This window comes from Tepidiforma thermophila (assembly GCF_002563855.1).
GTDB lineage: Bacteria > Chloroflexota > Dehalococcoidia > Tepidiformales > Tepidiformaceae > Tepidiforma > Tepidiforma thermophila.
Genome location: NZ_PDJQ01000001.1, coordinates 2,238,888 through 2,294,871, shown reverse-complemented (window position 1 = coordinate 2,294,871; position 55,984 = coordinate 2,238,888). Strand labels below are relative to the sequence as shown.

The following is a 55,984-nucleotide window of genomic DNA, read 5'->3' as shown; positions in this document are numbered from 1 at the left end:
CGAAATCCCCGAGGACCCCTTCAACCCCATCACCCAGGCCGGCCGCGATCTCATCGCCGAAAAGGGAGACGACGCCCCCATCGAGTGGCTCCCCCGCGAGAAACGCTACGGTGAGAAGCTCGCCACCCCCGACATCACCATCGCCGACCTCATCGGCGAGGTCGACCCCATTAAGGTCGCTGAAGGCCGCTACCTGAGCGATGAGCTCACCATCCACTACGGCCTTATCCCGCGCACCAACCGCGGCATCTTCTGCATCAACGAGCTCCCCGACCTCGCCGAACGCATCCAGGTCGGCCTCCTCAACATCATGGAGGAGCGCGACGTCCAGATCCGCGGCTACCGCATCCGCCTGCCGCTCGATGTCTTCATCGTCGCCTCCGCTAACCCCGAGGACTACACCAACCGCGGCCGCATCATTACGCCGCTCAAGGACCGCTACGGCGCCCAGGTCCGCACCCACTACCCGACCCGCATCGAACACGAAATCGACATCATGGAAGCGGAGCACCACCCGGTGCCGGCCGACTTCGACGTCGCCGTCCCGCAATACATGAAGGAGATCATTGCCGAGATCAGCCGGCTCGCCCGACGCAGCCCCGACATCAACCAGCGCTCGGGCGTCAGCGTCCGCGCCTCCATCGCCAACTACGAGTCGATGCTCGCCAATGCCCTCCGCCGCGCCATCGTCACCGGCGAAGACCGCGTCGTCCCGCGCGTCAGCGACCTCCCCTATGTTGTCCCGGCCCTCTCCGGCAAGGTCGAGTTCGAAACCGTCGAGGACGGCCGCGAAGACCAGATCATCGAAAAGCTCATCCAGGGCGCGGTCGTGGCCGTCTTCAACCGCTCGTTCAACCTCGGCGAACTGGAGCAGGTTGTGAACCGCTTCAAAGCCGGCGTGGCCGTCGAAGTCGGCGACATGGTTCCCTCCCGCGAGCACGCCGCCGTCGCCCGCCAGATCGAAGGTCTCATGCCGGCTGTGGAGAAGCTCGGCGGGGCCGGCAGCGACGCCGAAACCGCGGCCGCCGTCGAATTCATCCTCGAAGGGCTCCACCTCAACAAACGGCTCAACAAGGACCGCGTCGGCGGCAAGACCCAGTACCGCGGCTGATGGCGTGACAGCAACCACCATCCGCATCCGCGCTATCGAACCCCATGGCCCCCTCTTCGAGGGGGCCATCGCGGTCTACGGCGACGCGTTCGCCGAACCGCCCTACAGCGACCTCGACCGCGGACGTGAGGTCCGCGCCCGCATCCGAGATACCCATCGCTACCGCAAGGGCTTCCGCTTCCTCATCGCCGAATCCGCCGATGGCGAAGTCTGCGGGATGGCCTACGGCTACCACGGCGAAGACGGCCAGTGGTGGCACGATGCCGTCGTCCGCTGGGTCGGGCCCCGCGTCGCTGCCGAGTGGCTGAGCGATGCCTATGAAGTCGTCGAAGTCGCGGTCGCCCCCGCTGCGCAGGGCCGCGGCGTCGGCAGCGCGCTCGTCAACGCCCTCCTCGACGGCCTCACCGAGCGGACCGCCGTTCTCAGCACCCGCACTGACAGCCGTGCCCACGAGCTGTACGCACGCCTCGGCTTCGAGTACCTCGCCGAAATGACCTTCACCGCCGGCGGCTGGCCGTTCTACATCATGGGCCGCCGCCTCCGCTGACCGTAACCCGCACCGGCAGTACTGTTGAGGACGTCCCCATGCCCGACGCCGAGACATTCCGCTGCATCAAATGCCGGAGCACTGTCGACACCCTCGCCTTCGGCACAACCCAGCGCAATCACTGCAACCGGTGCCTCTGGAGCCGCCACGTCGATAACTTCCCCGGCGACAGGAAGGCTGCCTGCGGCGGCCCCATGGAGCCCCTCGCCGTCTTCGTCGCACCTGACGGCGAATGGATGCTTATCCACCGCTGCAAGTCCTGCGGCGTCCTGCATGAAAACCGCATCGCCGGCGACGACAACCTCATGATCCTCATGGCTATCGCCGCCCGTCCGCTCGCCAACCCCCCTGTCCCCCTGGAGTACCTGCCGTGACTCGAAGCCGCGCCCTCGACCTGCTCCTCCAGAACCTGCAGCTCGAACGGCTCGACCGCGACCTCTTCCTGGGGCAACCCGGGCCTGGCACCGGCCGCCTCTTCGGCGGCCACGTCGCCGCGCAGTCCGTCATGGCCGCCGGCCTCACCCTCGAGCCCGGCGCGGGGTTCATCCACTCCCTCCACGCCTACTTCCTCAAGGGCGGCAGCCACGATGTCCCCATCCGCTTCGTCGTCGACCGCATCCGCGACGGGCGCACCTTCTCGACCCGTCACGTCGTCGCCTACCAGGGCGGCGAAGCCATCTTCGACCTGAGCGCCTCCTTCGCCAGGCCCGAAGACGGCGTCGCCCACCAGGACGTGATGCCCGCCGCTCCGCCGCCCGATGGCCTCCCCGACTGGGAGGAGGTCCGTGGCGAAATCCTTGAAGACGCCGAACGCCGCCGCCGCTCCCAGCCTGTTGAAATCCGCGTCGTCGACCCCGACCTCCCGGGCGAGCGCCTGCCCGCCCGGCGCCGCATCTGGATGCGCCCCAATGGCGAACTGCCCGATGACCCGCTCATCCACGCCGCCGTGCTCACCTACGCCAGCGACCGCACCCTCCTCTCCACGGCTGCGAGGCCCCACGGCCTGACCTGGGGCCGCCGCATGTCCGCCAGCCTCGACCACGCGGTCTGGTTCCACGGGCCCGTCAACTTCAACGGCTGGGTCCTCTACGCGAGCGAAAGCCCTGTCGCCCGCCACGCCCGCGGGCTCATCTTCGGCTCCATCTGGACCCCGAACGGGCTGCGCATCGCCTCCGTCGCCCAGGAGGGGCTCATCCGCATCCCGCGCGACCGGACCGAAGACGCCCCGCGTTAGAGCGCCAGGGTTGCCGGCTGTTCCAGGATGCCCTGGATCTCCTTGATGAACCGCGCCCCTTCGACGCCGTCGGTCACCCGGTGATCGGCGCTGAGCGCCACCTTCATCACCTGCCGGATAACAATCTCCCCGTCGCGCACCACCGGCTTCGGCATGACCGCACCGACACCGAGAATGGCCGCCTGGCTCGGGTTGATAATGCCGATAAGGGTCTCAACCCCGTACGCGCCCAGGTTCGTAATCGTGAACGTCCCTTCGCCGTACTCGGCCGCCGTCAGCTTCCCGGCGCGCGCCCGTTCGATCAGGTCCTTCGTCTCCTGCGCAATCCGGCCCAGCGATTTCGCCTGGCAATCCAGCACCGCCGGCGCAATCAGCCCCTCGTCGAGCGCAATGCCGATGCAGATATTGATCCGCTCGTGCATCCGGAGACCATCATCGGAGTACGCCGCGTTGAACTTCGGGTGCCGCTCCAGCGCTAGCGCGCACGCCTTCACGATCAGGTCGTTGATTGTCACCTTCTGCCCCTCGGACAGCCCGGCATTCAGCTGTGACCGGAACGCCAGCGCGTCCGTCATATCGATGTCGAGCGTCAGGTAGTAGTGCGGCTGCGTCTGCTTCGAAAGCGTCATCCGGTGCGCGATCGCCTTCCGCATCTTCCCCAGCTCGATCGTTTCGCCGCCGGCAGCAGCAGGCGCCGGCGCAGGAGCGGGCCGGGCCGGGGCAGGAGCAGGTGCCGCTGCCGGGGCCATTGCCGGTGCCGTGGCCGCGGCGGCCGGCCTCGCGGCCAGCGCCGCGATCGCCGCCTCCACATCCCGCCGCAGAATCCGCCCGTCCGGGCCCGAGCCCTTCAGGGTGCGGATATCGATGCCCGCCTCACGGGCGATCTTCCGGGCCACCGGGCTGATCCGGATTCTCCCGTCCTCCGGCTCCTCGGCCTGCGCGGTCGCCGCCGCCGGTTCCGCGGCCTTTGCCGTTGCTGCTGCCGCCTTGAGCTCGGGCTCGATCTCCCGCTTCGCCGGCGGCGGCACCGGCTTTCGCTCCACCTCGGGCGGCACCTCCGCCGGGTCGCCGAGGATCGCGATAACGTCCCCTACCGGCACAATATCGCCCTCGTTGGCAACAAGCTTCAGGATCGTCCCCGATTCGAACGCCTCAAGCTCAACGGTCGCCTTGTCCGTCTCGATCTCGGCGATGACATCCCCGCGCCGCACCGTGTCGCCAACCTGCTTCAGCCAGCGGACGAGCGTGCCCTCCACCATGTCCGCCCCCATCTGGGGCATCGTCACTTCAATCGTCACGGCTCACTCCTTGAACATCCCGAGGACCGCCTCGACCACGTCTTCCTCGGATGGCAGCGCGTAGAACTCGAGATTCCGATTGTAGGGCAGCGGCACATCCTTGCAGGCCACCCGCGCCACCGGCGCATCCAGCCAGTCGAAGGCCCGCTCCATAATCTGCGCTGCCAGCTCGCCGCCGAAGCCGCCGAACTTCCACGCGTCTTCCACGACCACTGCGCGGTTCGTCTTCTTCACCGAAGCAACGACGGTGTCGATGTCCAGCGGCCGGAGCGTCCGCAGGTCGATCACCTCCGCGCTGATCTCCTCCTGCTCTTCCAGCAGCTGCGCCGCCCGGATTGCCTGGTGCACGCTCCCGCTGTAGCCCACGATCGTCACGTCCGTGCCCTCGCGCACCACGTTCGCCACCCCGAACTCGACCAGGAAGTCCGGGTCATCCGGCACTTCGCCCCGGAGGCCGTAGTTCGCCGTGTGCTCGATGAAAATCACCGTGTTCTCGTCGCGGAAGGCCCGCTTCAGCAGCCCTTTCGCGTCCGCCGGCGTCGATGGACACACCACCTTCAGTCCCGGGAAATGCGCGTACAGCCCCTCCAGGCTGTGGCTGTGCGTGGCCGCCAGCTGCGAACCGCCGCCGCTCGCCATCCGGATGACCAGCGGCACGTTTATCTGCCCGTTCGACATGTACAGCAGCTTCGCCGCGTTGTTCACAATCTGGTCGAGCGCGAGGAAGCTGAAGTTGATGGTCATAATCTCGACCATCGGGTGCATGCCCCCCATGGCCGCGCCGATGCCGATGCCTACAATGGCCGATTCGGCGATGGGCGTATCGCGCACCCGCTCCTCGCCGAACTCCTCCAGCAGCCCTTTCGTCACCGCATACGACCCGCCATAGAGGCCGATGTCCTCGCCGAGCAGGAAGATCCGCTCGTCGCGCAGCATCTCCTCGCGCAGCGCTTCCCGCAGCGCGTCGCGCATCCGCATCTCAGCCATTGGACGGCTCCTTGTACAGGTGGTCGAAGAGCGTCTCCAGCGCCGGCTGCGGGCTCCGCTCGGCGAACTCAACCGCCTCGTTCACTACCGCCTCGGCCCGCGCTTCGATCTCGGCATAGCCGGCGTCATCCAGCATCCCCGCCTCCGTCATCTGCCTCCGGAGCCGCTCGATGCAGTCGCGCCGCTTGGCTTCCTCGATCTCCTCCTTCAGCCGGTACAGCTCCGGGTCGGCCATCGAGTGGCCGCGGTACCGGTACGTCATCGCCTCGATGAAGTACGGGCCCTTCCCCGCGCGCGCGTGGGCCACCGCCTCCCGCGTCGCCTCGTAGACGGCCAGCACGTCCATGCCGTCCACCGAAACCGCTGGCATGTTGTACGCCGCCGCCAGCTTCGGAATCTCGGTCGAAAGCGATGCCTTGAACGGCACACCCATGCCGTACAGGTTGTTCTCGCAGAAGAACACCGTCGGCGTGTTCCACAGCACCGCCATGTTGAGCGCCTCGTGGAACTCACCTTCACCCACGCTCCCGTCACCGAAGATGCAGAGCGTCACGAAGTCCTCGCGCCGCATCTGGGCCGCCACCCCGAGCCCCACCGCCAGCGGCAGGTGGGCCGCGACGATCGCGTACCCGCCGAGGAATCCCTTCTCGACGTCGTACAGGTGCATCGAGCCGCCGCGCCCGCCCGCCACACCGGTGGCCTTGCCGAAGAGCTCCGCCATCACCCGGTTCGGGTCGAGCCCCCGCGCCAGGGCGTGTCCGTGGTCGCGGTAGTGCGTCAGGATTTTGTCCTTCGGCTCCAGGCAGTTGATCGAACCGACCGCGCACGCCTCCTGCCCCGTGTACAGGTGAAGGAAGCCGCGGATCTTCCCTTTCGTATACAGCTCGCCGCACTTCTCCTCGAAGCGGCGGATGAGCACCATCTGGTACAGGAACAGCCCCAGCTGCTCCGCGCCCAGCTCATGCATCAGGTCCTTGCGGGTTTCTGTGGTCACCGTGTCGCGGCTCCTTCCCGCGGCGTCGTTCGCCGCCGCGCAATGTGGATGGCTTCCCCGTCGGCTGCCAGTGCAGCCTCTTTGAGCGCCTCGGGCAGCGTCGGGTGCGCGTGCACCGCAAACCCGACCTCCGCCGAGGTAGCTTCCAGCAGCGCGACCATCGTCGCTTCGCCCAGCAGGTCGTTGATGTCGTGCCCAACCATGTGGATGCCGAGCACCTGCCCGGTCGCTTCCTCCACTACCACCTTCACGAATCCCTCGGTGTGGCCGGCCGCCACCGCCTTGCCCAGTGCCGTGAGCGGGAACCGCCCCGTGCGGACCGTAAAGCCCGCCGCTTTCGCCGCTGCCTCCGTGTAGCCGATGGAGCCCACCTGCGGCTGACAGAACGTCGCCCGTGGCATCTGGACATAATCTGGTTCGGGCCGCGACAACCCGGCAATCGCCTCCGCCGCCAGCACGCCCTGGTGCGAGGCCACGTGCGCCAGCATCAGCTTCCCGGTCACATCCCCCACCGCGTAGATGCCCGGCACGTTCGTCTCCATCCTCCCGTCAATGTCAATGAACCCCCGGGTTGTCCGGACCCCGGCCGCCTGCAGCCCCAGCCCATCCGTGTGTGCGACGAACCCCACGGCGACCAGCACCGTATCCGCCTCCAGCGCGCCCGCCCCGTCCGGTCCCTCGGTTCGCACCACCGCGCCCGCGCTCGTCCGCTCGATGCCGCTGACCTTCGTGCTCACCATGCAGCGGATCCCCCGCGCCTCGAAGCTTCGGCGCAGCAGTCGGCCGATATCGGGGTCCTCGAGCGGGACGAGCGTCTCCATCATCTCGACAATGGTGACCTCGCTCCCGTAGCTCGCCCACAGGTGCGCGAACTCCACGCCGACCGGTCCCGCCCCGATGATTACCGCCCTCCCCGGCGGCATCCGGCGCTCCAGCGCCTCCCTGCTCGTGATGACGGTCTCGCCGTCCGGTTCCATGCCCGGCAGCACCCGCGTGTGTGCTCCCGTCGCGATAATGATGTTGGCCGCCCGGTACTCTGTCCCGTCCACCGCTACCGCGCGCGTCCCCGCCAGCCGGGCCGTACCGTGGATCACCTCCACCCCATTGTCGCGCAGCAGCCCCTCGACGCCGCCCACGATCTGGTCCACCACCTGCCGGCTCCGGTCGATCGCCGCGCCGAAATCGAAGGACACGCCGTCAGCGCCGCGCAGGCCCCACCGCGCGCCTTCCCGCACCGCGTTTACCACGTCCGCGTTCTTCAGGAGCGCCTTGCTCGGGATGCATCCCCAGTTCAGGCAGAGCCCGCCGACCCGGTCCTTCTCGAAGACCGCGGCCTGTAGCCCCAGCTGGGCCGCCCGGATGGCGGCCACGTACCCGCCGGGCCCGCCCCCGATAACTGCGACGTCCCACTGAGTCATAGCGTCCTCCTAGACTACCATAGGCAGTATCGAACGGAACGGGCCCACAGCACAGTCAGCTGCCTCTCCACTCTGCCCGATTCCGCAAGAGGCTGTCTACGTTCGAACGTTTACGATTCCGTGCCCCGCGCGGCCGGGAACACGTCGACCTGCCCCGGCCGACGTAGCACGTACATGGCATGCGTGCGGAACGGCGGGATCGCCGCCAGCGGCCCGTACAGCCACGGCGCAAATCGCCCGACCCGGCGCGCTATCGGGGGAGCCAGGGTCAGAGTCTTCACCCGCATCGGGCAGCGCGGGAACCACCGCCGAATGTCGTCCTCCAGCACCGGGTGCACGTTCGGGTTCGCCGGGTTCCGCCGCCGCATGTCGTACACAACGATGAGCCCGCCCGGCCTGGTGATGCGCACCAGCTCCGCGGCAATCCGCTGGGCCACATCTTCATCTGCCACCGAACTGAAGAGCGTGAACGCCAGGGCCAGGTCGAAGGCCCGGTCCGGCTCGGGAATCCGCTCGGCGCTCCCCTCATGTACCCGGATGTCGCTCGCTCGGGACCGGCAGTATGTCACCGCCGCCGGGTCAATATCCTGCCCCGCGACGTTCTGCGGCTTCGCGCCCCACTGCACCAGCTGCCGCAGGTTGTACCCCGTCGAACACCCCGCTTCGAACGCCCGCAGTTCCGCGAGCGACGTCCACCCAACCCGCACGAACAGACGCGCCAGGTAGCGCTCGCGCTCCTGGACCATCAGCAGGTTGCCCGGCTGCAGGATTGACTGGTCCGCCATGCCCCCGTTGCCAATCTACGCGCACGGCACCCTCGGGAAAAGCCGGTATCATCCCGGCTATGCCCATCGAACAGGAGTACCTCGACCGCCACCCCGGCTCCCGCGCCCTCTACGAGCGCGCATCCCGCGTCCTGCCGAGCGGCGTCACCCACGACAGCCGCTACCTCCGCCCCTTTCCTATCTACGCCGACCGGGCCGAAGGCGCCTGCAAGTGGGACGTCGATGGCCACCGCTACATCGATTACGTTGTCGGGCACGGCGCGCTGCTCCTGGGCCATAACCACCCGGCGGTCACCGCCGCCGCTGCAGCCCAGCTCGCCCGCGGCACCCATTACGGCGCCAGCCATCTCCGCGAAATCGAATGGGCCGAAGAGGTGACCCGCCTCGTTCCTGCCGCCGAGGTCGTCCGCTTCACCTCCTCCGGCACCGAAGCGACCCTCATGGCGCTCCGTCTCGCCCGGGCCGCAACCGGCAGACCGGGCGTCATCAAGTTCGAGCGCCACTTCCACGGCTGGCACGACTACGTTGTCCCCGCTTCGAGCTATGCGGGCCGCACGCCCCCCGGCATCCCGTCAGCCACCCTCGAATCCGTCCTCGTCCTGCCGCCTGACCTCGCGGCCGTCGAATCCGCCTTCGCAGCCCGAGATGACATCGGCGCCGTCATTGTCGAAGCTGCCGGCGCCTCCAGCGGTCAGGTGCCGCTTCCGAGAGGGTTCCTCCACGGCCTCGCCGAAATCTGCCGCAGACGCGGCGCGGTCTTCATCATGGACGAGGTCGTGACCGGTTTCCGCTGGGCGCCCGGCGGCGTGCAGGAGGTCGAAGGCGTCTGCCCCGACCTCGTCACCCTCGCCAAGATCCTCGCCGGCGGGTTCCCCGGCGGCGCCGTCGCCGGCCGCCGGGACCTTCTCGAATACCTCCAGTTCCCCGGCGCTGGCCCGAAAACCGAGAAGGTTGGCCACCCCGGCACCTTCAATGCCAATCCGCTCTCTGCCGCCGCGGGCGTCGCCTGCCTCCGCGAAATCGCTGATGGCACCCACCAGCGCCGGGCCGCCGAACTCGCCGCATCGCTCCGTTCCGGTATGAACGCAGTCCTCTGCGAACTCGGCATCCCCGGCGTCGTCTATGGGCAGTCCTCTGCCTTCCGTGTCCTCCTCGCCGGGACGATGGTCCCTGAAGCCCAGGACTACAACGGCCGCGAGCTGCCTCGCGCCCTCCTCGAGACCCCAATGCCGCCCGAGCGTGCCCGCCTCCTCCAGCTCGCGCTCCTCAACCGCGGGGTCCAGCTCTTCGGCACCGGCGGCATGCTCAGCTCGGCCCACACCGCCGCCGACATCGATGCCACGCTCGAGGCCTGGCGGGCCGCGCTCCTTGACCTCCGGGCCGAGGGCCACCTCGATTCCGCCTGACTCCAAATCGCATCTGGAATCCGCTACACTGGCAGCCATGCTGCAGTCCGTGCTCTTCTTCCTCGTGCTCGGGCTCCCCTTCTTTCTCTACCTGCTGAATGCCTACCTTGCCCAGCGGGACGCCCGGAAGGGCATGGGCGGCGGCATCGCCGGCGGCATCCCCCGCCCGAAGGAAGCGAAGACCCCGCGCGCGAGTGCACGGAAGGCTCGCGTCCGCCGTGCGCGGGTCGCAAATTGCGGCCGCACCTTCTCCCACTTCGCCCTCGCTCTGGTCGGGTCCTCCGCCAGCTGCCGCTACTGCACCTACCTCGAACCGGTCGCACCTCCCCCTCCCGGCGGGAACGACCCGGTCGACGAAACCGAGGCCGCCATCCGCGCCGCCGAGGAAATCATCGACCAATCCCGTCACTGAGGACCGCTTCCCCCGAAAGACACCGGGGCATGCCTCCGGCACAATGCCCCCATGCAGTACACCCGCCTCGGCCGCACCGGCCTCCGCGTCTCCCGCCTTTGTCTCGGCACCATGACCTTCGGCTTCCAGTGCGACGAAGCCACCTCGTTCGCCATCATGGACCGTGCCTTCGAGGGCGGCATCACCTTCTTCGATACCGCCGACGTCTACCCCATCGGCGCTCCACCCGGCGCGCAGGGCCGCACCGAAGAGATTATCGGCCGCTGGCTCGCCCGCACCGGCAACCGCAGCCGCATCATCCTCGCCACCAAGTGCTTCGGCCGCGTTGGCCCCGCCCGCTGGGACCAGGGCAATTCCCGCAAGCACATCCTCGACGCCGTCGACGCCTCCCTCCGCCGACTCGGCACCGACTACATCGACCTCTACCAGCTCCACGGACCGGACCCCCAAACCCCGATCGATGAGACCCTCAAGGCGCTCGATGACCTCGTTCGCTGGGGAAAGGTCCGCTACATCGGCTGCTCCAACTTCCTCGCCTACCAGGTCGCCCGCGCCATCGGCCGCAGCGAGGTCCTCGGCGTCGCCCGCTTCGATTCCGTCCAGCCCCGCTACAACCTCCTCTTTCGCGAAATCGAACGGGAGCTCCTCCCCCTGTGCGCCGAAGAAGGCATCGGCGTCATCCCCTACAACCCGCTCGCCGGCGGCCTCCTGACCGGAAAGCACAATCCCGAGACCGGCCCGGAAGAAGGCTCCCGCTTCACCCTCGGGACCGCCGCCCAGCGCTACCAGGAGCGCTACTGGCACGACCGCATGTTCCAGACAGTCGAGCAGCTCCGCCCCATCGCCGCTGAGGCCGGCATGTCGCTCGCGCAGATGGCCGTCGCCTGGGTCATGGCCAACCCCGTCATCACCGCCCCGATCATTGGCGCCAGCCGTCCCGAACAGCTCGCCGATACTCTGGCTGCCGCCGAAACGCCGCTCCCACCGGAACTCAAGCAGCGCCTCGACGACCTGACCCTCGAATACCGCCGGGGAGACTCCGCCCGCTGATGTCCGAGCTCTCCGCCCTGCTCGAAATCGCCCTCCGCGCCGCCGCCATCGCCGGCGAAACCATCATGCCCATCTACGCCAGCCCCTTCGAAGTCGAGCGCAAAGCCGACCGCACCCCCGTCACCGAAGCCGACCGCCGCGCCGAGCTCGCCATGCGCGAATTCTTCGCCCGTGAAACCCCCGGCTTCGGCGTCCTCGGCGAAGAATACGGCGAAACGCCCGGCGATGGCCGCCACCGCTGGATCATCGACCCCATCGACGGCACCAAGTCGTTCATCCACCGCGTCCCCCTCTTCGGCACACTCGTCGCGCTCGAACGCGACGGTGAGCCGGTCGTCGGGGTCATCTCCTGCCACGCCGTCGGCGAAACCGTCGCGGCCGCCGCGGGGCTCGGCGCACGGCTCAACGGCGAACCCTGCCGCGTCTCCCGGGTGGCATCGCTCGATGACGCAACCCTGACCATGACCTCCTTCGCCCGGACTGCCGCCCGGCGGCCCCTCGGCTACCGCGCCCTCGTCGAACGGTGCGGCCTCGCCCGGGCCTGGGGCGACTGCTACGGCTACCTCATGGTCGCGACCGGCCGCGCGGAGATCATGCTCGACCCCGACATGAGCATCTGGGACGCCGCCGCCCTCCAGCCGGTCATCCGTGAGGCTGGCGGCGGCTTCAGCCAGTGGGATGGCAACCCCGCCCTTGGTGACTCTGCCGTCGCCACCAACGGCCTGCTCCATAACGAAGTTATCCGCCTGCTCGCCTCCGACCTCGCCTGAACCGCCTGTTTCGCCGCAAACGCAAGCGCCCGCCGGCCGGCGGGCGCTTGCAGCGCGTTCAGTGTGTCGCCGAAGGCCCGGCGTCAGGCTTTCCCGATCTTGAACATCTTCGTCCCGCAGACCGGGCAGGTGCCCTCGGTAGCGGGCTTCCCGTTCTTCATCGTGATCGCCTTCGCGTCCTTCATTTCGCGCCGTTCCCGGCACTTCAGGCAGTAGGCCTCCAATCAACCCTCCTTCTCCCCGTCCTGCGACGGGACCGGCAACAATTGTGAGAGTGCCTACGCAATTGCGCAGACCTGCCGGCCATCCTGCATGATCACCTTCGGCCTCCCCCGTGTCAACCGGAACATGAACCTGAAACGAACATAACGCGCGAAATTCCCGGGTTCAGGCCCGAAAGACCCTCACCGGCTGCACCCGTCCGCTGGCATCCACAGCGCCCACGCCCAGGAACGCGCCGTCGGTACCGTACACCCGCGCGGCCGCCGCTGGCCGGACCGCCGTTCCAGCGCTATGCACGTTCCCGTGCAGGAACGCCTCCCGGCCCGGCGTTCCGAGGATGGCGCAGTCGTGGTCCAGCAGCGCCTCGTCGGCCGGGAGCATGGCCTTCCCTGCCCTCCCCTCGCCAGCCAGCCGCTCCAGCTCCGGTATCGCCCACGCATCCTCGACCCGGAACCGCCCCGACCGAAGCCGCCGCAGGCTCGCGAGGTGAGCCCCGCACCCCAGCGCCTCACCGATGTCCCGCGCGAGGCTCCGGATGTACGTCCCCGGCCCGCACCGGACATGGATCCGCAGCCGGTCGGCCCCACTGGGGGTCAGCCGCAGTTCGAAGACCTCCACCGGCCGCGCGGTGAGTTCGACCGCCTTCCCCTGCCGCGCAAGGTCGTACGCCCGCTGCCCGGCAACCTTCACGGCGCTGTACGCAGGGGGCGTCTGCGCAATCACGCCGGTAAACAGCCCGGCGACCCGATCCAGCGCAACGGTGTCAACCGGCGGGACCGGGCGTCGCGCAATCACCGTCCCGTCGCAATCCGCCGTGTCGGTGGTCACCCCAAGGACAATCTCGCCCTCGTACACCTTCTCATGCGCCATCACGTACCCGGCGAGCCGGGTTGCCTGCCCAAGGCATACGACCAGCAGTCCTGTCGCAAAGGGATCCAGCGTCCCGGCGTGCCCGGCGCGGGGCTGGCCAACCAGCCTGCGGACCTTCGCCACCACATCGTGGCTTGTCCACCCGGCCGGCTTGTCCACCAGCAGGATGCCGTCGGGGCCGTCAGTCGCCCGCTTCCTCGCCACGGCGCTCCGCACTCACCTGGTGGATGAGCTCCGCGAGCCGCGCCCCCCGCTCGATCGAGGGGTCGAACCGGAACACCAGCTCCGGTACGTGCCGCAGCGAGAGCCGGTGTACCAGTTCGCGATGCAGGAACGTCGCCGAGTGCTGCAGCCCCGCGAGCGCCTCGGCGCGCTCCTGCTCGCTCCCGAGATGCGATACGTACACCACCGCCCGCCGCAGGTCCGGCGAAACCTGTACCTCGGTAATCGTCACCATCCCCCGGGAGACTCGCGGGTCCTTCACCTCCCGGAGCAGCAGCTCCGAAATCTCTGCGCGGAGCAGCTCGCCCACGCGCGTCGTGCGCATACTCATGGCGCCCTCCGGAGCCTCAGCTCACCCGCTCTTCGTGGTAGAACTCGATGACGTCCCCAACCTGGAACTTGTCGAACCCCGAGATGACGATGCCGCACTCGTAGCCGGCCTGCACCTCGCGGACGTCGTCCTGGAACCGCTTCAGGCCCTCGCACCGCCCCTTCCAGACCTCCTCCTTTCCTCGCAGCACTCGCGCGAGGGACCCGCGCCGCACCACGCCGTCCGTCACATAGCAGCCTGCAATCTGCCCGACGCGGCTCGACTTGAACACCGCCCGAACCTCGGCATGCCCGTCAACCACGGTCTTGTACACCGGCTCGAGCATGCCCTGCAGCGCCTTCTCGATGTCCTCGAGGAGCTGGTAGATGATGCTGTACGTCCGGATCTCGACGCCGACAGCCTCGGCCCGCTTCTTCGCGCCCGGCTCTACCCGCGTGTTGAACCCGATGATGATGCCGTTCGAGGCCTCCGCCAGCATCACGTCGTTGTCCGTGACCGGCCCCGTCGCCGCGTGGATGATCTTCAGCTTCACCTCGGGCGTGCTCAGCCGCTCCAGTGCGCCCTTGATCGCCTCAGCAGTCCCGCGGACGTCCGTCTTCAGGATGATGATCAGCTCCTTCAGCTTCCCGGCGCTAATCTCGTTGAACAGCGTGTCGAGATTGACGCGGGCGTGCTGGGTCTGCTCCTGCGCCTCGCGCTGCCGCTTCCGCTCCTCGACAATCTGCCGCGCGACCTTCTCGTCGGCAACCACCCGCAGCCGGTCGCCGGCCTCCGGCACATCTTCGAGCCCGAGGATGACGACCGGCGTCGATGGCCCGGCCTCCTTCACCCGCTTGCCGGTGTCATCGAGCATCGCCCGGACCTTGCCGCTCGTCTCCCCGACAACCACCGCGTCACCCTGCCGCAGCGTTCCCCGCTGCACCAGGACCGTCGCGATGGGCCCCCGGTGCGGGTCCAGCTCCGCCTCGATCACCACCGCCGAGGCTGGCCGGTTCGGGTTCGCCTTCAGCTCACTGATCTCCGCCACGAGGTTGATCGCTTCGAGGAGGTCGCCGATGCCCTGCCCGGTCGCCGCCGAAACCGGCACGCACACCGTGTCGCCGCCGTACTCCTCCACAACGATGCCGTACTCGGTCAGCTGCTGCTTCACGCGGTCGGGGTTGGCCGCGGGCAGGTCGATCTTGTTGATGGCCACGATGATCGGCACCCCGGCCGCCTTCGCGTGGTTGATCGCCTCCACCGTCTGCGGCATCACGCCGTCATCGGCAGCGACCACCAGCACCGCAATATCGGTGACCTGCGCTCCGCGCGCCCGCATCGCGGTGAATGCCGCGTGCCCCGGCGTGTCAATGAACGTAATCTTCTGCCCGTCCCGCTCGACCTGGTAGGCGCCGATGTGCTGCGTAATGCCGCCCGCCTCGCCCGCTGCCACCCGCGTCTTGCGGATTGCGTCCAGCAGGCTCGTCTTGCCGTGGTCCACATGGCCGAGGATCGTTACGACGGGCGGCCGCGGCTTCAGCGAGGCCGGGTCGTCCGGTTCCTCCTCCGGCTCGACCAGCGGTGCGCCAGGCTCCGGCTCTGCCGCGGCCTCCAGTTCGGGCTCGAAGCCCAGCTCCACCGCGACAATCGCAGCCGTGTCGTAGTCGATCGTCTGGTTCTGTGCGGCCATTACCCCGTTGGTCATCAGCCGCTTGATGACCTCGACCGGCGAAACCCGCAGCAGGTCCGCCAGCTCCTTCACCGTCAGGGCGTCCGGGATTCGCACGGTCGTGCGGGACGAAGATTTTGCCGTCATACGCTATCGCCTTCCTTCGCCGGCAACGCCAACCCGAAGGCCCGCAGGGCTTCGATATCGTCCACGGCCGGGGTAATTTTCAGTGCATTCTTTATCGTACCCCCTCGCAGCGCTTTCTCCCAGCACTCGCGATTGGGGTGCACGTACGCGCCGCGCCCGTTCGCCTTGCCGCTCGGGTCGACCCGAACACGCCCCTCCGGCGTCCGCACAAGGCGGATCAGCTCGCGCTTCCCCTGCTCAGCCCGGCAGGCGATGCACGTCCGTTGCGGCTGTCGTCGTGGTCGAACTCCCTGCGCGATCGTAGGCGCCTCCAGCTGTCAGCTGCGTCGACCCGCGGGCCATCAGTGGATGCGGCCCGCGTAATCGATGTCATCCATGTCGTCGCCCTCGTCGTAGAACCGGGGCGCGCGCTTCCCCTTCTTGCCGGCCGACTTCTTCGGCAGCGGTTCGTCCTCCTCGTCCCGCCGCGGAAGCACATCCTCGGCGAACCGGATCGATGACGGCCGCGTCTCCTCAACGATGGCAGCCGGGATCTCGTACTCCTCGTCCTCTTCCTCGCCGTAATCCTCCGATTCGCGCTCCTCGCCGCGCGGCACCGGGATGGACTCGACAATCGAAGCGAACGAGATCTCCTCTTCCTCCTCCTCGTACACAGGCTCCGGCTCCGGCTGCGGGCGCGGCGGCTCCACCGTGACCGCAGCAGCCTGCGCACCCGCGGGTGCCGCCTCCTCCGCCGCAGCGGCAACCTGCTCCGCCTGCTGGAGGATATCGATATCGGGCGCCTCGCCCGGGGCATACGGCTCGAACGCCATCGGCGCTTCCGCCTCGCCTGCCTCCTGGCGCGCCTTCGCCGATTCGCTCAGGATCGTGATCCTCCACCCGGTCAGCTTCGCCGCCAGGCGCGCGTTCTGCCCGTCCTTCCCGATCGCCAGCGACATCATCTTGTCCGGCACCACCACCGACGCCAGCCGCTCCGCCGGGTCGATCTCGACCTCCGAAACCTGCGCCGGGCTCAGGGCGTTCGAAACGAACTTCGCCGGGTCCGGGTCCCACTTGATCACGTCGATCCGCTCGCCGTTCAGCTCGTTCACAATGTTCTGAATGCGGGTCCCCCGCACCCCAACGCACGCACCGATCGGATCGATCGCAGGGTTCCGCGCCCAGACCGCAATCTTGCTGCGGTGGCCGCCTTCCCGGGCAATGCTCTTAATCTCCACGGTGCCGTTCTTGATCTCCGGCACTTCCATTTCGAACAGCCGGCGCAGCAGGTTCCGATGGGCCCGGCTGACCACAATCTGCGGCCCCTTCGAAGCGCGGTTCACCTCCACGACCAGCACGCGTACTCGCTGCCCCGCACGGAGGTGCTCATTCCGCACCTGCTCGCTCGCCGGCAGCACGGCCTCGGTGCCCCGCCCTAGGTCGAGAATCACCTGCCGCGGTTCAACCTTCTGCACCGTACCGACGATAAGTTCGCCGACCTTGCCGATGTACTCCTCGTAAATCGCATCCCGCTCGGCCTCGCGGAGCCGCTGCAGGACGACCTGCTTCGCCGTCTGCGCCGCGATCCGCCCGGCGTTCTTCGGGAGCTCCTCCTCGAAGTCGAGCACGTCGCCCGGGCGCGCATCCGGCTTCCACTTCCGCGCCTCCTCCACCGTCATCTCGACGCGCGGGTTCTCCACCTGCTCCACCACGAACATCTGGCGGTACGCGCGGATTTCACCGTTGCGTGCATCGATCTTGACGTACATGTTCGGCGCATCGTCCTCCTCGCGCCGGAAGGCCGACGTCAGCGCCGCTTCGACGGCCTCGTACACGGTCTCCGGCGGGAGATTCTTCTCTGCCGCCAGCTGATTCAGCGCCAACAACAGTTCGTTCTTCATGGTCTCAACAAAAAAGTGGGCGCCGGCGCCCACTCCCGGATGGAATCGCTGCACACAGCATAGCACGTTCCTCCCGGGCCGTGATCAGCCCCCGCGCTGATCCGCTACCCTGAAACCATGCCGCGGATCTACCTCGACCACGCCGCTACCACTCCCCCGGACCCCCGCGTGATTGAGGCGATGCTCCCCTTCTTCACCACCCACTGGGGCAACCCATCGAGCATCTACCTCGAAGGGCAGGAGGCGCGCCGCGCGGTCGATGCCGCCCGCAAAACCATCGCCGACCTCCTCGGCGCCAGCCCGAAAGAGATCGTCTTCACCTCCGGCGGCACCGAATCCGATAACGCGGCGATCCGCGGCGCAGCCTACGCCCAGCGCGCCCGCGGACGCGGCAACCACATCGTCACCACCGCCATCGAGCACCACGCTGTCCTCCACACGGTCGAGCAGCTCGAGCGCGAGGGCTTCCGCGCCACCTACCTCCCGGTCGACCGCGACGGCGTCGTTTCGCTCGAGGCCCTCGCCGAGGCCGTCGGCCCCGAAACCGTCGTCGTCTCGGTCATGACCGCGAACAACGAGGTCGGCACCATCCAGCCCGTGGCTGAGGCCGCCCGCATCGCACGCGAGCGCAACCCCCGGGTCGTCATCCACACCGACGCCGTCCAGGCCGCCGGCTCCCTCGATATCACCCCCGCGAAGCTCGGGGTCGACCTCCTCAGCCTCGCCGGCCACAAAATCTACGGCCCGAAGGGCATCGGCCTGCTCTACATCAAGAACCGCACGCCCTGGCAGCCCTTCATCCTCGGCGGCAGCCAGGAAAAGGAGCGCCGCGCCGGCACCGAGAACGTCCCCGGCATCGTCGGCCTCGCAGTCGCCATGCAGCTCGCCTGGCAGGACCGCGAAGCCTACAACGCCCACGTCGCCCGCCTGCGCAACCGCCTCCTTTTCGAGCTCCCGGAGCGTATCCCGGACACCGTCATCACCGGCCCGGCCGATCCCGAACGCCGCCTGCCGAACAACTTCTCCTGCTGCTTCCGCAACGTTGAAGGTGAAAGCGTTCTCCTCGCGCTCGATATGGCCGACATCGCCGCCAGCAGCGGCTCAGCCTGCACCACCGGCGCCCTTGAGCCCTCCCACGTCCTCACGGCTATGGGCATCGACCGCGACCTCGCCCATGCCGCCCTCCGCCTCACCCTCGGCCGCCACACCACCGACGCCGAGATCGACCGCGTCCTCGAGGTACTTCCCGGGATCGTCCGAAAACTGCGCGCCCTCGCCGGCGCCTAGTGGATGCCCTGGTGCGCCAGGAAGTCCAGAATGTCCTGCACCGTGCGGATGTTCTCTGCGTCCTCGTCGCGGATCTCGAACTGCGCCTGGTCCGCGAACTCCTCCTCGATCGCAATCGTCAGGTCCACGATATCGAGCGAGTCGGCCCGCAGGTCATCCACGAGGCTTGCCTCCGGCGTCACCTCGTCGGGGCTCACCTTCAGCTGCCGAACCACCACATCGCGAACTCGTTCGAACACTGTTGCCATTGGCGATTGCTCCCCTCGGTGTGATGTACGCTGCCGGGCGTTCGCTAGGCTACGTCAGCTTTCGTACTTGCGGAAGATCACCGACCCGTTCTGCCCACCGAAGCCAAATCCATTCGCCGCTGCCGCCCGGACACGCATCTCCCGCGCCTTCAGCGGCACATAGTCGAGGTCGCATTCCGGGTCCGGGTGCTCCAGGTTGATCGTCGGCGGCACCACGTCATGGTAGACCGACAGCGCCGCCGCCAGCGCACCCACTGCTCCGGCCGCACCCAGCAGGTGCCCAACCATCGATTTCGGCGAACTCACCGCCAGCCGGTAGGCGTGCTCCCCGTAGGCCAGCTTAATCGCCTTCGTCTCGGCGACGTCGTTGAGCGGGGTGCCCGTCCCGTGCGCGGCGATGTAATCGACATCCTCTGGCCGGAGTCCAGCGTCGCGGAGCGCTTCCGTCATCGCGTCACACGCCCCCGACCCATCCTCCAGCGGCGCAGTGATGTGGTAGGCATCGCAGCTCAGGCCGCCGCCGGCAAGCTCCGCGTACACCCGCGCGCCCCGGGCCCTCGCCCGCTCCTCCGACTCGATGACCATCACCACCGCGCCTTCACCGAACACGAACCCGTCACGGTCCCGGTCGAACGGTCGGCTCGCTTTCTCCGGCTCGTCGTTCCGCCGGCTGAGCGCCTTCATGTTCGCCAGCGCGGCAATCGGCAGCGGGTGGAGCGCCGCTTCGGTCCCCCCCGCGAGCACCACATCGCACCGGCCCGACGCGATCAGCTGCTTCGCCTCGATGTAGCTGTACAGCCCGCTCGCGCACGCGGCCACGCTCGCCATCGCCGGGCCGCGCAGCCCGAGGTGCATCGAAACCTGGCACGCTCCCATGTTCGGGGCCATCGTCGGAACGTAGAAGGGGCTCACCCGGTTCGGCCCGCGCTCCTTCAGGACGAGCGTTTCCTCCATCGTGTCAATGGCGCCGCCAGAGCCCGTCGCAATCGCCGAGCCGGCCCGGCGCCGCTCCTCATCGCCCAGGACCAGGCCGGCATCCTCCGCGGCAAGCTTCGCCGCAGCTACGGCGAACTGCGCAAACCGCGACATCCGCCGCGCCTCTTTCGTGTCCATGTAGCGCCCGGGCTCGAAGCCCTTCACCTCGGTCGCAATCTTCACCGGCAGGTCCGTGGCATCGAAGCGCGTGATCGGCCCCGCGCCCGAAACGCCCGCGACAAGGTTCTCCCAGAACTCGTGCGCGGTCAGTCCAATCGGCGTGATGGCCCCCACGCCGGTCACCAGTGCTCGCCTCACAGGCTGTTCTCCCCGTCAGTCGACCTTCCGGAATATCAGACAGGCGTTGTGGCCGCCGAGCCCCACCGACGTCGTCATCGCCACGTTCACCGGCATCGCCCGCGCCACGTTCGGCACATAGTCGAGGTCGCACTCCGGGTCGGGCGTCGTGTAGTTGATGGTCGGGGCCACCTTCTGGTCACGAATAGCCATCACACAGGCGAGCGCCTCCACCGAACCGCTGGCGCCCATGCAGTGCCCGGTAATCGGCTTCACCGACGAAATCGCTGCCCGGTACGCCGCCGGCCCCATCACCTCTTTGAAGACCAGCGTCTCCACCCGGTCGTTCAGCGGCGTCCCGCTCCCGTGCGGGTTGATGTAGTCGATCTCCGATGGGTCGATGCCCGCTTTGCGGATGGCCGCCACCACGGCCCGCTTCAGCCCGCGCCCGGTCTCGTGCAGCGCAATCATGTCGTACGCGTCATTCGATGACCCGTAGCCGATGACCTCGCAGTAGATCCGGGCCCCGCGCGCCCGCGCGTGCTCGTACTCCTCGAGCACCATGCCGCACGCCCCCTCCCCCGCAATGAACCCATCCCGGTGAAGGTCGAACGGCTTCAGCGCCTTCTCCGGGTGCTCGTTGTCAGATGCCAGCGCCCGCATCGAACACCACGTCGCGTGGTAGATGGGCAGCAGCACCGCCTCCGAGCTCCCGGTAATCACCGCGTCGGCATCGCCCCGGCGGATCGTCTCGAACGCCTCCCCAATCGCCGCCGCACCCGTTGCGCACGCCGCCACCGGCGCGTAGTTCGGCCCCCGCGCGCCCGTGGCAATCGCGATGTGCCCGCTGGCCGCGTCCGGGATGAAATTGGCCACGAGGAACGGCGTAATCCGCCGCGGCCCCTTCTCCTCGAGGATCCGCTGGTGCTCCAGGATCATGTCCGTCCCGCCCGCTCCCGAGCCGAAGATTACCCCCACCATGTCGGCGTTCTCCTCGGTGACCTTCAGCCCGCTGTCGGCAACGGCATCGAGCGCTGCGGCCACGCCAAACTGCACCGAGCGGTTCATGTACCGCTGCTGCTTTGGGTCGACCCGGTCGCCCAGATCGAATCCCTTCACCTCCGCCTGGATGCGGACCGGGTAGGGCTCCGGGTCGAAGAGCGTGATCGGCCCGATGCCGCTCCGCCCCTCCAGCATCGCCTGCCAGGTCTCCTCCGCCGTGTGCCCGACGGCAGTTACCGCGCCGACGCCCGTCACCACCACGCGCCTCGTCATCGTGCAGCTGCCTCCACGAGTGCCCACCGCTCCGAGAGCATCCCTTCATAGTCATCGCTGATCGCGACGCTGTTGACGCTGTAGTCAATCCGCCGCACCAGCTTCGTCAGCACCGACCCGGGCCCGACCTCCAGGAACATGTCGGCCCCTTCGTCACGCATCCGCTCAATCGTCTTCTGCCACTGCACGCCGTGCGTGAGCTGCTCCTTCAGCTCCTGGCAAACCTCGGCCCCGGTCCGCAGCAGGCTGGCGTTCACGTTGCCGACCAGCGGACGGATCGGGTCCTTCACCTTCACCCGGTCGAGGAGGGCCGCCATCCCCTCGCTTGCCTTTGCCATCAGCGGCGAGTGGGAGCCGATGGTGATCGGCAGCCGCACCACCCGCCGCGCCTTCGCCTGTTCCGCAAGCTGCATCGCCCGCTCGAGCGGCTTCAGGTAGCCCGAAATCACGCTTTGCCCTTCGCAGTTCGAATTCGCCAGCCCGACGTAGCCCTCCTTCGAGGCCTCGGCGCAGATCTCGAGCACCTTCTCCTCCGGCAGGCCGAGGATCGAAGCCATGCCGCCGGGGTTCTCACGGCCCGCTTCCTCCATGAGCCTCCCGCGGGCATCGACGAGCTCCAGCCCGTCCTCGAACGAAATCGAGCCCGCAGCCACCGCCGCGGTGAACTCGCCCATCGAATGCCCCGCGAACAGGAACGGCTGGAACGTGCGTCCGATCGACGCCCACCGCTCCTTCAGCGCCTCGAGCCACGCGATGGAGGTGACGAACGTGGCGGGCTGCTGGTTCCGTGTCGACTCGAGCTCCTCTGCCGGGCCCTCCCAGCACAGCTTCGAAAGGTTGCGCTCCAGCAGCTCGTCGGCCCGGCGGAACACGTCCCGCGCCGCCTTCGAAACCTGCGCGAGCTTCTGCCCCATGCCGACGTGCTGCGAGCCCTGACCCGGGAAAATCAGGGCCAGCCGCGACCACGGCTTGATCTCCTGGTCCATCCGAAACGTCCCTTCGTTCCGCGGGCCTCCACGGCCCGGTTGGCCAACGAGGATACCAGCCCGCTCCGCACCGGGCGAAGATTTGCCGCCCCCGAACCGTCCCCGCCGTCACAGGAGGCTTGCCGGGTCGATGTCTACCTGCCATCGCTCCCCGAGCCGCACCTGCCCGATGAGCGTACCCGGCGCCCGCCCCCGCAACAGGATCTGCCAACGCAGCTCGCCCCGGACCCGCGGGATGAACGGCCGCGTCGGCCCCAGGATCTCCGGCTCGGCCCGGCCCGCAGCGTCGCGCAGCACCCGCAGCTCCCGCGCAACCCTGCTCGCCTCCTCCAGCCCGGCCGCTTCATCGTGATGCCGGTAGACCAGCCGCGCGATGCGCGAAAACGGCGGGTACCCCGCCCGCCGCCGGTGGGCAATCTCGCTTTCGTAGAAGCCACGGTAGTCATGCTCCGCCGCCGCTACGATCGGTGGAGCCTCGGGTTCGTACGTCTGGATGTACACCCTGCCCGGCCGGTCCCGCCGGCCGGCGCGCCCCGCAACCTGGCTCAATAGCTGGTACGTCCGCTCGGCCGCCCGGTAGTCGGGCAGGCTCAGGCCAACGTCGGCATCGACCACCCCCACAACCGTGAGCCGCTCCAGGTCCAGTCCTTTCGCCAGCAGCTGCGTCCCCACGACGATGTCGATCTTCCCGGCCTCCAGCGCTGCGACCATTCGCTCATGCGCATCCCGCGTACGGGCAGTGTCGCTGTCCCAGCGGGCCACCCGCGCCCCGCGGAACACCGCCCGCGCCTCCGCCTCCACGCGCTGCGTCCCGACCCCGAACGGCCGATACCGCAGGCTGTCGCAGTTCGGGCACCGCTCCTCCAGCCGTTTCGTCCGGCCGCAGTGGTGGCAGCGCAGCATGGCGTGGATCGTTGCCTCGGCATCAAGGCTCATCGCAACCTCGCACGACGGGCACAGCGGCAGGAACCCGCAATCCCGGCAGAGCACGAACCGCGCCGATCCCCGCCGGTTCACGAACAGGATCGCCTGCTCCCCTGCGACCAGCGCCTCCCGCACAGCCTGCCGCAGTGCACGGCTGAACATGCTCCGGTTGCCTGCCCGCAGCTCCTCCCGCATATCCACCACCTGCACCGACGGAAGTGCTCCTTCGGTCACGCTCCCGTCCTCGGCCGGCGCCAGCCGCGTCGCCAGCTCAACCCGGGCAATCTGCCCGGTCTCCGCCCGGTGGTAGGTCACAACATCCGGCGTCGCGCTCCCAAGCACGACCCGGGCGCCAGTCAGCTCGCCCAGCTTCAGCGCAACATCCCGCGCGTGGTACCGCGGCACCGGGTCCGACTGCTTGTAGCTCCACTCATGCTCCTCGTCGAGCACGACCAGTTCCAGCTTCCGGACCGGCGCGAACACCGCGCTGCGCGAGCCGAGCACCAGCCGCGCCTCGCCGCGCTCCACCCGGAACCACTGGTCGTACAGCTCGCCCGTCGAAAGCCGCGAATGGAAGACCGCCAGCTCATCGCCGAATCGTTCCCCGAACCGCCGGATCGCCTGCGGGGTGAGCGAAATCTCCGGAACGAGAACGATCGCTCCGCCGCCCGCCGCCAGCGCCCTCCCGACCAGGTCGAGGTACACCTCCGTCTTCCCCGAGCCAGTGACCCCATGGAGGAGCGTCACCCGCTCGCGCCACGCCGTGTCCGCTGCCGCCGCCTGCTCCGCGCTGAGCACCGGCGGCGGCCTGCTGCCGCCCCGCACTGCCGCGACCGGGTCCCGCTCCACCCGCCGGTCATACGCCCGGATGAAGCCCCGCTCGGCCAGCCGCTCGAGGTGCCCCGGCGTCGCCCCCAGCGCCCGCACTGCGCCGAGGGGCAGGTCGGGCTCCTCCGCCAGCCGCAGCAGCACCCGCCCCTCCACCGAGCGGGGCCGCTCCGCGAGCAGCCGCTCGGCTTCCGCCCTCGCTGCCGCCGGCTCGACGGTGAGCGCCACCCGCCGCTCAAATTTCGGCCGGCCGGTCGGCCGGGCCAGTCCCTGCGTGACGGTGAGATGGCCCTCCTGCTGCAGCCGCTGGAGCGTCGTCAGCGAGACCTGGCCCACCGCCTTCCGCAACTCGTCGAGGGTCACCCGGCCGTGCGCCGCGATGTACTGCAGGATCGCCCGGTCTTTCGGATAGACCGGCAGCAGCGGCGGCACATCCACCGGCGACACCATCGTCACCGGCTTCTGCCCGAAGCCGGCCGGAAGGAAGCAGGCGACGCACTCCCAGAGCGGCGCGAGGTACTCCTCGGCCATCCACTCCGCCAGCGCGATCCGGGCCGGGTCGAGGAGCGGCTCGGGGTCCATCACCGCGCTGATGGGGCGAACCGCCTCTACCTCGCTCCGTTCGCTCAACCGGAGCACGATGCCCTGCACAATCCGCGGCCCGAACGGCACGAAAACCGCCATCCCCGGGGCGAGGGCCATACCGGGAGGCACCGCGTACGTAAATGGCCGCCGGGCCGGCTGCGTCGTATAGACACCAACCTCGGCGAACATCGTTCCCTCCGGGGGAACGAAGGCGGGGTCCATAGCGTGCGCCGGGTGCGTGCTCACGCCCAGATGGTACGCCCCGCGCGCTCTCCTCAACCTGCTGCCTCGGCCTCCCGGGCCCGCGGCTCCGGTGCCGAAGCCTCCGCCACAGCTGCGCCCCGCGTCAGCCACAGGAACGGCGGAATACCGGCCGCCATCACCGCCCCGCCGAAGAAGAAGGCAGCTTCGAGCCGAAACAGGCTCACCACCACCCCTGAGAGCAGCGAGCCGGCCACAATACCGATGCCGTTCGAGGCGGAACTCAACCCGAGCACCGTGCCCATCCCCGCACGCCGCCCGGCCACCACCTGGATCGCGCCGGCGGCCACCATCGAGAGCGCACTCGTCGCTCCCATCCCGAGCAGCACAGCGACCGCGGCCCCGTAACTCGGCACCACGCCAAGACTGGCCAGCAGCGCTGCATACGCCGCCAGCCCGCCCGCGACAAGCAGGCGGCGGTCCCGACGGTCCGCAATCCGCCCCAGGATCGGCTGCGCAAGCCCCCCGGTAATGTCCTGCATCGCGAACGCGACGCCGATCATGATCGGTGTCGCACCGATCCCCGCCTCGAGCCGCAACGCAAGGAAGCTGAGCGTCGCCCCTGCCGCCACGGCCACCATGGCCGCGTGCAGGGTCACCGCGAGGACCACCCGGTCGCTCAGCGCCTCCCGGAAGGTGCGGTCCGTGCGTGTAACCGTGCCGCCCGCCCGCCGGGTCGCCCGGCGCTCCAGCTCTGCCGGGCTGTGCCGCGGCAGCCAGAGCGTCAGCACCAGCGCCGAAAGCGCCATCATCGCCGCCATCGCGACGAACACCGACCGGAACCCCAGCACTTCGCGCAGGACGCCGGCCACCAGCGGGCCCGTGCCGAATCCCACGATGTCGGCCGTCGCGAATACCCCCAGCCAGCGCCCCTCCTGCCCGCGCGGCGTCAGGTCCCCGACGTAGGCCCGCGCCACCGAGAAGATCAGGCTCGTGCCCAGCCCCGAGAACGCCCGGAACGCGATCACCTGGTAGAAGTTCTGCGCGGTCAAATACCCGAGGGCGGCGATAAGGTAGACCAGCAGCCCCGCCACGATGAACGGCTTTCGCCCGTACCGGTCCGAAAGCCGCCCCGCGAAGGGACCCACGAAGGTCTGCACAATCGCGAAAACCGAAAAGGTGAGCCCCAGCCAGATGCCCGTCGCCCCGAGCCGCTCCGCATAGACCGGCAGCAGCGGGCTCACCATCGAAATGCCCATCGTCGCGACAAAGACCGCAACGTACAGCGCGACGAAGGGGCGGGAACGCATCGCTTCGAGCCTACCCTATCACTCCGTGGACCGCTCGGTGAGCCTCCGGGCGACCGGGTGCTACACTCGCAGGAGCCTCCATGCCCCGGTCGTTCCGCCCATGAGAAAGATCTTCGACGTCCACATCCACTTCCCCCGGAACTGGGAGAACCCGGACGAAGACCAGGCCCCGATGGTCGACCGCCTCGCCGAGATCGCAACCCGGGTCGGCATCACAAAGGCCTGCATGCTCACCGGCGGCCGCTTCGGGCCCTCCTACGAGCGCGGCATGGAGATCCTCGAAAAGTACCTCGACCTCTTCATCCCGGTCGCCGTCATCGACCCAGAGGAGATCGGCCCCGACGAGATCCAGCACCTCTACGACATGGGCTACCGCGGCCTGAAGCTCATCGGCGTCGCCCGCCCCTACGACGAGCCGGACTACCTGCCGACCTACGCGAAGGCCGAGCAGCTCGGCATGCCCATCCTCTTCCACATGGGCGTTATCGGCGGCGGCCTCGATTACTCCATCACCCATCCGCGCCGCAGCGCCGCCGCGGCCCAGGCCTACCAGCGCATGCTGGCCATGCAGGAGCGCATGCCCCCGCGCAACGTCTCCGCCGCCCGGATGTCGCCGCTGCATCTCGACACCATCGCCAACCGTTTCCCCAGGCTGAAAATCATCGGCGCCCACGTCGGCAACCAGGGCAATTACGACTACGCCGCCTCCGTCGCCCGGTGGCGACATAACGTCTGGTTCGACATGAGCGGCGGCGAAACCATCGAGCGCCACCTCGTCGAACGGAAGCTGCTCGCAGCAAATTCCCAGGGCGAATTCGGCGTGGAAAAGCTCGTCTGGGGCAGCGACTGCGGCATGGACGAAATCGCTGAGCACATCCGCCGCTTCGACATCATGTACGAACAGCTGGGCCTCACCGAGGACGAACAGGAGCGCCTCTGGTGGCGCAATGCCGCCGAAATCTACGGCCTCGAAGAGCCCATCTTCGCAGCGGAGTAGCACCCCCTGGCTCCCTCGCCAATCCCGGCCGCCGGCGACCATGCCAACGGGCTCACCGCCCGCATCGTCCTCCTGACCCTTGTGGCCGCAGGCGGCCTCGCGGCCTCCGTTACCCTCCGGCCCGAGCTCCCCTGGTTGCCGTGGCTCACCGCCGTCCTCGTCGCCTTCGCCACCGACGGTATCGTCCGCAGCCACCCAGGGTGGACCGGCGGTCCTCTCGACTCCCTGGTCTACACCTTCCTCCCTGCCCTCGGCATCATCGGCGCCGCACTTTTCATCGACCACGCCATCGTCGGCTATGCCCGGCCCGCGCTCGCGCTCGTGGCCGCCCTCTCTGTCGGCGCCGTCGCCTTCGGCGAATACCAGACCGTCGATGTCCGCTCCCGCCTCTACGGCCCCTTCCGCCTCGTGATGGCCGTCGCCACCTACCTCGTCGCCTTCTCCTTCTACGCCGTCCTCTTTACCCGGGACGACTCCCTTGGGGTTGCCGCCCTTGCGGTCGGCGCGGTCAGCATGCTCCTCGCGCTCGAACTCCTCCGAGAAAGCCGCATCACCGGCCCGAGTTCACTGCTCGTCGCCCTCGCAATCGGCATCTCCCTCGCCGAGCTCCGCCTCGCTCTCTACTTCTTCCCGCTCGATGGCCTGCTCGCCGGCGCCCTCCTCGTGATCGCCTTCTACCTCGCCACCGGCATCGTCCACCACCTCCTCGACCACGACCTCGAATGGGGAACCGCCGCCGAATACGCCGTGGTCACCACGGTCGCCTCGGCGGCGGTCATCGTCGCCCGGGTGTTTGCGTAACCTCAGGCTGCCGGCCGGCCGCTCGTGGACTCGCCCCGCAGCGGCCATCCAGCCACCAGCTGCATCCGCTGCACCCCGTGCGAGCGCTCCATATGCCACTCGAGCCAGCGGCGTTCCGCCTGGCCCGCGGCCGCAAACCGTGCCTGGCAAACAGGACACTCGGTCATCATCGCCACTCCTTTCGTCAAACGTAGTATCGGCCGGCACGTATGAACGAACCGACCCGGGCGAACCCCGCATCTCCGCTGGAATTGCGCCCTATCGCACCCTTGCCCGCTGCCCCGCCATCCGCTGAACTGTCGCCGTGGCGACCCTCACCATCTGCTCCTGGAACGTCAACGGCCTCCGCTCCGTACTCAAGAGCGGCCATCTCGAAGCGTGGCTCAAGACCACCGCTCCCGACATCGCCGGCTTCCAGGAAGTCAAAGCAACGCCCGACCAGGTCGACGAAGAGCCGTGGACTGCTCTCGGCTACCGGTCGTGGTGGCATCCCGCACAGCGCGCGGGCTACAGCGGTGCGCTCCTGCTTTCGAAACCCGAGCCGCTCGAAGTCCGCCTCGGACTCGGTATCGAACGATTCGATATCGAAGGGCGCGTTATCCAGGCCGACTACCCGGAGTTCACCCTGCTGACATCCTACTACCCCAATGCCGGCCGTGGCGAGGACCGCCTCGCATACAAGCTCGAGTTCTACGAAGCCTTCCTCGCGCACGTGAACCACCTCCGCGACCAGGGGCGTTCGCTCGTTTTCATGGGCGACTTCAACATCGCTCACACCGAAATGGATGTCGCCCGCCCGCAGGAGGCGGCCAAGGGCACCGGCTTCCTCCCCGAAGAGCGCGCCTGGATTACCCGTATCATCGAAAACGGCTACGTCGATACCTTTCGCGCCCTGCACCCCGACCAGCGTGACGCCTACACCTACTGGGACCCCTGGCGCGAGCGACGCGCCCGCAACGTCGGCTGGCGTATCGACTACGTCTTCGTCAGCCAGGACCTCATGCCGCGGGTCCGCCGCGCATTCATCCAGCCCGAGGTCATGGGCTCCGACCACTGCCCGGTCGGCATCGAACTCGACCTTTAACCGCCCGCCACGTCTTTCCTTTACGCTCGCGTAAACGTACAGTTCCCCACGTGCCGTCGGTCTCTCTCCCCGGCGCGGATACCACCTTCCGCGCCCTCCGCCATCGCAACTACCGCCTCCTCTGGCTCGGCCAAACCGGTCACTCCGCAACCCTCTGGATGGACCAGGTCGCCCGCGCCGTCCTCATCCTCGACCTGACCGACTCCGCGGTCATGCTCTCCCTCGTAATCGCCACCCGCCTCGCCCCCATCCTCCTCTTCGGCCTCGTCGCCGGGGCCGTCGCCGACCGCTACGACAAAAAGCGCATCCTGATGGTCACCCAGTGCGTCTCCACCGCCTGCCACCTCTTTATCGGTATCGTGGCGGTCACCGGCCTGGTCGAAGTCTGGCACGTCTTCCTCACCGCGGCCGTCTCCGGTACGGCCATGGCCTTCAACCAGCCTGTCCGCCAGTCGCTCATCCCCCGGACCGTCCCGCCTGAGGACCTCCTCAATGCCGTGGCTCTGAACTCCACGGCGCTTAGCTTCATGCGCATCGGCGGCGGCGCCATCGCCGGCAGCCTCCTCCTCGTGCTCAGCGTCGGCAGCGTCTATCTCGTCACCGCCGGCATCTACCTCCTCGTCATCCTCACCACCCTCCTCATGCGCTTCGAGGCCGACGGCTCCGCAGGCCGCCGCAGCGAAGCCGGGCTCTTCGCTGACCTCGCTGAGGGCTTCCGCTACGTCGCCGGTCAGCCGGTGCTTTTCGTGGTCACCGGCCTCTCCCTCATCCTTTTCGTCTTCGGATTCCCGTACCAGCAGGTGTTCGTGCCGCTTCTCGCAACGAAAACCCTCGACCTCGGCGATTCCGGCGTCGGCTTCCTGGCCGGTGCCACCGGTGTCGGCGCCTTCGCGGGGTCGCTCTTCGTCGCCTGGAAATCGAACATCGCTCGCCCGGGCCTCCAGCTGATGATCAACATGCTCATCTTCGGCGCCGCCCTCGTCGCCATCTCCCTCCAGGCGAACGTCTGGGTCACTGCCCTGCTCCTGGCAGTCGCCGGCAGCATGACGGTCACCTACATGGCGTTCACCAACGGCATCCTGCTCTCGAACAGCCGGCCCGAGATGCACGGCCGGGTCATGTCGCTCCTCAGCCTCGACCGCGGACTCATCCCGCTTGGCGCCATCCTCGCCGGTGCGCTTGTGGAGGCGCTCGGCATCCGCCCCGGCCTCTTCACCCTGGGTGCCGCCATCATCGCGATGAGCGGACTCGTGCTCCTTCTCTTCGGACGGCGCCTGGCCGAGATCCGTTCAGATGGCGCCGTCCGCGGCCACGGACCTTCCTCCCCGCCGCGCGAGCACGGTACCGCTCCGGACACAGGCCCTGCCCGCCAGGAACTGCCCCGCAGGCTTTGACCCCGCGCCCAGCCCTTCGTATGGTGTACCGTGGAATGGCGCCGCGGCGGTGCGGTTGCCGCTCCCACCTGGTCGGGGTGTGGCGCAGCCTGGTAGCGCACTTGAATGGGGTTCAAGAGGTCCCGCGTTCGAATCGCGGCACCCCGACCATCCACCTCTCCCTCGTCTCCCTCAGCTGGCAGCGGGCCGGAAGTACGGCAGCGTAATCTCCTCCGTCACGTCGTCGAACACCACCTCCAGCCGCATCCCGATCCGCACCGCGTCGGGGTCCACCTCCACGAGGCGCGAGGTCATCCGCGGCCCCTCATCCAGTTCAACAACTGCAATGACGAACGGCACATCATGCTCGAAGTCCGGCGATGTCGGCCGCCGCGCCACCGTGTAGCTGTACAGCGTGCCCCTTCCCGAAGCCTCAACCCATTCGAGCCGGTTCGAGAGGCACCTTGGGCAGTGCGACCGCGGGTAGAAGATCATGTGCCCCGCCTCGCACCGCTGGAGCAGCAGCCGGTGCTGCCGCGTCCCGTCCCAGAACGGTTGCGTAATCGGGGTCGGCACGGGTAGCGGTTCAGTCGTCGTCCGATACTTCGGCATCGCTCACTCCCCCCGCAGAATCAGCGAGACCTGCTCGCTCATGAGACCGCCATTGCCGTGCACGAAGACCGTGTCGCAGCGGCGAAGCTGCCGGTCGCCGGCCCGGCCCGTCAGCTGCAGGCACGCCTCGGTGATATGCGACATCCCGCCGGCCATCCCGGCCTGCCCGAAGCTGAGCTGACCACCGTGCGTGTTCATGGGGAAGTCGCCCCGGTAGGTCAGGTCATGCTCCTCCACGAACTTCCCCGCCTCGCCCTTGCCGCAGAACCCGGCGTCTTCCAGCGTCAGCAGCACCGTAATCGTGTAGCAGTCGTACAGCGAAGCAAGGTCAATCTCCGAACGCTTCACCCCCGCCATTGTGAAGGCCCGGTCCGCCGCCGCCTTGATCGGCGTCTCGGTGAAGCTCGGGTCATAGGTCACCGACAGGTGCGTCGTGTTCTCGCCCCCGCCGAGGATGTACGCCGGCCGGTGTCTCGCCCGCTTCGCCTTCTCCTTCGACGTCACCACGACGGCTGCCCCGCCGAAGCACGGCATCACAATCTCCAGCATGTGCAGCGGGTCCACAATCACCGGCGAGTTCAGCACATCATCGATGTCGATCGGGTCGCGGAACACCGCCTTTGGGTTCGCCATCGCATTCGTCCGCTGGTCAACTGCCACCTTGGCCCGCTGCCGGTCGGTGAGCCCGAACTCGTAGGCGTAGCGGTTTGCGATCAGCGCATACGCGTAGTTCTGCCCCACGGCCCCGAACGGGTAATCGAACTCGCCCATCGGTGAGCCCCAGGCCCCCATCCGGAACGTCGGCCCGCCGCCCTTCGGGTTCTTCGGCCGCGGCAGTGTGTGGACAATGCAGAGCGCCGTTTCGCAGAGGCCCATCTCGATCGCCATGGCCGCGCGCAGCACCGCCCCGGCACCCGTGGCGCCCCCGAGGTCCACCACCTCCGAAAAGTGCGAACCGATGCCCAGGTACTCCGTCAGGTGGCCCGGCGCGAATAGCCCGCCCGAGTCCGCCAGGTGACCGGTCATCAGCCCGTCAACATCATCGTGCGTGAACCCGGCATCCTCCAGGGCCAGGCGCGCCAGCTCCGCGTACGCCTCCAGGCCCATCCAGGTCCGGTCCGGCCGCCGCACCGGCGCAAACTCCGCGATGCCCACAATCGCGGCCTCGCCGCGCAAACCCCCCATGCGTGTCCCTCCGAACGCGATTCAGCAACCGGCCGAATGCTACCCGCTCGCTGCCAACCGGGCGAACGCCGGCCGAAGGCGGGCGCATCCGCCGCAACAAAAAGGCCCCCGAAGCGGGAGCCTTGCGCGAGGTCTGGAGGCGCCAGCCGGATTCGAACCGGCGGTGAAGGTTTTGCAGACCTCTGCCTTACCACTTGGCCATGGCGCCGGAGTATGCGATTGGTGCCCAGGGTGAGATTTGAACTCACACGCCCATACAGGCACTGCCCCCTCAAGACAGCGTGTCTGCCATTCCACCACCTGGGCAACGCACCCACATCCTACGAACCATCCCCGCCATGCGGCAAGCGCCTGAGGGTGGGCGCCGGGAATGGCTGGCAGGGGTGGCAGGACTCGAACCCGCGACACTCGGTTTTGGAGACCGATGCTCTACCAGCTGAGCTACACCCCTGTCCAACTCCATCGTAGCAAAGCTGGCCCAACGCGGAATCCCCCGGACCCGCCCTATGCCGCCCGCGGGTGGCTGTTCATCGACCCGCAAGCCGGGCAGCGCGGCACCCGCGTGACCCGCGGCCGCTCCCCGAAATGGAACCACGCCCCGCACCGGTCGCATTCGAGCCTCCGGAACATCTTCCCCTCGGCCTCCTTGCCTGCCCACGTCGGCTGCAGCACCCACCGGTTGCCCACAGCGATACCCTCCTGTCATCACTATCGTCACGCCGGCCGCCACGCTGCAGCACCCCCCGGCCGCGATTCACACCCGGCCGGACACACCGGCGCCCCGAACCTATACTTCCCTCGATGCATACCCCTCGCCATCTCCTCAGCTCCGCCGACCTCTCCGCCGAAGAGATTGCCTACCTCCTCGACCTCGCTGCCGCCCTCAAGCGCCGCCCACAGAAAGTCCTGGTAGGCAAGCACCTCGCGCTCCTCTTCGAAAAAGCCTCGCTCCGCACCCGCGTCAGCTTCGAAATCGCGATGGACCACCTCGGGGCCTTCACCATGTACCTCGACCCCCGCGAGGTCGGCCTCGGCGAACGCGAAGCCATCCGGGATGTCTCCCGCGTCCTCGCCCGCTACGTCGACATCGTCGCCGTCCGAACGTACGGCCAGTCCATCATCGAGGAGTACGCTCGGTTTTCGTCGATCCCCGTCATCAACGCACTGACCGACGAAGAGCACCCCTGCCAGGCGCTGGCCGACCTCCTCACCCTTCGCGAGCACATGGGCGACCTCCGCGGCCGCTCGCTCGCCTTCGTGGGCGACGGCAATAACGTCTCCACCAGCCTCGTCCTCACCGCCACCGCGCTCGGCATGGACGTCCGTATCGCCTCTCCGCCCGGCTATCAGCTCCCCGAGTGGGCCATCAGCGAGGCGTCCCGCAGAGCCGCAGCCAGCGGCGGCAGCTTCCGCCACACCACCGACCCGGTCGAAGCCGTCCGCGGTGCCGAGGCCCTGTATACCGACGTTTGGACCTCCATGGGCCAGGAGCGCGAGGCCGAGCGCCGCAAGATCGACTTCGCCGCCTACCAGCTCAACGCCGCCCTCGTCGCCCACGCGAAGCCCGGGGCGTTCATCATGCACGACCTCCCTGCCCACCGCGGCGAAGAAATTACCGACGACGTCTTCGAGTCGCCGTCGTCCATCATCTTCGACCAGGCCGAGAATCGCGTCTGGGCCCAGGCCGCCGTCGTGGCCTTCCTGCTCGGTGCCGACCGCAGCATCGAGCGCTGAACCGGGCATTCTTCCCCCCGCAGCGTAGAATGAGGCGGCCCGTCCGCCGGGCGGTCTCCCGCTATGCTCCAACCCGGTCACCTTCGCGACGTCCTCGAGCAGTTCACCTTCAGCAGCGCGGTCGATGTGCTGCTCATCGCCGTACTCATCTACGCTGCCCTCCGCCTCCTGAGCGGCACCCGGGCGATGACCCAGCTCCGCGGCGTTATCGCTCTCTTCCTCGTTTTTGTCGTCCTCGGCCGCGCCCTCGACCTCGTCGTCATCAACTACCTCGTCGAGCACTCGGTCACCGCGCTCCTCGTCGGCGCGGTCATCATCTTCCAGCCCGAAATTCGCAGAGCGCTCGACCGCCTCGGCCGCACCGGCCTATCCGGCTGGTTCCGCACCGCCGAATACGGTGACGTCATCGATGCCGTCTCCAGGGCCGCCGGCCGTCTCTCCGTCGCCCATCATGGCGCCATCATCGTCATCGAGCGCGAAACCGGCCTCCAGGATGTCATCGAAACCGGCGTCCCCGTCGATGCCCGCGTCTCTCCGGAGCTCCTCACCAGCATCTTCTTCCCCAACTCGCCGCTCCACGATATGGCCGTCGTTATCCGTGACCAGCGCGTGGTTGCTGCCGGCTGCGTCCTCCCCCTCGCATCCGACCCGGCCGACCGCAACCTCGGCACCCGCCACCGGGCCGCCCTCGGCATCACCGAGGCCACCGATGCCCTCGCCGTCGTTGTCTCGGAGGAGACCGGCGAAATCAGCGTCGCCCTCAACGGCCGCCTCACCCCCGTGCCCGATGAGCGCCGTCTTCGGGCCGTGCTCGAATGGGTGCTCGAGCCCCAAACCGCCGAACCACCCCCTGTTGCGCCGACTGGAGCCCGGGTATGAACGGCAACCACCGCCGTCCGTCGCGCCACCAGGCCGTACGCCAGGTCGCTGGCGGCATCCTGCGCTCCGTCCGTGAACACTGGGCCCAGGCGGCCTTCAGCCTGGTGGCCGCATTCGCGATCTGGTTCGTCATCCAGGACGTCGAAAACCCCCGCGTCTCTGTCACCTTCCCCGATGAGGGACAGCCGCCGTCTATTGTCGTCACCGCCGAAAATGCCGGCCCCTACATTGTCCGGGAGAACTACTCCGTCCGCGTGGTGGCCGAAGGCCGCGCCGACGACCTCGCCGCGCTTACCCCTTCCGACTTCGAAGCCCGCGTCGATGTCCGCGGCATGCAACCCGGTGTGGAAGAATTTCGCCAGGTCCGCGTCACGAGCCGTCGGCCAGGCGTCCGCGTCCTCCAGGTCATCCCCTCCCAGGTCCGTATCACCCTCGTCGAACCCGCGACCCGCGAACTCCCGGTCACAATTCGCCGCTCCGGCCAGCTTCCCGCCGGCTTCCGCGAGGACGAGTCGGCCACCACTGTCGAACCGGCCGTCGTCACCATTACCGGCCTCCCCGAGCGGGTCCAGGCCGTCCAGTCCGTCGACCTCGACGTCAACCTCAGTGGCGTCAAAGACCAGGCCTACGTCGTGACCGGCGAGCTCGTTGCCCGCTCTGCTACCGGCACGGTCGAAACCGTGACCATCAACCCTCCCCGCGCTACCGCCACCATCCGCATCGGCCAGGCCTTCATCCAGCGCACCCTCCCGGTCGTGGCCGATGTCGCCGGCGCACCCGCACCGGGCTACCGCATTGCCGCCATCACGATTGACCCGCCGGCGGTGACCGTCTCCGGCGAGCGCGCCGTCGTCAACGAACTCAACGCCCTCGCGACCGAGAAAATCGACGTCACCGGGGCCCGGACCGAGCTCCGCCTCGTCCGCAGCCTCGTCCCCGTGCCCAACGTCTCCCTCGAACGGCGAACCGTCACCGTCACCATCCGGTTTGACCCGATCGACGTGTCAGCCACGCTCACAGTTGCGCCGGAGCTCCAGAACCTGCCAGCCGGCCTTGCCCGCGACCCCTCCCGTCCCCTTGCCGTTGAGGTCCGTGTCACCGGCCCCGCCGACATCGTCGCCGCGCTCAAACCCTCCGACATCAAGGCGGTAGTCTCCCTCGCTGGTGCCACAGCCGGCACCGCCGCCTATCCTGTAACCGTGACAGGTCCCTCCGGCCTCAAGCTCGAAGCTCCCGCAGCGGTCACCGTCTCGCTCATCCAGGTGCTCCCGTGACCGCCACCGATGTCCTCCCGCGCGTCGTCATCGTCGGCCGCCCCAATGTCGGCAAGTCGTCGCTCTTCAACCGTGTCCTTGGTGAGCGCCGCGCCATCGTCGAAGATGAGCCCGGCACCACCCGCGACCGCCTCGAAGCCGATGTCGAGTGGCTCGACCGCCGGTTCCGCCTCATCGACACCGGCGGCTACGAGACGAACGAGCAGAACGTCTATGCCCCGCTCATCATGGGCCAGGTCCAGCAGGCCATCAACACGGCCGCCGTCGTCATCTTCGTCGTCGATGCGCGCGACGGCCTCACCGCGAGCGACTACGACATGGCCGAGGTCGTTCGGCGTGCACAGAAACCGACGATCCTGGTCGCCAACAAGGCCGACAACGAGGCCCGCGAACTCACCGGCATCGCCGAGGCGTCGGCCCTCGGCTTCGGCGAGCCGCTCCCTGTCAGCGCCCTCCACGACGTCAACGTCCGCACCATGCTCGACATGGTGGTCGCTCTCCTCCCCGATATCCCCCTCATCCCTGAGTCCGACCGCACCCGTGTCGCCATCATCGGCCGCCCGAACGTCGGCAAGTCGATGCTCGTCAACGCCATCCTCGGCCAGGAGCGGGTCATCGTTTCCGACGTCGCTGGAACGACCCGCGACGCCATCGACACCGAAATCGACACCCCGGAGGGGTCCTTCGTCCTCATCGATACCGCCGGTGTCCGCCGCCCGGGCAAACTCGGCACCGGTGTCGAGCGCCATTCGGTCCTCCGTACCACCCGCGCCGTCGAACGGTGCGACGTCGCCGTCCTCGTGGTCGACGGCACCGAGGGCGTCACCGCCCAGGATACCCACATCGCCGGCATCGCCGTCGAGAACGCCAAGGGGCTCGTCATCGCCGTCAACAAGATTGACCTCTGGGACGACCCCGCCGAGCGAAAGGCGTGGGCCGAGCGCCAAATGCGAAGCCGCATCCGGTTCGTCCCCTGGGCGCTCTACACCTTCATCTCCGCGCTCGAACGCCGGGGCCTCTCAGAGCTCCTCCAGCTCGTCCAGACAGCCCGCGAAGCCCGCCGCCGCCGCATCCCCACCCCGGAGCTCAATGCAGTCCTCGCACGCGCCATCCGCGAACACGTTCCCCCGCTCGTCCACAACAAGCGGTTCAAGCTCTTCTATGCCACCCAGGCCGGCATCGACCCGCCAACCTTCGTCCTCTTCGTCAACGACCCCGAACTCGTCCACTTCAGCTACCGCCGCTACCTCGAACGCGCCATCCGCGAGGCCGCAGATTTCGAAGGCACCGCCATCAAGCTGGTCTTCAGAGCCCGTTCGGGCGATGATTCCCGGTCGTGATCGACTACGTCCTCAACGCGCTGCTCGGCTACATCCTTGGCTCCCTCCCCTGGGGCCTCATCGTCGGCTACCTCGCGACCGGCCGCGATATCCGCGAGTCCGGCAGCGGGAAAACCGGCACCACCAACGTTCTCCGCACCGCCGGAAAGGTCCCTGCGGTCATCGTCATGGTCCTGGATATCGCCAAGGGTGCCGTCCCGGCGCTCGTCGGCCGCTACGTGTTCGACAGCAACGAGGTGGCGGCTGTCGGCGCTGGCGCCGCCATCGTCGGCCACGTGTGGCCGGTCTTCGCCGGCTTTCGCGGCGGCCGCGGCGTCGCCAGCACCTACGGAGGCATCCTCGGCCTCGCCCCCGGCATCTCACTCCTCTTCCCGCTCATCGGCGCCGTCCTCGTGGGGGCAACCCGTTACGTCTCGTTCATGTCCGTCGTCGGCGTCCCGATCTGCGCGGCCATCATCTGCGGCCTCGCCATCGCCGGGAAGACCGACCCTGCCTTCGCCTGGTACGCCCTCTTCGCCACCGCGCTCGTCGAATACAAGCACATCCCCAACATCCGGCGCCTCCTGAACGGCACCGAGCCCCGCATCGGCCAGGGCGGCGACCGCCCCGCAACCGGCTGATGCCCGCCTACGCCGTCGTCGGCGCCACCTCTTGGGGCGTCACCCTCGCCGCCCTCCTCGAGCGCGCCGGCAACGACGTCATCCTCCTCGTCCGCTCCGAACTCGAAGCCCATGCCGTCCGCGCCGCCGGCGGCCTCGAGCGCCTCGGCACCGGCCCCGTGCTTGGGCCTCGCGTCCACATCCACCCCATGCCGCTCACCGCCAATCACGCCGCCGGGCTCAGCGGCGCGCTCGTTGCCGTGCCCTCCCACGCCTTCCGCGCGGCCGTCCAGGCCGCTGGCCTCCCCCGCAGCCTGCCGGTCGTTTCCGCCGCCAAGGGCCTCGACCTCGAAACCTCCAGCCGCATGACCGAGGTCCTCCACGCGCTCGGCTACGACCCCGACCGGACCGGCGCCCTCTCGGGGCCAAACCTTGCCCACGAAATCATCCGTGGCCTCCCCGCAGCTGCCGTCATCGCAACGCCCGACCTCGAACTCGGCCGCGCGTGGCAAACGGCGCTCTCCGCCGGCGCCTTCCGGGTCTACGCCTCGACCGACGTGCTCGGCGTCGAGCTCGCCGGCGCGCTCAAGAATGTGATTGCCATTGCGGCCGGCGCCGCCTGGGGTCTCGGCTTCGGCGCCAACGCCGTCGCCGCCATCATGACCCGCGGCCTCGCCGAGATGACCCGCCTCGGCCTCGCGCTCGGTGCCGAAGTTGCGACCTTCAACGGCCTCGCCGGCGTCGGCGACCTCGCCGCAACCTGCTTCTCCCCCCTCTCCCGCAACCGTCGGTTCGGTGAACTGCTCGCCGCCGGTCGCACCCCGGCCGATGCCGTCGACGAGATTGGCGAAACTGTTGAAGGTGCCCACACCGCCCCAGTATCCCTCCGCCTCGCCGCCGCCGCGGGGGTCGAACTCCCCATCACCGCCGAAGTCGCTGCCGTCATCGGCGGGGAGCGCACCGTCCCCGAGGCGATGCTCCGGCTCCTCGGCCGGCCGCTCGCCCGCGAGGAGCTGCCCCGCCGCTGAGCGCGCCGGTGGTACGATCAGGGTGATGCCTTCCCCCGCGCTCCAGCGCATCCTCGATGCCCTCGAATCCGGCACCCGGCCGCGCCCGGCCGAGTTCGCCGCGTTCTCCGACCTCGACCGCGGCGACGCCTCCTACCTGCGCGAGCGGTGGCCGCACATCCCCCTCCCCGAGCGCGAATTCCTCCTCGACGAGGCCTACGAACTCGCCGACGAAGATATCTCCCTCGATTTCACCGTCCTCGGCCGCATCGGCCTCGCCGATGCCGAGCCGTCGGTCCGCCTCCGCGCCATCCAGGCCCTCTGGGAGTCGCTCGACCCCGCCGTTGGCGACCTCCTGGTCGGCCTCGTCGAATCGGAGCCCGACCCCGAGGTCCGCGCTGCCGCCGCCCGCAGCCTCCTCCGCTACCTCGAGTCCGCCGAATACGGCCGCCTCGATGCCGCCGTCGCCCGCCGGATGGTGGAGGCGCTGCTGGCCGCCGCCGAAGCCGGCATCGAAGACCTCCGCGCTGCCGCCGTCGAAGCCCTCGGCCCCAGCGGCGACCCCAGGGTCCCGGCGCTTATCGAATCCGCCTACGAAAGCGGCATCCCCGCCCTCCGACTCGCCGCCATCCGGGCCATGGGCTACTCCGCCCGCGAGCGGTGGGCCGAGTACATCGCCGAGCAGCTCACCGCCGCCGACCCCGAGATGCGCTTCGAAGCCGCCCTCGCCGCCGGCAGCCTCGGCTCCGAAGAGCTCGTCCCGGCCCTCGGCGAAGCCCTCAACGATGATGACGCCGAGGTCCTCTTCGCCGTCCTCGAAGCCCTCGGCGACATCGGCGGCGAGGCAGCCGTCGAACTCCTCGAGGCCTACCGCGAGGAGGCGCCGCCCGGCCTCGAAGACGCAGTCGAAGCCGCCCTCGAAGCCGCCCGCGGCATCCAGTTCCGCCGATTCGGAGAACCGCTGTGACATCCCGCTCCCGCCTCCCCATCGAAGACGTCGTCTCCGCTGGCGGCATCCCCTGGCGCATGAACGAGCGCGGCGAGATCGAAATCGCCATCTGCGGGCGCCGGGGCGAGAAGCTCTGGGTCCTCCCCAAGGGAACCCCCGACGACGGCGAACCCCTCGAGGCCACCGCCCTCCGCGAAGTCCGCGAAGAGACCGGCCTCGATGTCCGCCTCGGCGAACCGATCGGCAGCATCGAATACTGGTTCACCGCCAACGGAACCCGCTACCACAAGCGCGTCCACCACTGGCTGATGGAGCCCATCGGCGGCGACGTCGCTAACCACGACCACGAGTTCGACGAGGTCCGCTGGGTGACCATCCCCGAGGCCCTCGAGCTCCTCACCTACGAAGGCGAGCGCAACCTCGTCCGCGAGGCCGCCCGCCGCCTCGGAGTCGACGTGTGACGCTCGAGACGCCGCCGGCCGGCTACGATGCCCTCGTGGTCGCCCGCGGCCGCAACGTCGTCCTCCGCCGCCGCCGCCGCGAGGACGCCATCGACGAATACGCCTGGCGCCGCGACCCCGAAACCGCCCGCCTGAACGGCCAGCCGCCCGTTTCCCCCTCCTTTGCCCGCTTCCTCGATACCTTCGAACAGGAGTGGCGGCTCGCCGGCCACGGGCGCGACCAGCTCGCCATCGACACCATCGCCGGAGAGCACATCGGCACCGTCATGTACTACAACGCCGAGTCCGGCGACTCCGCCGAGCTGGGCATCACCATCGGCGACGCCCGTCGCCGCGGCCACGGCCTTGGGCGCGAGGCCGTCGTCCTCTTCCTCCGTCACCTCTTCGCCAGCCACCCCTTCCGCGAAATCTACCTCCATACCCTTGCCGAGAACCTCCCGGCCCGCCGTGCCTTTATCGCCGCAGGCTTCAGCCCGACCGTCGCCGTCCAGCGCGGCGACGACCGCTACATCCGCATGGAGGTGCGCCGCGAATGGTGGCTGCTCTGGGACATGGAGGGGCGCTTCGCCTTCGCCGACCCGCCCGGGCCCGAAAACCCCCCGTTCACCCCGCTGTCACCGCGGCAATAGCTGCTTCATCACCCCCCTGATCTGGGGCAGGCCGCCCGGCTGCCGACCTTCAAGGTAGAGCACCCCGCCCCGAACGGCGCTCGGTGCCACGCAGGAAGGTGATATGGAGCAGCCATTCCCCCCGACCTCCGGCAACCTCGCCATGCAGCCGGAGTACGCCGAGGGCCCGCGCCAGCAAACACCCCGTCCGGCACCCGGCCACCTGCGCGCCCTGCCTTCCCTCCCCGAAGCACCCGACCACATCTACGAGCTCGGCCTCCCCGAGCGGTTCATCGAGGACCTGACCCTCAAGACCCTCTACCGTATCACCGTCCCCACGCCAATCGGCATCGCCAACGCCATGCGCGTCTCGCCCGGTGTCGCCCGCGAAGCCCTCGACGAACTCCGGCGCCAGCGCCTCGTCGAGACGACCTCCGCCTCGGGCCGCCTCGAAACCGAGTGGCAGTACCGCCTCACCGAGCTTGGCATGCGCGAAGCCGAAAACGCGTTCGGCCGCAGCAAGTACGTCGGTCCTGTCCCCGTTCCGATCCAGGACTACTTCCGCGTCCTCGAACGCGACACCGAGGTCGGTGCCCCCGACCCGGTCCGCCTCGCCCGCGCACTCCAGCAGCTCGTCCTCGGCCGCGACGTCGTCGCCAAGGTCTGCCTCGCCCTCACCAGCGGCCGCCCGGCCATGCTCTGGGGCGCCCCCGGCAACGGGAAGACCACCATCCTCGAACTCACCAGCGAGGCCATCCAGGGCGTCACCCTCATGCCCATGGCCGTCTACGTCAGCGGCCACATCATCCGCCTCTACGATGACCTCGTGCACCAGCCCGTTGAGGGCGACGACACCGCCGACGCCACCTCCCAGTTCGACCGCCGCTGGCTCCGCATCCGTCGCCCCTTCGTCTTCGTCGGCGGCGAACTCCGCCCCGAGGACCTCGACCTCGCCTACGACCCGGCGCTCGGCTACCACCAGGCCCCGCCCCACGTCAAAGCCCACGGCGGCCTGCTCGCAATCGACGACTTCGGCCGCCAGCAGGTCTCCCCCCAGGCCCTCCTCAACCGCTGGATCGCCGCACTTGAACGCGGCGAAGACACCATGGCCCTCGTCACCGGCGAGCGAATCACCTTTCCCTTCCGCTCGACCATCTGCTTCAGCACCAACCTCGAGCCGAAAGCCATGCTCGAAGAGGCCCACCTGCGTCGCATCCCGTACAAAATCCGCATTCCCGAGCCCACGACCGAGCAGATGGCCGAAATCTTCCGCCGCTTTGCCGACGCCATGGGCGTCGAAGCCACGCCCCAGGCGATCGATATCGCCGTCGAGCTGGTGCGCCGCGCCTCCAACGGCAACCTCCGCAGCTGCCACCCGCGGGATATCCTCCAGCTCATCATCGAAGAGTCCCGCTTCGTCAAGCGCCCGCCGGTGCTCGAGCCCGGCGCCGCCCGCCGCGCCTGCGAAGTCTACTTCGCCGTCGACCCCGGACCGGTTACCCCGCGCCAGTAACGCTGTCGAGAATCGCCGCGAGCTGCCGCGCGCCGTGCAGCAGGCTCGGCCCCGGCGCCAGGATATCTGGCGACTTGATCTCAAAGAGCCGTCCCGCCCGCACGGCGCTGACGCCTTCCCAGCCTGGCCGCGCCGCAATCCGCTCCAGCCGGGCCTTCTTGCCGCACCAGCTCGCCACGATCACCTCCGGGTCTCGGCGAACCACCTCCTCCGGCTCAACCACCCGGTCCCGCGCCGACCGGCAGCCGCGCAGCTCCGGGAAGATATCCTCGCCCCCGCACAGCTCAATCAGTTCGCTCACCCACGCGATCCCCGAGATCAGCGGGTCGTCCCACTCCTCGAAGTACACCCGCATCCGGTGCGCCGGCCGGCCCGGCCGTTGTCGGATGGCCTCCAGCTCCGCCTCGAACTCTTCCGCCAGTTTCCGCCCCGCCTCCGGCTCGCCGCAGGCCGCCCCGACCAGCGCAATCGCCTCTGCCGTCTCGCGCAGCGTCCGCTGGTTGGTGATGAGCACCGGAACGCCGGCCCGGATCAGCTCCCGCGCAATGTCCGCCTGCAGGTCGCTGAACCCGAGGACAAGGTCTGGCTCAACCGCAAGGATCCGCTCGACGTGCGCTGTCTGGAATGCCGCGACCTTCGGCTTCTTCCGCGCCTCCGGCGGGCGCACCGCGTATCCGCTCACCCCAACGACCCGGTCGCCCGCGCCTGCCGCGAACGCAATCTCGGTGGTCTCCGCCGTCAGGCAGACGATCCGCTGCGGTCCCATCCCCCTACCGGGCCTTCTCCAGCTCGAACTCGTACGTCTCAATGACCGGGTTCGCCAGGAGCCTGCTGCACATCTGGTCGACTTGCTCTGCCGCGGCCTTTGCGTCCTCCGCGGCCAGCCGCACCTGGAAGTACTTCCCGGAACGTACCCCCTGCACTGTCCCGAAGCCGAGCGAGCCCAGCGCGTTCGCGATCGCCAGGCCTTCCGGGTCATTCACGGTCGGCTTGAGCGAGACGTACACCCGCGCAAGGAACTCGCGCGGCGCCTCGGCGCCCTGCTCGTGCTTCGCCTTCTGCCCCTTCTCCTTCTTCCCGGGCTCCTGCCCCTTCGTTTTCCCGTCTTTCCTGGTCACAGCGAAAGCTCCTCTCCTGTCAGCATGCGGTACGCCCGCAGATACCGCTCGGTCGTCGCTTCGACCACGTCCGGCGGCAGCTCGGGCGCCGGTTCGCCTTCCCGCCAGTGGGCGGCAAGCCAGTCACGCACCGGCTGCTTGTCGAGGCTCGGCTGCGGGCCGCCGGGCCGGTACTCGTTCGCCAGCCAGAACCGGCTGCTGTCCGGCGTCAACACTTCGTCGATGAGGATGACCTCCTCGTTCCACCACCCGAATTCGAACTTCGTGTCCGCGATGATGATGCCCCGCTCCAGCGCTACAGTGTGCGCATAGCCGTACACCGCGAGCGAGCGGATCCGCATGGCGTTCGCCGCCTCTGCCCCAACCAGCCTGGCCAGCTCCTCGTAGGTGATATTCCGGTCGTGCCCCTCGGTCGCCTTCGTGCTCGGCGTAAAAATCGGCTCCAGCAGCCGGTCCGACTCGCGCAGCCCCTCCGGCAGCCGAAGTCCGCACACCATGCCCGTCTCCCGGTACTCCTTCCACCCCGAGCCCGAGAGGTAGCCGCGCACAATGCACTCCGCGTCGAGCCGCTGCGCCTTCCGCACCAGCATGGAGCGGCCGTAGTACTCCGGGCCCAGCTCGAACGGTACCGCCGAACGGTTCTCCGCGGTGATGACGGCAATGAAGTGGTTCGGTACTACCCCGCTGATCCGCTCGAACCACCAGGCCGAGAGCATCGTCAGCACCTTTCCCTTCCCCGGAATCGGCGTCGGCAGCACGACGTCCAGCGCCGAGATGCGGTCCGTCGCCACGATCAGGAGGCGGTCGCCCAGGTCGTACGTATCGCGCACCTTGCCGCGGTACACCGGCGCCGGCAGGTTCGAGTACGCCATCGGCTCAGCCACGGGCAGCATCCTCCAGGTTCAGGTAGAACACGGTCGTTGTCGCCGAAGCGAACGCCACCAGCGGCACGGCCAGCACCCCCTGGACCACCGACACCAGGGCCTGCAGGGCAACCTGCACGCCGCGCGACCCGGCGACAAGGCCGTCCAGCGCCGAAATGAGGATGGCCGGGCCGAGGAAGATGAGGAAGGTTAGCAGCATCACTCCCAGCATCCGCAGCATGTGCCCCCGCATCAGCGCCCAGCTCCTCCCGAGCGCCGCAAACGGTGACCGCCCTTCCAGCATGAACGCCTGGTGCGCCAGCGCCAGCCGCACCACCAGGTAGGGCAGCAGCACCAGCCCGATGATGGTCAGCGCCAGTAGAACGGACATCGCCACGAGGATCACCAGGAGCGCCAGCAGCCCGCCCATCCGCGTAAACGCCGGGTCCAGCGCGCCGGCAAGCGGCACCGGCTTCCCCCGCAGCACGGCTGCAATCGAGACAATCGCTGCTCCGTGCGCTACCTGTGCGAAGAGTGCCTGCCCGGCTCCCACGATCAGCAGGAGCGCGAGGTAGCCCCTGTCCTGCCCGTCGAGCGCCACGTCCCGGAGTACCGTGGAAAGCGCCCCGGCGATGACCAGTGCTGCCACGACCGAAACCGGCACCTCCACGGCGGCAACCGGCAGCAGCACCTCCTTCGGCCGGCTCGTGACGAGGTCCCACGCCGTCGCGATGACCCGCCGGGCGGGCAGCAAACCGACGGCCGGCGCCATTCCCGGCTGCATCACAGCCCGAGGCGCTCGAAGGTCGCGCCGATGTTCTTGAGGTAGTAGCCGTAATCGAACAGTCCGCGCAGCTCCGCCTCGCTGATGCGGCTCGTCACGTCGGGGTCGGCCAGCAGCAGGTCAAGGAACGGTACCCGCTCGTTCCAGGCCCGCATCGCGTTCCGCTGCACAATCGCGTAGGCGTCCTGCCGACTCAGTCCCGTCTCGATGAGCGCCAGCAGCACCCGCTGCGAGAATACCAGCCCGTACGAACGCTCGAGGTTCTCGCGCATGTGCTCCGGGTATACCCGCAGCCGGTCCATGATGCCCGTGAACAGGTTCAGCATGTAGTCGAGCACGAGCGTGGCGTCCGGAAACACGATCCGCTCCGTCGAGGAGTGACTGATATCCCGCTCGTGCCACAGCGCCACATTCTCCATCGCCGTCACCGCGTAGCCCCGCAGCACCCGCGCCAGCCCCGTGATCCGCTCGCACAGCTCGGGGTTCCGCTTGTGCGGCATCGCGCTCGAACCCGTCTGCCCCTCGTCGAATGGCTCCTCCGCCTCGCGCACCTCGGTCTTCTGCAGCGCACGGATCTCCGTCGCGAACTTCTCGAGTGACGCGCCGATAATCGCCAGCGTCGTCACAAATTGGGCGTGCCGGTCCCGCTGGATGACCTGCGTCGAGGCCGCCTCAATCCCGAGGCCCAGCTTCGCGCAGACCAGCTCCTCCACTTTCGGCGGCACCGACGCATGCGTCCCCACCGTCCCCGAGATCGCACCGACGGCCACCATCTCCCGCGCTGCCACCAGCCGCGCCCGGTTCCGCCGCATCTCATCGACCCAGACGGCCAGCTTCAGCCCGAAGGTCGTCGGTTCTGCATGGACCCCATGCGTCCGCCCGACGCAGAGCGTGTCGCGGTGCGCCCGCGCCTGCCGCTCCAGTACCGCAAGGAGCGCATCGATGTCGGCCAGCAGAATGTCGCTTGCGTCCCGCAGCTGCAGCGCCGTTGCGGTGTCCCACACGTCCGAGCTGGTCAGCCCGAAGTGGACATACCGCCCCTCTTCACCGAGCGAATCTGCCACCGACCGCAGGAACGCGGTCACGTCGTGGTGCGTGATGGCGAGGTACTCGTTGATCTTCGCGACGTCGAATTTCGCATCGCGCCGGATCTTCTCCGCCGCCTCCCGCGGGATCTGGCCCAGCTCCGCCCACGCCTCGCACGCCGCGATCTCAACATCGAGCCAGCGGCGATACTTCGCCTCGTCGGTCCAGATTGCAGCCATCTCCGGCCGCGAGTAGCGCGGGATCACCCCGCAATGGTAGCCCGCCCGGGCGGCTCGGAGAAGCTGCCTGCTACCCGCCCACTGCCTCCAGCGCGATGTCGGTCCGGTAGTGCATGTCCTTGAAATGAATCCGCCGCACGTTGTCGTACACCCGCTCCCGTGCCTCCCGGATCGTCCGGCCCCGCGCCGCCACGGTGAGCGCCCGCCCACCAGAGGTCACCACCTTCCCGTCAACCAGCTTCGTCCCGCCGTGGAACACGAATACGTCCGGGTCTACCCGGTCCAGCCCTTCGATAGGATGGCCCGTCTCATACTTCCCCGGGTAGCCCCCGGGCACCAGCACGACACATACCGCCGGCTCGTCCGCCCACTCCACCGCAACCTCGTGCAGCCGCCCCTCCGCGGCCGCCTTCGTAACCGCGAACAGGTCCGACTTCAGGCGCAGCATGTGCACCTGCGTCTCGGGGTCCCCCGACCGCGCGTTGTACTCGATCACCCTGACGTCGCCGTCCCGGACCATCAGCCCCGGGAAGAGCGTCCCGACGAACGGGTGCCCTTCGGCAGCCATCCCGCGCAGCACCGGCGCAATGACCCGCTCGTGGATGATGCCAGCCAGCCGCTCGTCGATGCCCCGCGTCGGCGCATATGCGCCCATCCCGCCCGTGTTCAACCCCTGCGCCCCGTCCAGCGCCCGCTTGTAGTCGGTCGCGAAGGGCCACAGCACCGCCGTCTTCCCGTCGCAGAACGCATGCGCGCTCGTTTCGAAGCCGGTCAGCTCCTCCTCGACGACCACGGTGCTGCCCGCCTCGCCGAACGCCCGGTCGATGAGCATCGACCGCAGGATGGCGATCGCCTCTTCCCGGTTGGCGGCGCCGACCGCTCCCTTCCCCGCCGCCAGCCCCGAGGCCTTGACCCACAGCCGCTGCTCAGGCAGCGACTCCACCCACGCGGCCGCCTCGTCGAACGAGCTGAACGACCGCCCGCGCGCCGTCGGGATGCCGTGCCGCTCCATGAACGCCTTCGCCCACGCCTTGCTCGCCTCGATCCGCGCAGCATCGGCCACCGGGCCGTAACAGAGCACGCCCTCAGCCTTCAGCCGGTCGACCAGCCCGAGCGGCTGCGGGTCATCCATCGTCGCCAGGTAGAAATCGACGCGCAGCTCCTTCGCCGCCCGCACCAGCCCCTCGATATCGGTGGGCCGGATGTCGATGTTCCGCGCCAGCCGGGCGGTCCCCGCGTTCCCCGGCGCGACGAAGATCTCCCCCACATCTGGCGACTGCGAAAGCTTCCACGCAACCGCATGCTCCCGCCCTCCGCTCCCCACGAGCAGCACCCGTGCGCTCATCCGCTTACTCCCATTCGATGGTGCCCGGCGGCTTCGGCGTGATGTCGTACACCACCCGGTTCACCCCGTGCACCTCGTTGACGATCCGGTTCGAAATGCGCGATAGCAGCTCATGCGGGAGCCGCGCCCAGTCCGCCGTCATGGCGTCATCCGCAACCACCGCCCGGACCGCTACCGCATAGCCGTACGTGCGGAAGTCACCCATCACGCCCACGGTCTTCGTGTCCGTCAGCACCGCAAACGCCTGCCAGAGGTCCCGGTAGAGCCCCGCCTCCCGGATTTCGTCCATCACAATCCGGTCCGCCCGCCGGAGGATCTCGAGCTTCTCAGGCGTCACTTCGCCGATGCACCGGATCGCCAGCCCCGGGCCCGGGAACGGATGCCGCCAGACCATCTCCTCGGGCAGCCCCAGCGCCTCGCCAATCCGCCGCACCTCGTCTTTGAAGAGGTACCGGAGCGGTTCGACCAGTTCGAGCTTCATGTCCGGCGGCAGCCCGCCCACGTTGTGATGTGTCTTGATCGTGCTCGCTCCCTTACCGTGCGACCCGCTTTCGATGACGTCCGGGTACAGCGTGCCCTGGCACAGGAACCGCGCCCCCTCGACCTTCCGCGCCTCCCGCTCGAACACCCGAACGAACGTATTGCCGATGCGGATCCGCTTCGTCTCCGGGTTCGTCACTTCGGCCAGCTGCGCGAGGAACTCTCCCGCAGCATCCACGTGCACCAGGTTGATCGCCAGGTTCTTCCGGAAGGTCGTCACGACCTCCTCCGCCTCGCCCGCCCGGAGCAGCCCATTGTCGACAAAGATGCACACCAGCTGATCGCCGACGGCCCGGTGCACCAGGACCGCGGCGACCGCGCTGTCGACCCCGCCCGAGAGCCCGCAGATCACCCGGTCGCTCCCGACCTGCGCCCGGATCGCCTCCACCGTCTCCTCGATGAAATTCCCCGGGGTCCACGTGCCTTCCGCCCTGCAAATGCCCCGGACAAAATTCTTCAGGATGTCCCGTCCGCGCGGCGTGTGAGCCACCTCAGGATGGAACTGCAGCCCGTAGTACCCGCGTGAGGGGTCAGCCATCACAGCGAACGGCGAATTCGCCGTGCTCGCATACCCGGCGAAGCCCGGCGGCAGCACCTCAATCCGGTCCCCGTGGCTCATCCACACCTCAAAGTCGGCGGGCAGCCCGTCGAGCAGCGGTGCAGCATGGTCGCGGTGCACCACGGCCGGCCCGTATTCGCGCTCGGCGCCCGGCGCCACCTTTCCGCCCAGCTGGTGAGCCATCACCTGCATGCCGTAGCAAATGCCCAGCACGGGCAGCCCCGACTCCCACACCCAGTCGGGCGCCAGCGGTGCACCTTCCTCGTAGACGCTATTCGGCCCCCCCGAGAGGATAATCCCCCGCACGTCCATGCCGGCCAGCCGCTCGCGCGGCACGTCGTACGGCAGCAGTTCACAGTAGGTATTGAGTTCCCGCACCCGCCGCGCAATCAGCATCGAGAACTGCGACCCGAAATCCAGCACCACGATGCACTCGTGGCGTTTCGCCGGGTCCTGTGCGCCTGCCGGGGAAGTTACAGGGTCCGTTGCTGCCATGGAACGCGGTACACTCGGTTCGAACGCTATCCCACTTCGGGGGTCCGGGCAACGGACCCCACCTCATGCTCATGACTGATTCCCCCGGATCCCTCATCGACCGCGCCGTTGAGCTGCTGCGCAGCGGCGAGCTCGTCATCCTCCCCACCGACACCGTCTACGGCATCGCCGCCGATGTCCGGAATGACGACGCCGTTACCGCCATCTACCGCGCCAAGCAGCGCGACCCTGCACAGCCGCTCCAGCTCCTCTTCGGCCGCGACCCGGCCCTGCTCGAGCAATACGCCGACCTCACCCCGGCGGCCCGGCGGCTGGTCGACGCCCTCGGGCCCGGCGCCTGGACCATCATCGTCCCCGGCCGGCCCGGCTGGTCGAGCCCCGCACTCTCCGGGGGCAGCACCGTCGGCTTCAGGATCGTCCCGGTCGACATCGTCCTCGACATCGTTGATGCTCTCGGTGCGCCCCTCGCCGCCACCAGCGCCAACGTCTCCGGCGGCCCGAGCCCCGTCACTGCCGAAGAGGCCGCCCGCCAGGTCGGCGCCTTCTGCGCGATGACGATCGATGCCGGCCCCACCGCGCAGGGCATCGACTCCACGGTCATCGACCTCTCCGGCCCCGACCCCGTCGTCCTCCGCGAAGGCGCAATCACCGCTAACCAGCTCGCTTCTATACTGGGCGTCGCCTCCATTCCCGTCCGCAGGAGCGTCCGCTCGTGAAACTCGCTTTCGGCGCCGATCACGCCGGCTTCGAACTGAAGAACCACCTCGCTGGCGTCGCGCGCGACCTCGGCCACGAGGTGCTCGACCTCGGCACCCATTCGCCCGACTCCGTCGACTATCCCGATTTCGCCGAAGCCGTCGGCCGCGCCGTCCTCGATGGCCGCGCCGATCTCGGCGTCGTCCTCTGCTCCAACGGTGTCGGCATCTCCATCACCGCCAACAAGATGCCCGGCATCCGCTGCGCGCTCTGCCACACGAGCTGGGGCGCGGCCCGGGCCCGCCAGCACGTCAACGCCAACGTCCTGGCCCTCGGTGCATGGGAGATCGGCCGTGGCGTCGCCGAGGACATCCTCCGCGCCTTCCTCACCCACGAGTTCGAAGGCGGCCGCCACGAGCGCCGGCTCGCCAAGCTCCACGACGTCGAGCGGCGCGGCATCGCCGCGGAGGCCCCTCGGCCATGAACAACGGCATCGGAAAGAAAACAGTCCGCGATATCGACGTCCACGGCCGGCGCGTTCTCGTCCGCGCCGACCTCAACGTTCCCATCGAGAACGGCGTCATCACCGACGACACCCGCATCCGCGAGTCCCTCCCGACCATCCGGTACCTGCTCGACCAGGGCGCGCAGGTCATCGTGTGCTCCCATCTCGGCCGGCCGAAGGGCCCCGACCCCGCCCTCTCGCTCGCCCCCGTTGCCGGGCGCATGGCCAATCTCCTCGGCCAGGAGGTGCTCTTCGCCGAGGATTGCGTCGGGCCGAAGGCCGAAGCAGCCGTCCAGGCGATGGGCCACCACGTTCTCCTCCTCGAAAACCTCCGCTTCCATCCCGAGGAGGAGAAGAACGACCCTGAATTCGCCCGCCAGCTCGCGAGCCTGGCCGAGATCTTCGTCAACGACGCCTTCGGCGCTGCCCACCGCGCCCACGCCTCCACGGAGGGCGTGACGCACTACCTGCCGGCCGTTGCCGGCCTCCTCATGGAGAAGGAGGTCAAATACCTCGGCGCCCTCGTCGCCAACCCGCCCCACCCCTTCGCTGCCGTCGTTGGCGGCGCCAAAGTCAGCAGCAAGCTCCCGGCCATCCAGCACCTCCTCCCGAAGGTCGACCTCCTCCTCGTCGGCGGTGGCATGGCGAATACGTTCTTGAAGGCGAAGGGGTACGAAATCGGCGCCTCCCTCGTCGAGGACGACCTCCTCGATGCCGCCCGCGCTGTCATGCGCGATGCCGAAACTCGCGGCGTCGAACTTCACCTGCCCGTTGACGTCGTGGTAGCCAGCCGGTTCGCCGCCGATGCCGAAACCGCGACCGTCCCCGTCGGCGAGGTGCCCGCCGGTTGGCTCATCCTCGACATCGGACCCGAGACGGTGCGCCAGTTCGCCAACGCGCTGCAGCGTGCAAAGGCGGTCGTTTGGAACGGCCCGATGGGCGTCTTCGAACTGGAGCCCTTCGCCAGCGGCTCCTTCGACCTTGCCCGCGCCATCGCCGGCCTCAACGCCGTCACCGTCGTCGGCGGCGGCGAGACCGCCGCGGTCGTCGCCGCCGCCGGCCTGCAGGACCGCTTCACCCACGTCTCCACCGGCGGCGGCGCCTCGCTCGAAATGCTCGAAGGCAAGACCCTGCCCGGCGTCGCTGCCCTGCTCGACGCCTGAGCCGCTCGCCTTGCGCGAGGCCGGGTCCCCCGCCATCATCCCCCCAGTCGCCGGGATGCCGAACCAGCGGGTTGCTCCCCTCGCCGGCCCCCCAGGGTCCGCTGCGGCATCCCGCGCCTTCGCTATCTCACCCCGGAGCCGAACCGTGCGCCGACCCTTCATCGCCGGCAACTGGAAGATGCACACCACCGAAGCGGAGGCGGCTGCGCTCGCCGCCGCCGTGCGCGAGCAGACCGCCGGGGCCGCCTGCGACGTCGCCGTCTGCGTCCCGTTCCCCCACCTCGGCCCCGTCCGCGAGGTGCTCCGCGGCGGCCACGTCCAGCTCGGCGCACAGGACGTCCACTGGGAGCCGAAGGGCGCCTTCACCGGTGAGGTCAGCGCTCCGATGCTCGAGGACTACTGCCAGTTCGTCATCATCGGCCACAGCGAGCGCCGCCAGTACTTCTGCGAAACCGACGAGTGGGTCAACCGGAAGCTGCGGGCCGTTCTCGCCTCTCGCCTCGACCCGATCGTCTGCATCGGCGAAACCCTCGACCAGCGCCGCGCCGGCGAAACCGAGGCCGTCCTTGAGCGCCAGCTCCGGGGCGCCCTCGCCGGGATACAGCCGTCCGCCCGCATCACCATCGCCTACGAGCCTGTCTGGGCCATCGGCACCGGCGAAACCGCCACGCCCGCACAGGCGCAGGAGGCCTGTGCCTTCGTCCGCCGCATCCTCCGCGAACTCGGCGGCCCCGTCGCCGACGCTATCCGGATCCAGTATGGTGGAAGCGTGAATCCCGCCAACGCCGCCGCGCTGCTGGCCCAGCCCGACATCGACGGCGCCCTCGTTGGGGGCGCCTCGCTCGATGCCGCCCAGTTCGCCGCCATCTGCGCGGCCGTGCCTGCCTGATGCTCCGCCGGCTCGTCGCAATCGTCGGCGCCACCGGCACCGGCAAGAGCGCCGCTGCCCTCGAGCTCGCGCAGCGCCTCGGCGGCGAAATCGTCAACGCCGACAGCCGGCAGGTCTACCGCGGCATGGATATCGGCACCGCCAAGCCGACCCCCGCCGAGCGCCGGCTTGTCCGCCACCACCTTTACGACATCCGCGACCCCCGCGAGGGCTACTCCCTCGCCGAATACCGCGCCGACGCCCGCGCGGCGTTCGAAGCCATCTGGGCGCGCGGCAGCTTCCCCTGGCTGGTGGGCGGCACCCCCCAGTACGCCTGGGCCATCCTCGAAAACTGGCAGGTGCCCGCCGTCCCGCCCGACCCCGGGCTGCGCGCAGCCCTGCAGGCCTTCGCCGACGCCGCAGGCCCCGCGGCCCTCCATGCCCGCCTCGCCGCCGTCGACCCGGCCTCTGCCGCCCGCATCGACCCGCGGAACGTTCGGCGCGTCATCCGCGCCCTCGAGGTCTACGAAAAGACCGGCAGGCCCATCTCCGCCTGGCAGCAGAAAGGCGCGCCCGACTTCGAGTACCTCCTCTTCGCCATCGACGTGCCCCGCCGGGAGCTTTACCGCCGGGTCGATGAGCGGGTCGAGCGCATGTTCGCTGCCGGCCTCGTCGACGAGGTCCGTGCCCTGCTCGATGCCGGTGTCCCGCCCGATGCCCCCGCCATGTCCTCTATCGGCTACGCAGAGACCGTCGCATTCCTCCAGGGCAGGCTCACCCTCGCCGACGCCATCGAGCGCACCAAACGCGCCACCCACCGCCTGGTTCGTTCCCAGGAGCAGTGGTTCCGCCGCGATGACCCCCGCATCACCTGGGTGCGCGACGTCGACGATATCGACCTCCAGGTCAACATCTTCACCGGCGCCTGCACCAACGTGATCCGGGGCGAGCGCCGGTAGCCGGCCCGGCCGCTACACTCTCCCCATGCGCGTTACCAAGATGCACGGCCTCGGCAACGACTACATCTACCTCGCCCCCGCCCGCGAGGACGAGCACGACTGGCCCGAGCTCTCCCGCCGCGTCAGCGACCGCCACTTCGGCGTCGGCAGCGACGGCCTCATCCTCGCCCTTCCCTCGAAGGTTGCCGACGTCCGCATGCGCATCTTCAACGCCGACGGCTCCGAAGCCGAGATGTGCGGCAACGGCATCCGCTGCCTCGTGAAATTCGCCATCGAAGAGGGGCTCGTCCCGCCTGACCGAAACGAAGTCACCGTCGAGACGCTCGCCGGGATCAAGACCGTCGCCGTCTTCCGCGACAACGGCGTGGTCACCGCAGCCCGCGTCGATATGGGCCCGCCCAGCTTCGACCCTGCCGACCTTCCTGCCGCCGTCGAAGAGACCGGCCCGGTCATCGACCTCCCCCTCACCATCGACGGCGTCGACCTCCGCCTCACGCTCGTCAGCATGGGAAATCCCCACGCCATCCATTACGTGCAGACCGACCCCGCCGAGTTCCCGCTTGAGCGCATCGGTCCCCTCGTCGAACACCATCCCCTCTTCCCGAGGCGCGTCAACTTCCAGGTCGTCCAGGTGCTCGGCCCTGGCGAGGTCCGCCACCGCGTCTGGGAGCGCGGCTCCGGCATCACCCTCGCCTCCGGCACCAGCGCTTCGGCCGTCGCTGCCGCTTCCCGCCTGCGCGGCCTCACCGGCGACCGCATCGTCGACCACATGCCCGGCGGCGACCTTATCCTCGAATGGGATGGCACCGGCTCCGTGTTCATGACCGGCCCCGCCGTCCGCGTCTTCGATGCCGAATGGTATACATAAGCGCCGCTGTCCGCGGCCCTAACGCCTGCCCGTGGTAGGATCGACGCCGTTCGCGCCCGGCGCCGCCCCGGAGCCGCGGCCGCGCGCCAACCCTGCACCCAGGACACCTGCATGAAGCTCGCCCGCCGCGTCGAGGCGCTCCCGCCGTACCTGTTCGCCGAAATCTCGAAGAAAATCGCCGCAAAGCGCGCCCAGGGCGTCGATATCGTCACCTTCGGCATCGGCGACCCCGACCTGCCCACGCCGCGCCACATACTCGACGCCCTCCACGAGGCCGCCGAGGACCCGGTCAACCACCGCTACCCTGAATCCGAGGGACTCCCCGAGCTCCGCGAAGCGATCGCACGCTACTACCAGCGCCGTTTCGAAGTCTCCTTCGACCCGATGAAGGAGACCCTCCCGCTCATCGGCTCCAAGGAAGGCATCGGCCACATCGCCCTCTGCTTCATCGACCCCGGCGACATCGCCCTCGTCCCCGACCCCGCCTACCCGGTCTACGAAATCGGCACCATGTTCGCCGGCGGCGAATGCTACCGCCTCGACCTCAAGCGCGAGAACGGCTGGCTCCCCGACCTCGACGCCATCCCCGACGACGTCGCCCGCCGCGCGAAGGTCCTCTGGCTCAACTACCCGAACAACCCCACGGGAGCCGTCGCCCCGCTCGAGTTCTTCGAAAAGGCGGTCGCCTGGGCGAAGAAATACGACGTTGCCATCCTCCACGACAACCCGTACTGCGACGTCGCCTACGACGGTTACAACCCGCCGACCATCTTTCAGGTCCCCGGCGCAAAGGATGTCGCTGTCGAATTCAACTCCTGGTCGAAGGCCTACAACATGACCGGCTGGCGCATCGGTATGGTCGTCGGCAACGCCCGGATGGTCGACGCCCTCATGCGCGTCAAGTCGAACCTCGATAGCGGCATCCCCCAGGCCATCCAGAAGATGGCCATCGCCGCCATCGACGGCCCCCAGGACTGCATCGAGGAGCACAACCGCATCTATCAGCGCCGCCGCGACCGCATCGTCGAAGTCCTCCGGAAGTGCGGCCTCGAAGTCGATGTGCCAAAAGCCTCGCTCTACGTCTGGGCGAAGCTCCCCGACGGCGTAACCAGCGCCGACTACGCCGCCCGCCTCATCGACGAAACCGGTGTCGTCGTGACCCCCGGCCGCGGCTACGGGCTCAACGGCGAGGGCTACATCCGCCTCTCCGTTACCACGCCCGATGACCGGCTGGAGGAGGGCATGCGTCGCCTTGAGGAGTGGTCCGCAAGGCGCTGAGACAAAACCCTCGC

The 55,984-nt window shown here is 68.7% G+C and carries 58 protein-coding genes and 4 tRNA genes (1 of these 62 running past the window's edge); 31 read left to right on the top strand and 31 right to left on the bottom strand.

Translation table 11 applies throughout. The features are described from left to right. The 4 genes in view from A9A59_RS11215 to A9A59_RS11200 are tightly spaced (at most 38 nt apart) and all read left to right on the top strand, a layout consistent with a single transcriptional unit that may run on beyond the window. On the top strand, positions 1-1,111 hold the 3' portion of the coding sequence (locus A9A59_RS11215; protein WP_098504349.1) for a magnesium chelatase ATPase subunit I. Its footprint begins 290 nt before the window's first position; only the last 1,111 of its 1,401 coding nucleotides appear in the window; its start codon lies off the left edge, out of view; it ends in the stop codon at positions 1,109-1,111. Positions 1,112-1,115: 4 nt separating this feature from the next. Then, positions 1,116-1,658, top strand: a complete 543-nt coding sequence (locus A9A59_RS11210) for a GNAT family N-acetyltransferase (RefSeq protein WP_098504348.1) — start codon at positions 1,116-1,118, stop codon at positions 1,656-1,658. A gap of 38 nt (positions 1,659-1,696) precedes the next feature. Further along, positions 1,697-2,032: an RNHCP domain-containing protein gene (locus tag A9A59_RS11205; RefSeq protein WP_098504347.1), complete on the top strand. Its 336-nt coding sequence runs from the start codon at positions 1,697-1,699 to the stop codon at positions 2,030-2,032. Beyond that, the gene (locus tag A9A59_RS11200; protein WP_098504346.1) at positions 2,029-2,892 is read left to right on the top strand and encodes an acyl-CoA thioesterase; all 864 of its coding nucleotides are present in this window, start codon (positions 2,029-2,031) and stop codon (positions 2,890-2,892) included. The genes A9A59_RS11205 and A9A59_RS11200 overlap by 4 nt, the downstream gene beginning before the upstream one ends. Here the strand turns inward: A9A59_RS11200 and A9A59_RS11195 are convergent. The 5 genes from A9A59_RS11195 to A9A59_RS11175 form a co-directional block, all read right to left on the bottom strand. Continuing rightward, on the bottom strand, positions 2,889-4,190 hold the full coding sequence (locus A9A59_RS11195) for a dihydrolipoamide acetyltransferase family protein (RefSeq protein ID WP_278286891.1): 1,302 nt from the start codon (positions 4,188-4,190) through the stop codon (positions 2,889-2,891). The two genes, A9A59_RS11200 and A9A59_RS11195, sit on opposite strands and share 4 nt — an antisense overlap. A gap of 3 nt (positions 4,191-4,193) precedes the next feature. Beyond that, a complete protein-coding gene (locus A9A59_RS11190; RefSeq protein ID WP_098504344.1) occupies positions 4,194-5,177 on the bottom strand; it encodes an alpha-ketoacid dehydrogenase subunit beta in 984 nt (327 codons plus the stop codon). After that, positions 5,170-6,171 carry a pyruvate dehydrogenase (acetyl-transferring) E1 component subunit alpha gene (pdhA, locus tag A9A59_RS11185; protein ID WP_278286890.1) on the bottom strand — a complete coding sequence of 334 codons (1,002 nt, stop codon included), beginning with the start codon at positions 6,169-6,171 and terminating at the stop codon, positions 5,170-5,172. The genes A9A59_RS11190 and pdhA overlap by 8 nt, the downstream gene beginning before the upstream one ends. Continuing rightward, positions 6,168-7,589 (bottom strand): dihydrolipoyl dehydrogenase, encoded by a 1,422-nt coding sequence (gene lpdA / locus A9A59_RS11180; protein ID WP_098504343.1) that lies wholly within the window; start codon positions 7,587-7,589, stop codon positions 6,168-6,170. Before lpdA ends, pdhA begins: the two co-directional genes overlap by 4 nt. A 110-nt stretch (positions 7,590-7,699) precedes the next feature. Continuing rightward, a complete protein-coding gene (locus A9A59_RS11175; protein ID WP_098504342.1) occupies positions 7,700-8,374 on the bottom strand; it encodes a class I SAM-dependent methyltransferase in 675 nt (224 codons plus the stop codon). A 59-nt stretch (positions 8,375-8,433) separates the two neighbouring features. On the opposite strand from A9A59_RS11175, the gene A9A59_RS11170 reads away from it, so the two are divergent. Genes A9A59_RS11170 through A9A59_RS11155 form a run of 4 tightly spaced genes read left to right on the top strand, consistent with a single transcriptional unit; the run spans position 8,434 to position 12,012 of the window. Further along, on the top strand, positions 8,434-9,780 hold the full coding sequence (locus tag A9A59_RS11170; RefSeq protein ID WP_098504341.1) for an aspartate aminotransferase family protein: 1,347 nt from the start codon (positions 8,434-8,436) through the stop codon (positions 9,778-9,780). Positions 9,781-9,817: 37 nt separating this feature from the next. Further along, complete coding sequence (locus tag A9A59_RS11165; protein WP_098504340.1) at positions 9,818-10,192, top strand: hypothetical protein; 375 nt, start codon at positions 9,818-9,820, stop codon at positions 10,190-10,192. A 51-nt stretch (positions 10,193-10,243) separates the two neighbouring features. Beyond that, the gene (locus A9A59_RS11160; RefSeq protein WP_098504339.1) at positions 10,244-11,242 is read left to right on the top strand and encodes an aldo/keto reductase; all 999 of its coding nucleotides are present in this window, start codon (positions 10,244-10,246) and stop codon (positions 11,240-11,242) included. Beyond that, complete coding sequence (locus A9A59_RS11155; RefSeq protein WP_098504338.1) at positions 11,242-12,012, top strand: inositol monophosphatase family protein; 771 nt, start codon at positions 11,242-11,244, stop codon at positions 12,010-12,012. Before A9A59_RS11160 ends, A9A59_RS11155 begins: the two co-directional genes overlap by 1 nt. 83 nt (positions 12,013-12,095) lie before the next feature. Here the strand turns inward: A9A59_RS11155 and A9A59_RS14140 are convergent, their stop codons facing one another. The 6 genes from A9A59_RS14140 to nusA form a co-directional block, all read right to left on the bottom strand. Then, entirely contained in the window at positions 12,096-12,236 is a 141-nt protein-coding gene (locus A9A59_RS14140) for a DUF5679 domain-containing protein (RefSeq protein ID WP_165772381.1), read from the bottom strand. 163 nt (positions 12,237-12,399) lie between these two features. After that, positions 12,400-13,308: a tRNA pseudouridine(55) synthase TruB gene (gene truB, locus A9A59_RS11150; RefSeq protein ID WP_165772683.1), complete on the bottom strand. Its 909-nt coding sequence runs from the start codon at positions 13,306-13,308 to the stop codon at positions 12,400-12,402. Then, complete coding sequence (gene rbfA / locus A9A59_RS11145) at positions 13,286-13,651, bottom strand: 30S ribosome-binding factor RbfA (RefSeq protein ID WP_278286889.1); 366 nt, start codon at positions 13,649-13,651, stop codon at positions 13,286-13,288. Before rbfA ends, truB begins: the two co-directional genes overlap by 23 nt. Positions 13,652-13,673: 22 nt before the next feature. Continuing rightward, positions 13,674-15,452: a translation initiation factor IF-2 gene (gene infB, locus A9A59_RS11140; protein ID WP_098504335.1), complete on the bottom strand. Its 1,779-nt coding sequence runs from the start codon at positions 15,450-15,452 to the stop codon at positions 13,674-13,676. Further along, positions 15,449-15,751, bottom strand: a complete 303-nt coding sequence (gene rnpM / locus A9A59_RS14475) for an RNase P modulator RnpM (protein ID WP_098504334.1) — start codon at positions 15,749-15,751, stop codon at positions 15,449-15,451. Before rnpM ends, infB begins: the two co-directional genes overlap by 4 nt. A gap of 42 nt (positions 15,752-15,793) precedes the next feature. Further along, a complete protein-coding gene (gene nusA / locus A9A59_RS11130; protein ID WP_098504880.1) occupies positions 15,794-17,332 on the bottom strand; it encodes a transcription termination factor NusA in 1,539 nt (512 codons plus the stop codon). A gap of 117 nt (positions 17,333-17,449) precedes the next feature. Between nusA and A9A59_RS11125 the strand changes: the two genes are divergently transcribed. After that, complete coding sequence (locus tag A9A59_RS11125) at positions 17,450-18,619, top strand: cysteine desulfurase family protein (protein ID WP_098504333.1); 1,170 nt, start codon at positions 17,450-17,452, stop codon at positions 18,617-18,619. Here A9A59_RS11125 and acpP read toward each other — a convergent pair. The 6 genes from acpP to A9A59_RS11095 all read right to left on the bottom strand — a co-directional run bounded on the left by acpP (position 18,616) and on the right by A9A59_RS11095 (position 26,248). Next, entirely contained in the window at positions 18,616-18,867 is a 252-nt protein-coding gene (gene acpP, locus A9A59_RS11120; RefSeq protein WP_098504332.1) for an acyl carrier protein, read from the bottom strand. The two genes, A9A59_RS11125 and acpP, sit on opposite strands and share 4 nt — an antisense overlap. Before the next feature lie 54 nt (positions 18,868-18,921). After that, positions 18,922-20,160, bottom strand: coding sequence for a beta-ketoacyl-ACP synthase II (gene fabF / locus A9A59_RS11115; RefSeq protein WP_098504331.1), 1,239 nt, complete (start codon positions 20,158-20,160; stop codon positions 18,922-18,924). 15 nt (positions 20,161-20,175) lie between these two features. Beyond that, entirely contained in the window at positions 20,176-21,414 is a 1,239-nt protein-coding gene (gene fabF, locus A9A59_RS11110) for a beta-ketoacyl-ACP synthase II (protein ID WP_098504330.1), read from the bottom strand. Next, complete coding sequence (fabD, locus tag A9A59_RS11105) at positions 21,411-22,400, bottom strand: ACP S-malonyltransferase (protein ID WP_098504329.1); 990 nt, start codon at positions 22,398-22,400, stop codon at positions 21,411-21,413. Before fabD ends, fabF (A9A59_RS11110) begins: the two co-directional genes overlap by 4 nt. A gap of 108 nt (positions 22,401-22,508) precedes the next feature. Next, positions 22,509-24,983, bottom strand: coding sequence for a replication restart helicase PriA (gene priA, locus A9A59_RS11100; protein ID WP_133117604.1), 2,475 nt, complete (start codon positions 24,981-24,983; stop codon positions 22,509-22,511). Between the two features lie 29 nt (positions 24,984-25,012). Next, positions 25,013-26,248 (bottom strand): MFS transporter, encoded by a 1,236-nt coding sequence (locus tag A9A59_RS11095; RefSeq protein ID WP_098504879.1) that lies wholly within the window; start codon positions 26,246-26,248, stop codon positions 25,013-25,015. Positions 26,249-26,273: 25 nt separating this feature from the next. Between A9A59_RS11095 and A9A59_RS11090 the strand changes: the two genes are divergently transcribed. Together A9A59_RS11090 and A9A59_RS11085 are read left to right on the top strand one after the other, a co-directional pair. Beyond that, positions 26,274-27,245 carry an amidohydrolase family protein gene (locus A9A59_RS11090; protein WP_165772682.1) on the top strand — a complete coding sequence of 324 codons (972 nt, stop codon included), beginning with the start codon at positions 26,274-26,276 and terminating at the stop codon, positions 27,243-27,245. Between the two features lie 81 nt (positions 27,246-27,326). Then, positions 27,327-28,046, top strand: a complete 720-nt coding sequence (locus tag A9A59_RS11085; protein WP_098504326.1) for a DUF5656 family protein — start codon at positions 27,327-27,329, stop codon at positions 28,044-28,046. 2 nt (positions 28,047-28,048) lie between these two features. Here A9A59_RS11085 and A9A59_RS14135 read toward each other — a convergent pair whose 3' ends face one another. Further along, complete coding sequence (locus A9A59_RS14135; RefSeq protein WP_165772681.1) at positions 28,049-28,213, bottom strand: hypothetical protein; 165 nt, start codon at positions 28,211-28,213, stop codon at positions 28,049-28,051. A gap of 137 nt (positions 28,214-28,350) precedes the next feature. On the opposite strand from A9A59_RS14135, the gene A9A59_RS11080 reads away from it, so the two are divergent. The 3 genes from A9A59_RS11080 (at position 28,351) to A9A59_RS11070 (ending at position 30,674) form a co-directional block, all read left to right on the top strand. Then, complete coding sequence (locus tag A9A59_RS11080) at positions 28,351-29,130, top strand: exodeoxyribonuclease III (RefSeq protein ID WP_098504325.1); 780 nt, start codon at positions 28,351-28,353, stop codon at positions 29,128-29,130. 50 nt (positions 29,131-29,180) lie between these two features. Then, entirely contained in the window at positions 29,181-30,524 is a 1,344-nt protein-coding gene (locus A9A59_RS11075) for an MFS transporter (RefSeq protein WP_165772680.1), read from the top strand. A gap of 73 nt (positions 30,525-30,597) precedes the next feature. Beyond that, positions 30,598-30,674, top strand: a tRNA-Pro gene (locus A9A59_RS11070). Positions 30,675-30,695: 21 nt separating this feature from the next. Here the strand turns inward: A9A59_RS11070 and A9A59_RS11065 are convergent. From A9A59_RS11065 to A9A59_RS11040, 6 genes are all read right to left on the bottom strand, one after another. Beyond that, positions 30,696-31,115, bottom strand: coding sequence for a Zn-ribbon domain-containing OB-fold protein (locus A9A59_RS11065; RefSeq protein ID WP_098504323.1), 420 nt, complete (start codon positions 31,113-31,115; stop codon positions 30,696-30,698). Between the two features lie 3 nt (positions 31,116-31,118). Next, positions 31,119-32,300 (bottom strand): thiolase family protein, encoded by a 1,182-nt coding sequence (locus A9A59_RS11060; RefSeq protein ID WP_098504322.1) that lies wholly within the window; start codon positions 32,298-32,300, stop codon positions 31,119-31,121. A 134-nt stretch (positions 32,301-32,434) separates the two neighbouring features. After that, positions 32,435-32,508, bottom strand: a tRNA-Cys gene (locus A9A59_RS11055). 12 nt (positions 32,509-32,520) lie between these two features. Continuing rightward, positions 32,521-32,606 (bottom strand) — tRNA-Leu (locus tag A9A59_RS11050). Positions 32,607-32,675: 69 nt separating this feature from the next. Continuing rightward, positions 32,676-32,751, bottom strand: a tRNA-Trp gene (locus tag A9A59_RS11045). Positions 32,752-32,804: 53 nt separating this feature from the next. Next, positions 32,805-32,987, bottom strand: coding sequence for a zinc ribbon-containing protein (locus A9A59_RS11040; RefSeq protein WP_098504321.1), 183 nt, complete (start codon positions 32,985-32,987; stop codon positions 32,805-32,807). A gap of 114 nt (positions 32,988-33,101) precedes the next feature. On the opposite strand from A9A59_RS11040, the gene argF reads away from it, so the two are divergent. The 10 genes from argF (at position 33,102) to A9A59_RS10990 (ending at position 42,664) form a co-directional block, all read left to right on the top strand. Then, on the top strand, positions 33,102-34,034 hold the full coding sequence (argF, locus tag A9A59_RS11035; protein WP_098504320.1) for an ornithine carbamoyltransferase: 933 nt from the start codon (positions 33,102-33,104) through the stop codon (positions 34,032-34,034). Positions 34,035-34,097: 63 nt separating this feature from the next. Next, positions 34,098-34,913: a diadenylate cyclase CdaA gene (gene cdaA / locus A9A59_RS11030; protein ID WP_098504319.1), complete on the top strand. Its 816-nt coding sequence runs from the start codon at positions 34,098-34,100 to the stop codon at positions 34,911-34,913. Continuing rightward, entirely contained in the window at positions 34,910-36,187 is a 1,278-nt protein-coding gene (locus tag A9A59_RS11025; protein WP_165772679.1) for a CdaR family protein, read from the top strand. The genes cdaA and A9A59_RS11025 overlap by 4 nt, the downstream gene beginning before the upstream one ends. Further along, positions 36,184-37,527 (top strand): ribosome biogenesis GTPase Der, encoded by a 1,344-nt coding sequence (der, locus tag A9A59_RS11020; RefSeq protein ID WP_098504317.1) that lies wholly within the window; start codon positions 36,184-36,186, stop codon positions 37,525-37,527. Before A9A59_RS11025 ends, der begins: the two co-directional genes overlap by 4 nt. After that, positions 37,524-38,147 carry a glycerol-3-phosphate 1-O-acyltransferase PlsY gene (plsY, locus tag A9A59_RS11015; protein WP_098504316.1) on the top strand — a complete coding sequence of 208 codons (624 nt, stop codon included), beginning with the start codon at positions 37,524-37,526 and terminating at the stop codon, positions 38,145-38,147. Before der ends, plsY begins: the two co-directional genes overlap by 4 nt. Next, positions 38,147-39,154 carry an NAD(P)H-dependent glycerol-3-phosphate dehydrogenase gene (locus tag A9A59_RS11010; protein ID WP_098504315.1) on the top strand — a complete coding sequence of 336 codons (1,008 nt, stop codon included), beginning with the start codon at positions 38,147-38,149 and terminating at the stop codon, positions 39,152-39,154. Before plsY ends, A9A59_RS11010 begins: the two co-directional genes overlap by 1 nt. Before the next feature lie 25 nt (positions 39,155-39,179). Continuing rightward, on the top strand, positions 39,180-40,100 hold the full coding sequence (locus A9A59_RS11005) for a HEAT repeat domain-containing protein (protein WP_098504314.1): 921 nt from the start codon (positions 39,180-39,182) through the stop codon (positions 40,098-40,100). Next, positions 40,097-40,543, top strand: a complete 447-nt coding sequence (locus A9A59_RS11000) for an NUDIX hydrolase (protein WP_098504313.1) — start codon at positions 40,097-40,099, stop codon at positions 40,541-40,543. The genes A9A59_RS11005 and A9A59_RS11000 overlap by 4 nt, the downstream gene beginning before the upstream one ends. After that, positions 40,540-41,172, top strand: a complete 633-nt coding sequence (locus tag A9A59_RS10995; protein WP_165772678.1) for a GNAT family N-acetyltransferase — start codon at positions 40,540-40,542, stop codon at positions 41,170-41,172. The genes A9A59_RS11000 and A9A59_RS10995 overlap by 4 nt, the downstream gene beginning before the upstream one ends. A gap of 103 nt (positions 41,173-41,275) precedes the next feature. Next, on the top strand, positions 41,276-42,664 hold the full coding sequence (locus A9A59_RS10990; RefSeq protein ID WP_098504311.1) for a helix-turn-helix domain-containing protein: 1,389 nt from the start codon (positions 41,276-41,278) through the stop codon (positions 42,662-42,664). On the opposite strand, the gene A9A59_RS10985 is transcribed toward A9A59_RS10990, so the two are convergent. Genes A9A59_RS10985 through guaA form a run of 7 tightly spaced genes read right to left on the bottom strand, consistent with a single transcriptional unit; the run spans position 42,648 to position 49,633 of the window. Continuing rightward, positions 42,648-43,430 carry a cobalamin-binding protein gene (locus tag A9A59_RS10985; RefSeq protein WP_098504310.1) on the bottom strand — a complete coding sequence of 261 codons (783 nt, stop codon included), beginning with the start codon at positions 43,428-43,430 and terminating at the stop codon, positions 42,648-42,650. The genes A9A59_RS10990 and A9A59_RS10985 overlap by 17 nt on opposite strands. Positions 43,431-43,434: 4 nt before the next feature. Further along, complete coding sequence (gene purS / locus A9A59_RS10980; protein ID WP_278286888.1) at positions 43,435-43,782, bottom strand: phosphoribosylformylglycinamidine synthase subunit PurS; 348 nt, start codon at positions 43,780-43,782, stop codon at positions 43,435-43,437. Beyond that, a complete protein-coding gene (locus A9A59_RS10975; RefSeq protein WP_098504309.1) occupies positions 43,779-44,675 on the bottom strand; it encodes a phosphoribosylaminoimidazolesuccinocarboxamide synthase in 897 nt (298 codons plus the stop codon). Before A9A59_RS10975 ends, purS begins: the two co-directional genes overlap by 4 nt. After that, on the bottom strand, positions 44,659-45,417 hold the full coding sequence (locus A9A59_RS10970; protein ID WP_133117603.1) for a hypothetical protein: 759 nt from the start codon (positions 45,415-45,417) through the stop codon (positions 44,659-44,661). Before A9A59_RS10970 ends, A9A59_RS10975 begins: the two co-directional genes overlap by 17 nt. A gap of 11 nt (positions 45,418-45,428) precedes the next feature. Next, on the bottom strand, positions 45,429-46,721 hold the full coding sequence (purB, locus tag A9A59_RS10965) for an adenylosuccinate lyase (RefSeq protein WP_098504307.1): 1,293 nt from the start codon (positions 46,719-46,721) through the stop codon (positions 45,429-45,431). Positions 46,722-46,764: 43 nt separating this feature from the next. Next, on the bottom strand, positions 46,765-48,039 hold the full coding sequence (gene purD / locus A9A59_RS10960; protein WP_098504306.1) for a phosphoribosylamine--glycine ligase: 1,275 nt from the start codon (positions 48,037-48,039) through the stop codon (positions 46,765-46,767). Between the two features lie 4 nt (positions 48,040-48,043). Then, complete coding sequence (guaA, locus tag A9A59_RS10955; RefSeq protein WP_098504305.1) at positions 48,044-49,633, bottom strand: glutamine-hydrolyzing GMP synthase; 1,590 nt, start codon at positions 49,631-49,633, stop codon at positions 48,044-48,046. Between the two features lie 71 nt (positions 49,634-49,704). Here guaA and A9A59_RS10950 point away from each other — a divergent pair, with 71 nt between their 5' ends. The 7 genes from A9A59_RS10950 to A9A59_RS10920 all read left to right on the top strand — a co-directional run bounded on the left by A9A59_RS10950 (position 49,705) and on the right by A9A59_RS10920 (position 55,970). Next, positions 49,705-50,349, top strand: a complete 645-nt coding sequence (locus tag A9A59_RS10950) for an L-threonylcarbamoyladenylate synthase (RefSeq protein WP_165772677.1) — start codon at positions 49,705-49,707, stop codon at positions 50,347-50,349. Continuing rightward, entirely contained in the window at positions 50,346-50,813 is a 468-nt protein-coding gene (gene rpiB, locus A9A59_RS10945; RefSeq protein ID WP_098504303.1) for a ribose 5-phosphate isomerase B, read from the top strand. Before A9A59_RS10950 ends, rpiB begins: the two co-directional genes overlap by 4 nt. 8 nt (positions 50,814-50,821) lie before the next feature. Then, positions 50,822-51,997 carry a phosphoglycerate kinase gene (locus A9A59_RS10940; RefSeq protein ID WP_098504877.1) on the top strand — a complete coding sequence of 392 codons (1,176 nt, stop codon included), beginning with the start codon at positions 50,822-50,824 and terminating at the stop codon, positions 51,995-51,997. A 145-nt stretch (positions 51,998-52,142) separates the two neighbouring features. Then, positions 52,143-52,886, top strand: coding sequence for a triose-phosphate isomerase (gene tpiA, locus A9A59_RS10935; RefSeq protein ID WP_098504302.1), 744 nt, complete (start codon positions 52,143-52,145; stop codon positions 52,884-52,886). Continuing rightward, on the top strand, positions 52,886-53,824 hold the full coding sequence (gene miaA / locus A9A59_RS10930) for a tRNA (adenosine(37)-N6)-dimethylallyltransferase MiaA (RefSeq protein ID WP_098504301.1): 939 nt from the start codon (positions 52,886-52,888) through the stop codon (positions 53,822-53,824). The genes tpiA and miaA overlap by 1 nt, the downstream gene beginning before the upstream one ends. A gap of 25 nt (positions 53,825-53,849) precedes the next feature. Continuing rightward, the gene (dapF, locus tag A9A59_RS10925) at positions 53,850-54,692 is read left to right on the top strand and encodes a diaminopimelate epimerase (protein WP_098504300.1); all 843 of its coding nucleotides are present in this window, start codon (positions 53,850-53,852) and stop codon (positions 54,690-54,692) included. A 111-nt stretch (positions 54,693-54,803) separates the two neighbouring features. After that, positions 54,804-55,970, top strand: a complete 1,167-nt coding sequence (locus A9A59_RS10920) for an LL-diaminopimelate aminotransferase (RefSeq protein WP_098504299.1) — start codon at positions 54,804-54,806, stop codon at positions 55,968-55,970. Positions 55,971-55,984: the final 14 nt, after the last annotated feature.

What these genes read in the sequence shown, in the direction of transcription:
- A9A59_RS11205 (WP_098504347.1), top strand. Translation starts at nt 1,697, where the DNA reads ATGCCCGACGCCGAGACATTCCGCTGCATCAAATGCCGGAGCACTGTC.
- A9A59_RS11190 (WP_098504344.1), bottom strand. Translation starts at nt 5,177, where the DNA reads ATGGCTGAGATGCGGATGCGCGACGCGCTGCGGGAAGCGCTGCGCGAG.
- lpdA (WP_098504343.1), bottom strand. Translation starts at nt 7,589, where the DNA reads ATGACTCAGTGGGACGTCGCAGTTATCGGGGGCGGGCCCGGCGGGTAC.
- A9A59_RS11175 (WP_098504342.1), bottom strand. Translation starts at nt 8,374, where the DNA reads ATGGCGGACCAGTCAATCCTGCAGCCGGGCAACCTGCTGATGGTCCAG.
- A9A59_RS11170 (WP_098504341.1), top strand. Translation starts at nt 8,434, where the DNA reads ATGCCCATCGAACAGGAGTACCTCGACCGCCACCCCGGCTCCCGCGCC.
- A9A59_RS11165 (WP_098504340.1), top strand. Translation starts at nt 9,818, where the DNA reads ATGCTGCAGTCCGTGCTCTTCTTCCTCGTGCTCGGGCTCCCCTTCTTT.
- A9A59_RS11160 (WP_098504339.1), top strand. Translation starts at nt 10,244, where the DNA reads ATGCAGTACACCCGCCTCGGCCGCACCGGCCTCCGCGTCTCCCGCCTT.
- A9A59_RS11155 (WP_098504338.1), top strand. Translation starts at nt 11,242, where the DNA reads ATGTCCGAGCTCTCCGCCCTGCTCGAAATCGCCCTCCGCGCCGCCGCC.
- rbfA (WP_278286889.1), bottom strand. Translation starts at nt 13,651, where the DNA reads ATGCGCACGACGCGCGTGGGCGAGCTGCTCCGCGCAGAGATTTCGGAG.
- infB (WP_098504335.1), bottom strand. Translation starts at nt 15,452, where the DNA reads ATGACGGCAAAATCTTCGTCCCGCACGACCGTGCGAATCCCGGACGCC.
- nusA (WP_098504880.1), bottom strand. Translation starts at nt 17,332, where the DNA reads ATGAAGAACGAACTGTTGTTGGCGCTGAATCAGCTGGCGGCAGAGAAG.
- A9A59_RS11125 (WP_098504333.1), top strand. Translation starts at nt 17,450, where the DNA reads ATGCCGCGGATCTACCTCGACCACGCCGCTACCACTCCCCCGGACCCC.
- acpP (WP_098504332.1), bottom strand. Translation starts at nt 18,867, where the DNA reads ATGGCAACAGTGTTCGAACGAGTTCGCGATGTGGTGGTTCGGCAGCTG.
- fabF (WP_098504330.1), bottom strand. Translation starts at nt 21,414, where the DNA reads ATGACGAGGCGCGTGGTGGTGACGGGCGTCGGCGCGGTAACTGCCGTC.
- fabD (WP_098504329.1), bottom strand. Translation starts at nt 22,400, where the DNA reads ATGGACCAGGAGATCAAGCCGTGGTCGCGGCTGGCCCTGATTTTCCCG.
- A9A59_RS11095 (WP_098504879.1), bottom strand. Translation starts at nt 26,248, where the DNA reads ATGCGTTCCCGCCCCTTCGTCGCGCTGTACGTTGCGGTCTTTGTCGCG.
- A9A59_RS14135 (WP_165772681.1), bottom strand. Translation starts at nt 28,213, where the DNA reads ATGACCGAGTGTCCTGTTTGCCAGGCACGGTTTGCGGCCGCGGGCCAG.
- A9A59_RS11065 (WP_098504323.1), bottom strand. Translation starts at nt 31,115, where the DNA reads ATGCCGAAGTATCGGACGACGACTGAACCGCTACCCGTGCCGACCCCG.
- A9A59_RS11060 (WP_098504322.1), bottom strand. Translation starts at nt 32,300, where the DNA reads ATGGGGGGTTTGCGCGGCGAGGCCGCGATTGTGGGCATCGCGGAGTTT.
- argF (WP_098504320.1), top strand. Translation starts at nt 33,102, where the DNA reads ATGCATACCCCTCGCCATCTCCTCAGCTCCGCCGACCTCTCCGCCGAA.
- cdaA (WP_098504319.1), top strand. Translation starts at nt 34,098, where the DNA reads ATGCTCCAACCCGGTCACCTTCGCGACGTCCTCGAGCAGTTCACCTTC.
- A9A59_RS11025 (WP_165772679.1), top strand. Translation starts at nt 34,910, where the DNA reads ATGAACGGCAACCACCGCCGTCCGTCGCGCCACCAGGCCGTACGCCAG.
- A9A59_RS11010 (WP_098504315.1), top strand. Translation starts at nt 38,147, where the DNA reads ATGCCCGCCTACGCCGTCGTCGGCGCCACCTCTTGGGGCGTCACCCTC.
- A9A59_RS11005 (WP_098504314.1), top strand. Translation starts at nt 39,180, where the DNA reads ATGCCTTCCCCCGCGCTCCAGCGCATCCTCGATGCCCTCGAATCCGGC.
- A9A59_RS10990 (WP_098504311.1), top strand. Translation starts at nt 41,276, where the DNA reads ATGGAGCAGCCATTCCCCCCGACCTCCGGCAACCTCGCCATGCAGCCG.
- A9A59_RS10985 (WP_098504310.1), bottom strand. Translation starts at nt 43,430, where the DNA reads ATGGGACCGCAGCGGATCGTCTGCCTGACGGCGGAGACCACCGAGATT.
- A9A59_RS10975 (WP_098504309.1), bottom strand. Translation starts at nt 44,675, where the DNA reads ATGCTGCCCGTGGCTGAGCCGATGGCGTACTCGAACCTGCCGGCGCCG.
- A9A59_RS10970 (WP_133117603.1), bottom strand. Translation starts at nt 45,417, where the DNA reads ATGGCGCCGGCCGTCGGTTTGCTGCCCGCCCGGCGGGTCATCGCGACG.
- purD (WP_098504306.1), bottom strand. Translation starts at nt 48,039, where the DNA reads ATGAGCGCACGGGTGCTGCTCGTGGGGAGCGGAGGGCGGGAGCATGCG.
- guaA (WP_098504305.1), bottom strand. Translation starts at nt 49,633, where the DNA reads ATGGCAGCAACGGACCCTGTAACTTCCCCGGCAGGCGCACAGGACCCG.
- A9A59_RS10950 (WP_165772677.1), top strand. Translation starts at nt 49,705, where the DNA reads ATGACTGATTCCCCCGGATCCCTCATCGACCGCGCCGTTGAGCTGCTG.
- miaA (WP_098504301.1), top strand. Translation starts at nt 52,886, where the DNA reads ATGCTCCGCCGGCTCGTCGCAATCGTCGGCGCCACCGGCACCGGCAAG.
- dapF (WP_098504300.1), top strand. Translation starts at nt 53,850, where the DNA reads ATGCGCGTTACCAAGATGCACGGCCTCGGCAACGACTACATCTACCTC.
- A9A59_RS10920 (WP_098504299.1), top strand. Translation starts at nt 54,804, where the DNA reads ATGAAGCTCGCCCGCCGCGTCGAGGCGCTCCCGCCGTACCTGTTCGCC.